This window comes from Streptomyces noursei, from assembly GCF_001646665.1.
Taxonomy (GTDB): domain Bacteria; phylum Actinomycetota; class Actinomycetes; order Streptomycetales; family Streptomycetaceae; genus Streptomyces; species Streptomyces lavendulocolor.
The window spans coordinates 328648-373425 of sequence record NZ_LWBU01000158.1 but is presented as its reverse complement, the minus strand read 5'-3'; the positions used below and the strand labels follow the sequence as shown (position 1 = coordinate 373425).

Annotated in this window: 32 protein-coding genes, 2 tRNA genes and 1 pseudogene; 6 read left to right on the top strand and 29 right to left on the bottom strand. The window is 73.3% G+C overall.

Translation table 11 applies throughout. The features are described 5' to 3' along the window. Positions 1-168: 168 nt before the first annotated feature. The 4 genes from hemW to lepA form a co-directional block, all read right to left on the bottom strand. Positions 169-1401: a radical SAM family heme chaperone HemW gene (gene hemW, locus A4V12_RS13685; RefSeq protein WP_064069567.1), complete on the bottom strand. Its 1233-nt coding sequence runs from the start codon at positions 1399-1401 to the stop codon at positions 169-171. Between the two features lie 15 nt (positions 1402-1416). Beyond that, complete coding sequence (locus A4V12_RS13680) at positions 1417-3459, bottom strand: ATP-binding SpoIIE family protein phosphatase (RefSeq protein WP_064069566.1); 2043 nt, start codon at positions 3457-3459, stop codon at positions 1417-1419. 151 nt (positions 3460-3610) lie between these two features. After that, positions 3611-5500 (bottom strand): AMP-dependent synthetase/ligase, encoded by a 1890-nt coding sequence (locus tag A4V12_RS13675; RefSeq protein ID WP_064069565.1) that lies wholly within the window; start codon positions 5498-5500, stop codon positions 3611-3613. Positions 5501-5767: 267 nt separating this feature from the next. Next, positions 5768-7639 (bottom strand): translation elongation factor 4, encoded by a 1872-nt coding sequence (gene lepA / locus A4V12_RS13670; protein WP_064069564.1) that lies wholly within the window; start codon positions 7637-7639, stop codon positions 5768-5770. Positions 7640-7877: 238 nt separating this feature from the next. Here lepA and rpsT point away from each other — a divergent pair, with 238 nt between their 5' ends. Next, positions 7878-8144, top strand: a complete 267-nt coding sequence (gene rpsT / locus A4V12_RS13665; protein WP_064069563.1) for a 30S ribosomal protein S20 — start codon at positions 7878-7880, stop codon at positions 8142-8144. 523 nt (positions 8145-8667) lie between these two features. Here rpsT and holA read toward each other — a convergent pair. The 7 genes and pseudogenes from holA to leuS all read right to left on the bottom strand — a co-directional run bounded on the left by holA (position 8668) and on the right by leuS (position 18531). Then, complete coding sequence (gene holA / locus A4V12_RS13660; protein WP_064069562.1) at positions 8668-9654, bottom strand: DNA polymerase III subunit delta; 987 nt, start codon at positions 9652-9654, stop codon at positions 8668-8670. Between the two features lie 68 nt (positions 9655-9722). After that, a complete protein-coding gene (locus A4V12_RS39750) occupies positions 9723-9968 on the bottom strand; it encodes a hypothetical protein (RefSeq protein WP_107415405.1) in 246 nt (81 codons plus the stop codon). Positions 9969-10020: 52 nt separating this feature from the next. Next, positions 10021-12495: pseudogene (locus A4V12_RS13655) on the bottom strand (ComEC/Rec2 family competence protein); the annotation flags it as partial. Beyond that, positions 12492-13532: a helix-hairpin-helix domain-containing protein gene (locus A4V12_RS34825; protein WP_234372171.1), complete on the bottom strand. Its 1041-nt coding sequence runs from the start codon at positions 13530-13532 to the stop codon at positions 12492-12494. The gene A4V12_RS34825 and the pseudogene A4V12_RS13655, both read right to left, overlap by 4 nt. 266 nt (positions 13533-13798) lie before the next feature. Next, complete coding sequence (locus A4V12_RS13645; protein ID WP_064069561.1) at positions 13799-14644, bottom strand: DegV family protein; 846 nt, start codon at positions 14642-14644, stop codon at positions 13799-13801. Between the two features lie 66 nt (positions 14645-14710). Further along, entirely contained in the window at positions 14711-15460 is a 750-nt protein-coding gene (locus A4V12_RS13640) for a hypothetical protein (RefSeq protein WP_064069560.1), read from the bottom strand. A gap of 200 nt (positions 15461-15660) precedes the next feature. Next, positions 15661-18531 (bottom strand): leucine--tRNA ligase, encoded by a 2871-nt coding sequence (gene leuS / locus A4V12_RS13635; RefSeq protein WP_064069559.1) that lies wholly within the window; start codon positions 18529-18531, stop codon positions 15661-15663. 452 nt (positions 18532-18983) lie between these two features. Here leuS and A4V12_RS13630 point away from each other — a divergent pair, with 452 nt between their 5' ends. Both A4V12_RS13630 and A4V12_RS13625 read left to right on the top strand, forming a co-directional pair. Further along, on the top strand, positions 18984-20276 hold the full coding sequence (locus A4V12_RS13630; RefSeq protein WP_064069607.1) for a ferric reductase-like transmembrane domain-containing protein: 1293 nt from the start codon (positions 18984-18986) through the stop codon (positions 20274-20276). Continuing rightward, on the top strand, positions 20273-21856 hold the full coding sequence (locus A4V12_RS13625; protein WP_064069558.1) for an NADH-quinone oxidoreductase subunit NuoF family protein: 1584 nt from the start codon (positions 20273-20275) through the stop codon (positions 21854-21856). The genes A4V12_RS13630 and A4V12_RS13625 overlap by 4 nt, the downstream gene beginning before the upstream one ends. 160 nt (positions 21857-22016) lie before the next feature. Here A4V12_RS13625 and A4V12_RS13620 read toward each other — a convergent pair. Further along, a tRNA-Ala gene (locus A4V12_RS13620) sits at positions 22017-22089 on the bottom strand. A gap of 151 nt (positions 22090-22240) precedes the next feature. Here A4V12_RS13620 and A4V12_RS13615 point away from each other — a divergent pair. Continuing rightward, entirely contained in the window at positions 22241-23455 is a 1215-nt protein-coding gene (locus A4V12_RS13615) for a glycosyltransferase 87 family protein (RefSeq protein WP_064069557.1), read from the top strand. Here the strand turns inward: A4V12_RS13615 and A4V12_RS13610 are convergent. Together A4V12_RS13610 and A4V12_RS13605 are read right to left on the bottom strand one after the other, a co-directional pair. Beyond that, the gene (locus A4V12_RS13610) at positions 23434-23607 is read right to left on the bottom strand and encodes a hypothetical protein (RefSeq protein WP_234372170.1); all 174 of its coding nucleotides are present in this window, start codon (positions 23605-23607) and stop codon (positions 23434-23436) included. The genes A4V12_RS13615 and A4V12_RS13610 overlap by 22 nt on opposite strands. 301 nt (positions 23608-23908) lie before the next feature. Continuing rightward, entirely contained in the window at positions 23909-25348 is a 1440-nt protein-coding gene (locus tag A4V12_RS13605) for an MFS transporter (protein WP_199831274.1), read from the bottom strand. 93 nt (positions 25349-25441) lie between these two features. On the opposite strand from A4V12_RS13605, the gene A4V12_RS13600 reads away from it, so the two are divergent. Then, the gene (locus A4V12_RS13600) at positions 25442-26329 is read left to right on the top strand and encodes a helix-turn-helix transcriptional regulator (RefSeq protein ID WP_199831273.1); all 888 of its coding nucleotides are present in this window, start codon (positions 25442-25444) and stop codon (positions 26327-26329) included. 124 nt (positions 26330-26453) lie between these two features. Here the strand turns inward: A4V12_RS13600 and A4V12_RS13595 are convergent. The 6 genes from A4V12_RS13595 to A4V12_RS38005 form a co-directional block, all read right to left on the bottom strand. Next, positions 26454-26526: transfer RNA gene (locus tag A4V12_RS13595), tRNA-Ala, on the bottom strand. Between the two features lie 73 nt (positions 26527-26599). Beyond that, complete coding sequence (locus tag A4V12_RS13590; RefSeq protein ID WP_064069555.1) at positions 26600-27253, bottom strand: histidine phosphatase family protein; 654 nt, start codon at positions 27251-27253, stop codon at positions 26600-26602. Beyond that, positions 27250-27696, bottom strand: a complete 447-nt coding sequence (rsfS, locus tag A4V12_RS13585) for a ribosome silencing factor (protein ID WP_064069604.1) — start codon at positions 27694-27696, stop codon at positions 27250-27252. Before rsfS ends, A4V12_RS13590 begins: the two co-directional genes overlap by 4 nt. Positions 27697-27776: 80 nt before the next feature. Then, positions 27777-29549, bottom strand: a complete 1773-nt coding sequence (locus A4V12_RS13580; protein WP_064069554.1) for an LCP family protein — start codon at positions 29547-29549, stop codon at positions 27777-27779. Between the two features lie 19 nt (positions 29550-29568). Further along, positions 29569-30189 (bottom strand): nicotinate-nucleotide adenylyltransferase, encoded by a 621-nt coding sequence (nadD, locus tag A4V12_RS13575; RefSeq protein ID WP_064069553.1) that lies wholly within the window; start codon positions 30187-30189, stop codon positions 29569-29571. A gap of 74 nt (positions 30190-30263) precedes the next feature. Continuing rightward, positions 30264-30425, bottom strand: coding sequence for a hypothetical protein (locus tag A4V12_RS38005; RefSeq protein WP_199831272.1), 162 nt, complete (start codon positions 30423-30425; stop codon positions 30264-30266). A 358-nt stretch (positions 30426-30783) separates the two neighbouring features. On the opposite strand from A4V12_RS38005, the gene A4V12_RS13570 reads away from it, so the two are divergent. Beyond that, positions 30784-31875 (top strand): M48 family metallopeptidase, encoded by a 1092-nt coding sequence (locus A4V12_RS13570; protein ID WP_064069552.1) that lies wholly within the window; start codon positions 30784-30786, stop codon positions 31873-31875. A 43-nt stretch (positions 31876-31918) separates the two neighbouring features. Here A4V12_RS13570 and A4V12_RS13565 read toward each other — a convergent pair whose 3' ends face one another. The 9 genes from A4V12_RS13565 to A4V12_RS13525 all read right to left on the bottom strand — a co-directional run bounded on the left by A4V12_RS13565 (position 31919) and on the right by A4V12_RS13525 (position 44511). Beyond that, positions 31919-33022 carry a hypothetical protein gene (locus A4V12_RS13565; protein WP_064069551.1) on the bottom strand — a complete coding sequence of 368 codons (1104 nt, stop codon included), beginning with the start codon at positions 33020-33022 and terminating at the stop codon, positions 31919-31921. Between the two features lie 65 nt (positions 33023-33087). Continuing rightward, entirely contained in the window at positions 33088-33675 is a 588-nt protein-coding gene (locus tag A4V12_RS13560) for a hypothetical protein (protein ID WP_064069550.1), read from the bottom strand. A gap of 76 nt (positions 33676-33751) precedes the next feature. Then, positions 33752-35068, bottom strand: coding sequence for a glutamate-5-semialdehyde dehydrogenase (locus tag A4V12_RS13555; RefSeq protein WP_064069549.1), 1317 nt, complete (start codon positions 35066-35068; stop codon positions 33752-33754). 87 nt (positions 35069-35155) lie between these two features. Beyond that, positions 35156-35656, bottom strand: coding sequence for a hypothetical protein (locus A4V12_RS13550; protein ID WP_064069548.1), 501 nt, complete (start codon positions 35654-35656; stop codon positions 35156-35158). Positions 35657-35808: 152 nt separating this feature from the next. Then, on the bottom strand, positions 35809-36936 hold the full coding sequence (gene proB / locus A4V12_RS13545; RefSeq protein ID WP_423563073.1) for a glutamate 5-kinase: 1128 nt from the start codon (positions 36934-36936) through the stop codon (positions 35809-35811). Positions 36937-37047: 111 nt separating this feature from the next. Beyond that, positions 37048-38226, bottom strand: a complete 1179-nt coding sequence (locus A4V12_RS13540) for a glycosyltransferase family 2 protein (RefSeq protein ID WP_079137033.1) — start codon at positions 38224-38226, stop codon at positions 37048-37050. A 273-nt stretch (positions 38227-38499) separates the two neighbouring features. After that, on the bottom strand, positions 38500-40644 hold the full coding sequence (locus tag A4V12_RS13535) for a hypothetical protein (protein ID WP_079137021.1): 2145 nt from the start codon (positions 40642-40644) through the stop codon (positions 38500-38502). A 180-nt stretch (positions 40645-40824) separates the two neighbouring features. Then, positions 40825-42324, bottom strand: a complete 1500-nt coding sequence (locus A4V12_RS13530) for a bifunctional cytidylyltransferase/SDR family oxidoreductase (protein WP_064069545.1) — start codon at positions 42322-42324, stop codon at positions 40825-40827. A 165-nt stretch (positions 42325-42489) separates the two neighbouring features. Further along, positions 42490-44511: a glycosyltransferase family 4 protein gene (locus A4V12_RS13525; RefSeq protein WP_064069544.1), complete on the bottom strand. Its 2022-nt coding sequence runs from the start codon at positions 44509-44511 to the stop codon at positions 42490-42492. Positions 44512-44778: the final 267 nt, after the last annotated feature.

The following is a 44778-nucleotide window of genomic DNA, read 5'->3' as shown; positions in this document are numbered from 1 at the left end:
CCGCCATGGCTCCCTCCTCCGCCTTGCGATCGCACGCACCGGACACCCGCGACCCCCGCCCTCCGGGCGGACGCCGATACTTTGCGGACACTCCCTAGGGGTTGCTGCCCGGGGGCGGGGCTGGAGGGACTCGGCGGCGGGGCCTGGGTGCCCGGGAGGCGGGCCCGGTCAGTCCACCAGGTCCCGCACCACCGCGTCGGCCAGCAGCCGGCCCCGCAGCGTCAGCACGGCCCGCCCGCCGGCGTAGGGACCGGGGTCCAGGAGCCCGTCACCCACCGCCTTCTCGGCGGCGGCCAGCCCCGCGGGCTTCAGCAGCGACAGCTCGCAGCCCTCCCGCAGCCGCAGCTCCAGCAGGACCCGCTCCACCCGCCGGTCCTCCTCCGACAGCACCTCACGCCCCGCACCCGGCGACCGCCCCTCCGCCAGCGCGGCGGCGTACGCGCCGGGGTGCTTCACGTTCCACCAGCGCACGCCCCCGACGTGGCTGTGCGCGCCGGGCCCGGCGCCCCACCAGTCGGCGCCGCGCCAGTACAGCTCGTTGTGCAGGCACCGCCCCGCCTGGGAGGTGGCCCAGTTGGACACCTCGTACCAGGAGAAGCCGGCCCCGGAGAGCACGTCCTCCGCGATGAGGTACCGGTCCGCGTGGACGTCGTCGTCCGTCATCGGCACCTCGCCCCGCCGGATGCGCCGCGCCAGCTGGGTGCCCTCCTCCACGATCAGGGCGTACGCGCTGATGTGGTCCGGCCCCGCGCCGATGGCCGCGTCGAGCGACGCGCGCCAGTCGGCGTCGCTCTCGCCCGGCGTGCCGTAGATCAGGTCGAGGTTGACGTGCTCGAACCCGGCCGCGCGGGCCTCCGCGACGCAGGCCTCGGGCCGTCCGGGCGTGTGGGTGCGGTCGAGCACCTTCAGGACGTGCTGCCGGGCGCTCTGCATCCCGAAGGAGATCCGGTTGAATCCGCCCTCGCGCAGCTCCGCCAGGTACGCCGGGTCCACGGACTCCGGGTTGGCCTCGGTGGTGATCTCGGCGTCGTCGGCGAGGCCGAACTCGTCGCGGACGGCGCCGAGCATCGACACCAGGTCGGCGGCGGCGAGCAGCGTGGGCGTGCCGCCGCCGACGAACACGGTCCGCACCGGGCGCGGGTCGTCGCCCAGCACCTTCCGCGCGAGGCGCACCTCGTCGGTCAGCGTCGCGGCGTAGTTGTCGCGGGAGGCCAGGACGCCACCGGAACCACGCAGCTCGGTGGCGGTGTAGGTGTTGAAGTCGCAGTAGCCGCAGCGGGTCGCGCAGTACGGCACGTGCAGATAGAACCCGAGCGGCCGCTCACCGGCCCCGAGCAGGGCTGGCGCGGGCAGCGCGCCGTCCTCGGGCATGGGCTCACCATCGGGCAGTACGGAAGGCATACCGCCCATTGTCCGTCACGGCCGCACCTGTCTGGCCTGGAGCACCAGCAGCGCGAGGTCGTCGCACACGGGGGTCTCGCCGAAGGCGTGGACCGCCCGCTTGATCCTTTCGGCGACATCCCGTGCCGGCAGCCCGGCGCAGGCGGCGAGGGCCTCGGCCAGGCCGTCCCCGTCGTCGAACATCCGGCCGGTGCGGGAGCGGCGCTCGGTGACGCCGTCCGTGACGCACAGGAGGGTGTCGCCGGGCGCGAGGTGGAAGGTGTGGCTCTCGTAGCCGACGTCGTCGACGACGCCGAGCAGCACCTGGGGTGCCGCGGCGGGCGTGACCGAACCGTCCGGGCGCAGCAGCAGGGGCAGCGGGTGGCCGGCGGAGGCGAGGGTGCAGCGGGCCCCGCCGCCCTCCTCGGGGGCGAGCGGCACCAGCTCGCCGTACAGCAGCGACAGGAACCGCGACTGGGGCTGGGCCGGGGGCTGGAGCCCGCCGGGGAGGTCGCCGGCCGCGGCGACCATGGAGGCGGCGGCCTCGGCGGCCTCGGTGGCGTCGTCCAGGAGCAGCCGGTTCAGCCGGTCGAGGACCTGGCCCACCTTGTGGTCCTCGCGGGCGAGCAGCCGCAGCCAGGGGCGGGCCAGCCCGGTGACGACGGCGGCCTCGGGGCCGCTGCCCTGGACGTCGCCGAGCATGAAGCACCAGCGCCGGGCGCCGGGGCCGGCCTGGAACACGTCGTAGAAGTCGCCGCCCGCGAGGCCGTCGTCGCTGGGCTCGTACACCACGCGGCTCTCGACGCCCGGGATCTGCGCCACCTGGCTGGGCAGCAGCCCGCGCTGGAGGATCCGGCTGATGGTGACCTGCCGGGTGTAGCGGCGGGCGGCGCCCACGGCGAGGGCGACGCGGCGTGCGAAGTCCTCGACCAGGGTGGTCACCGTGTCGGGGAACCGGGCGCGCCCGCGCCGCCCGAGCATCAGCGTGCCGAGCCCGTGCCCGGCCACGACCAGCCGGTACGCCAGCGCCGTCCCGGCGGCTCCCCCGGGGCTGCCGTCCGCCGCGGGAGCCTCGCCGTCCGGGCACGTACCGGCGCCGGCGCCACCGTCCGTACCACCGGCGCCGCCGTCCGGGGCGGAGCCGACGGTCCCGCCGCGCCCCTCCGGCACGGGCCAGGGGATCGGAACCGGTCCGGTGGAGGGCGGCTCCGGCATCCTCGGTGGTTCCTTCTCCAGCGCCGTGCGCAGGGTCTCCAGCGCCGATTCGTCGGCGTGCCACACGCGGGCGAGCCGGGGCCCGCCGCCCTCGGTGCCGTCGCCCTCCAGCCAGAAGGCGCACCAGTCGGCGAGGCGGGGCACCAGGAGCTGGCCGGCGAGCGCGGCGACGAAGTCCTCGTCGAGCTGGCCGGCGAGCAGGTCGGACGCCTCGGCGAGGAACGACAGCGCTCCGCGGCCCGCCCACTCGTGGTCGTCGCGCACGACCCGGTGCCGGGCCGGGGCGAGGATCTCGGCGGCGCGCAGCCCGCGCCGGAGGGCCGGCTCGGTGCCCGGCACCGGGCAGGTGTCCCAGCCGTCGAGCGGGAGCCGGGCCCAGACCGTCTTGAGGCCGGGGCGGTAGGTGATGCCCCAGCACTCGGCGAGGGCGGCGACGAGCTGGAGCCCCCGGCCGTACTCGTCGAGGCCGTCCGCGTCCTCCGGGCCGACGTGCTCGTGGCGGACGGTGCGGGTGGGGTGGTGGTCGGAGACCTCGATGACGAGGGCGGCGGGCCGGCCGTCGGCGGGGTCCTCCAGGCGCAGGAGCAGCTCCACGGTGGTGCCCGCGTGGACGACCGCGTTGGTGACCAGTTCGCCGGCGACGAGGACGGCGTCGTGGGCGACCCGGTCGCTGATCGCCGCGGCGGCGGGCAGCGCCAGACCGGTCCAGTCGGCGAGCGCGGCGCGCACGAAGCGGCGGGCGGCGGACGGGGCGAGCGGGTTGCCCGGCAGGCTGGTGCGCGTGCCGGACTGGCCGGGCGGCGGGTGGTGCGGCTGCGGCGGCACCTCGCCTGTGATCGCGCGCTGTGTCGGGAGAGACGCCACGTGCGGCTCCTCGTCGGCTCCTGGGTCGGCTCGTGGTCGGACACCGACAGGGTGACAGATCGAGCACGCTCATAAGCGCCGAGTCATCGAACTCGCCCGTGCGGACGGGGCCGCCCGTTCCCGGCGCGGCCCCGTCCGGCGTCTTCGGGGGTCAGTCCTCCCTGGTCCCCGCGTACATCTCGTCGATCAGGTGCTTGTACTCCCGCTCCACGACCGGGCGCTTCAGCTTGAGGCTGGGCGTCAGTTCGCCGTGCTCGATGTCGAGGTCGCGCGGCAGGAGCCGGAAGCGCTTGATGGTCTGCCAGCGCTGGAGACCCTCGTTGAGCCGGTCCACGTAGCCCTGGACGAGCTGCTCGGCCTCGGGGGTGGCGACGACCTCCGCGTAGGACTTGCCGGACAGGCCGTGCTCCTCGGCCCAGGCCATGATGGCGGGCTCGTCGAGGGCGATGAGCGCGGTGCAGTAGTTGCGGTCGGCGCCGTGCACGAGGATGTTGGAGACGAACGGGCAGACGGCCTTGAACCGGCCCTCGACCTCGGCGGGCGCGATGTACTTGCCGCCGGACGTCTTGATCAGGTCCTTCTTGCGGTCGGTGATGCGCAGGTAGCCGTCGACCGACAGCTCGCCGATGTCGCCGGTGTGGAACCAGCCGTCCGACTCCAGCACCTCGGCGGTCTTCTCCGGGAGCCCGTGGTAGCCCTCCATGATGCCGGGGCCGCGCAGCAGGATCTCGCCGTCGTCGGCGATCCGCACCTCGGTGCCGGGCAGCGGCTTGCCGACGGTGCCGGTGCGGTAGGCCTCGCCCGGGTTGACGAAGGACGCGGCACTCGACTCGGTGAGGCCGTAGCCCTCCAGGATGTGGATGCCGGCGCCGGAGAAGAAGTAGCCGATGTCGGGCGCGAGGGCGGCCGACCCGGAGACGGCGGCGCGCAGCCGGCCGCCGAAGGCGTCCCGGAGCTTGGAGTAGACGAGGGCGTCGGCGACCTTGTGCTTGGCGTTCAGGCCGAAGGGGACGGTCGCGTTGCCGGTGCGGCGGAAGTTGTCCTGGCTGGTCCTGGCGTACTCGCGGGCGACCTCGGCGGCCCACTTGAAGATCTTGTACTTGGCACCGCCCCCGGCACGCGCCTTGGCGGCGACCCCGTTGTACACCTTCTCGAAGATGCGCGGAACGGCGGCCATGTACGTCGGCTGGACGACCGGCAGGTTCTCGATGATCTTGTCGACGCGGCCGTCCACCGCCGTGACGTGCCCGACCTCGATCTGCCCGGAGGTCAGCACCTTGCCGAAGACGTGCGCGAGGGGCAGCCAGAGGTACTGCACGTCGTCCGCCGTGACCAGGCCGGTCGCGGCGATGGCCTTCGCCATGTAGGACCAGTTGTCGTGCGGCAGCCGTACGCCCTTGGGGCGGCCGGTGGTGCCGGAGGTGTAGATGAGGGTGGCGAGCTGGTCGGAGGTGATGGCGGAGACCCGGTCCTTGACGGCGTCGGGGTTCTTCTCCAGGTACGCGCGGCCGCGCTCCTCCAGCTCGGCGAGGGTGAGGACCCAGCCCTCGGGGTCACCGGCGTCCGCCTCGACGCCGGCCGGGTCGACGACCACGACGTGCGCGAGGTGCGGCAGGTCGGCGCGGCGCTCGCGGGCCTTGGCGAGCTGGGAGGCGTCCTCGGCGATCAGGACGCGGCTGTCGGAGTCGGCGAGGATGTACGCGGACTCCTCGGCGTTCGTCTGGGGGTAGACGGTGGTGGTGGCGGCGCCGGCGCACATCACGCCGAGGTCGGCGAGGATCCACTCGACGCAGGTGGCGGACGCGAGGGCGACCCGCTCCTCGGCGCGTACGCCGAGGTCGATCAGGCCGGCGGCGATGGCGAAGACGCGTTCGGCGGCCTGCCCCCAGCTGAGGGACTTCCAGTCGTCGGGGCCCTGCCCGGTGCTCGCGGCGACCGGGTAGCGGTAGGCCTCCGCGTCGGGGGTCTTCGCCACCCGCTCCAGGAAGAGGTTGGCCACGGAAGGCGGTCGGGTCTCGATCAGGGTCTGTGTGTCGCTCACGACGTCCTCCGGGCGGCTTGCGGCAGGGCTGCACGACGGGATGATTGTTTAACTGGCGAGTAACCCTCGGGCGGGATCAGGTTAGAGCGCGGTGCTCCGCCGCGTAAGGGGCTGCGGCCCCGTGGTTCATACCCGCTTCATAACGACTGGGACGCCTCCCTGCGCCCCGCAAGCACGCAAAAGCGCCCGTCCGTGAACCGAACGGGCGCTGTGCGGGGCCGTGCCTCCAGGGCGCGGAGCCTGTGATTCCGGGTTATGTCCGGATGCTCACTTCTTGGGCTTCCCGCCGCCGGAGTCGTCGCTGGACAGCACCGCGATGAAGGCCTCTTGCGGAACCTCCACGGAACCGACCATCTTCATCCGCTTCTTGCCCTCCTTCTGCTTCTCCAGCAGCTTCCGCTTCCGGGAGATGTCACCGCCGTAGCACTTGGCGAGGACGTCCTTGCGGATGGCGCGGATGGTCTCGCGGGCGATGACCCGCGAACCGATGGCCGCCTGGATCGGCACCTCGAAGGCCTGCCGCGGGATGAGCTCGCGCAGCTTGGCGACGAGCCGCACGCCGTACGCGTACGCCGCGTCCTTGTGCGTGATGGCGGAGAAGGCGTCGACCTTGTCGCCGTGGAGCAGGATGTCGACCTTGACGAGGCTGGAGGTCTGCTCGCCGGTGGGCTCGTAGTCGAGGGAGGCGTAGCCGCGGGTCTTGGACTTCAGCTGGTCGAAGAAGTCGAAGACGATCTCGGCGAGGGGGAGGGTGTAGCGGATCTCCACCCGGTCCTCGGAGAGGTAGTCCATGCCGAGGAGGGTGCCGCGGCGGGTCTGGCACAGCTCCATGATCGAGCCGATGAACTCGCTGGGGGCGAGGATCGTGGCGCGTACGACCGGCTCGTACACCTCGCTGATCTTGCCCTCGGGGAACTCGCTCGGGTTGGTGACCGTGTGCTCGCTGCCGTCCTCCATCAGGACGCGGTAGACCACGTTGGGGGCGGTGGCGATCAGGTCCAGCCCGAACTCGCGCTCCAGCCGCTCCCGGATCACGTCCAGGTGCAGGAGGCCGAGGAAGCCGACGCGGAAGCCGAAGCCGAGCGCGGCGGAGGTCTCCGGCTCGTAGACGAGCGCGGCGTCGTTGAGCTGGAGCTTGTCGAGCGCGTCGCGCAGCTCCGGGTAGTCGGAGCCGTCCAGCGGGTAGAGGCCGGAGAACACCATGGGCTTGGGGTCCTTGTAGCCGCCCAGGGCCTCGGTGGCGCCCTTGTGCAGGGTGGTGATGGTGTCACCGACCTTGGACTGCCGGACGTCCTTCACACCCGTGATCAGGTAGCCGACCTCGCCGACGCCGAGCCCGTCCGCGGGGAGCATCTCGGGCGAGTTCGTACCGATCTCCAGCAGCTCGTGGGTCGCGCCGGTGGACATCATGCGGATGCGCTCGCGCTTGTTGAGCTGCCCGTCGATGACACGGACGTAGGTGACGACACCGCGGTACGAGTCGTAGACCGAGTCGAAGATCATCGCGCGGGCGGGCGCGTCGGCGACGCCGACCGGCGCCGGGACGTCCCTGACCACGCGGTCGAGCAGCGCCTCGACGCCGATGCCGGTCTTGGCGGACACCCGCAGCACGTCGTCGGGGTCGCAGCCGACCAGGTTCGCCAGCTCCTCGGCGAACTTCTCCGGCTGGGCGGCCGGGAGGTCGATCTTGTTCAGGACGGGGACGATGGTGAGGTCGTTCTCCATCGCCAGGTAGAGGTTGGCGAGGGTCTGCGCCTCGATGCCCTGGGCGGCGTCGACGAGGAGGATGGTGCCCTCGCAGGCGGCCAGGGACCGCGACACCTCATAGGTGAAGTCGACGTGACCGGGGGTGTCGATCATGTTGAGGATGTGAGTGCTGCCCTGGCCGGGCCCCTGGGTGGGGGCCCACGGCAGACGCACCGCCTGGGACTTGATCGTGATGCCGCGCTCGCGCTCGATGTCCATGCGGTCGAGGTACTGAGCGCGCATCTGCCGCTGCTCGACCACACCGGTCAGCTGGAGCATCCGGTCGGCAAGGGTCGACTTGCCGTGGTCGATGTGCGCGATGATGCAGAAGTTGCGGATCAGCGCCGGGTCGGTACGGCTCGGCTCGGGCACGTGGGTAGGGGTCGCGGGCACGCAGGGTCCTGATTCTCGAGACGCCGGGCGTCTCTGCTCGGGTCGACGTCGGATCGATACGTAGGTTCCATGGTCCCACGGACGGGGACCGGCGCTCGGTTTGGGCCGCTCGGAAGGCGGCTGGTAGCCTGGGCAGCTGTGTCTCGTGACCCTCTCCGTGGGGGCACCTCCGGCGCCCGAAGGGCTACGGGGGAGAGGCACGCATCAGAAATCCTTACGAACCTGAAAAGGCTCTTTCGTGGCGAACATCAAGTCCCAGATCAAGCGGAACAAGACCAACGAGAAGGCGCGCCTGCGCAACAAGGCCGTCAAGTCGTCGCTCAAGACCGCGATCCGCAAGGCCCGTGAGGCTGCCGCCGCGGGTGACGTCGAGAAGGCCACCGTTGCCGCTCGCGCCGCCTCCCGTGCGCTCGACAAGGCCGTCTCGAAGGGTGTCATCCACAAGAACGCCGCCGCCAACAAGAAGTCGGCGCTGGCCACCAAGGTTGCCTCCCTCCAGGGCTGAGTGCTCTTGATTTGATCGCCGGGACGGACCCAGCGGGCCCTCTCATCCGCTCCTGACCGGCACCCCCGAGCCCGTACGCGGCCTGCGTTCGCCACGCGGGTACGAGCTCACCAAGCATCACCCGAAGGCCCCGAGGCCCGTCCTTCCCCAGGACACGGCCACCGGGGCCTTCGCCATGCCCGGGCCCCGGCCCGGCACCGGCGAGCCCGGCTCCGGCTCCGGCTCCGGCTCCGGCTCCGGGGGCGGCTGGGCACCCCGAACGAGGCAGCCGAACGCGCCGGGGTACGCCTCGGGGGCCGGGCTCCGGGGCAGGGGTTGCCGTATGCGCGCCGCCCCTCGCGGGCACCGCGGGGGACGGGGATGGGGGTGGGGCCGAAGGTGGGCCGGCAGCCGGTCAAGCGGGGCGCCGGGCGCGCCGGGACACGCCCCGGGGACCGGGCGCTCCGGGGCAGGGGCTCCGGGAGTGGGGCCGGGACCCGGGCGGGTCAGCGGCGGGACAGGGTGGGATCAGGACCCGGGCTGGTCAGCGGCGGGAGCGGGCCGCGCGGGCGATGGTGACGACCGCCTTCTCCAGGGCGTACTCGGGGTCGTCGCCGCCGCCCTTCACCCCCGCGTCGGCCTCGGCGATCGCCCGCAGCGCGACGGCCACGCCGTCCGGCGTCCAGCCGCGCATCTGCTGGCGGACGCGGTCGATCTTCCACGGCGGCATGCCGAGCTCGCGGGCCAGGTCCGCGGGACGCCCGCCCCGCGCCGACGACAGCTTGCCGATCGCCCGGACGCCCTGCGCCAGCGCGCTCGTGATCAGCACGGGGGCGACTCCGGTCGACAGCGACCAGCGCAGCGCCTCCAGCGCCTCCGCCGCCCTGCCCTCCACCGCCCGGTCGGCGACGTTGAAGCTGGATGCCTCGGCGCGGCCCGTGTAGTACCGCCCGACGACCGCCTCGTCGATGGTGCCCTCCACGTCGGCGGCGAGCTGCGATACCGCCGAGGCGAGCTCCCGCAGATCACTGCCGACCGCGTCGACGAGCGCCTGGCACGCCTCCGGTGTGGCCGACCGCCCGAGCGCCCGGAACTCGCCGCGCACGAACGTCAGACGCTCCGCCGGCTTGGTGGTTTTCGGGCACGCGACCTCCCGCGCCCCCGCCTTCCGCGCCGCGTCCAGCAGTCCCTTGCCCTTGGCGCCGCCCGCGTGGAGCAGGACGAGGCTGATGTCCTCCACGGGCGAGCCGAGGTACGCCTTGATGTCCTTGATCGTCTCGGCGGAGAGGTCCTGGGCGTTCCGCACGACGAGCACCTTGCGCTCGGCGAAGAGCGACGGGCTCGTCAGCTCGGCGAGGGTGCCGGGCTGGAGCTGCTCGGGCGTGAGGTCACGGACGTCCGTGTCGGCGTCGGCCGCACGGGCGGCCGCCACCACCTGCTGCACCGCCCGGTCGAGGAGCAGGTCCTCCTGCCCCACGGCGAGGGTCACGGGCGCGAGGACGTCATCGGTCTGGTTCTTTCTGGTGGCCATCGCGCACCAGCATCGCACGGCCCACCGACAACGCGGTCACGCCCGGACTCCCCCTCTCCCCGGCCTTCCTACGGCTCCTCCCGCCAGCCGTCCCACCGGGCCGCGAACGCGTCCAGCTCGGCGGCCGCCAGCCGGCCGTCCGGGTCCTCGACCACCACCAGCCACTGGGCGTCCTCGGCGTCGTCCTCGCCGGCCAGGGCGTCCCGCACCAGTTGCGGTTCCTCCGTGATCCCGAAACGCTCCCCGAGCTCCTCGGCGGCCTCCTCGGCCGCGTCCCGGTCGGGCAGCACCAGCACATGTCTCACATCGCTCACGGCAGCCATTGTTCCCGCGCCCCGCGGGGGTGCCCGCCCCGGCCCCCCGCCCCCGCGCGGTGGCCGCGCTCAGCTCCCTCCCCCTTCCCGTCACGGCGATCGCGCCGTGCCTGTCGGTGCTCAGCACCACCGCTCCCCCGGCCCTCAGGGCTCCGACCGTGCGCGGTGACGGATGGCCGTACGAGTTGTCCCGCCCGGCCGACACCAGGGCCAGCCGTGGCCGGACCCTGCTCAGCAGGCGGGGGTCCTGGTGGGCCGAACCGTGGTGGGCGACCTTCAGGACGTCGACCGGCGCCAGGTCCGGGTGGGCCCGCAGCAGCCCCTGCTGGGCCGGCGGCTCCAGGTCGCCGAGGAGCAGCAGGGTCGTCCCTCCGGCGACGCGCACGAGGAGCGCGACACTCGCGTCGTTCGGCCCCTCCGGCTCCGCACCGGCGACCGCGGCCCCCGGCCACAGCACCCGCCAGTCCAGCGGCCCGACCCGCCGGCGCTCCCCCGCCCCCGCCGCCCGGACGACCGGTACTCCCGCCCCGGCGGCGGTCCTGCGCACGAACGCCGCCTGGTCCGGCGGGTCCTGGAGGCCGGTGGTCTGGATCGCCCCGACCTCCCGGCCCCTCAGAACACCGGGAAGGCCCGCGACATGGTCGGCGTGGAAGTGCGTGAGCACCACGAGCGGCACCCGGCCGACGCCGAGGGAGCGCAGGCACCGGTCCACGAGCGCCGGATCGGGGCCGGCGTCCACCACCACGGCCGCGTCACCGCCCGCGGCGAGCACCGTCGCGTCGCCCTGGCCGACGTCGCACATCGCGAACACCCAGCCCGGCGGCGGCCATCCGGTGACCAGCCGGGTGAGCGGCGGCGGCCGGACCACCGCGAGCACCAGCAGCACCGTGCACGCGCCGGCCAGCCACGCCCGGTGCCGCGCCCGGCGGGCCCACACCACCAGCAGCGCGGTGACGGCGGCGAGCAGCAGTCCTCCGCGCCAGCCGCCGGGCCACTGGGCCTCCGCCCCGGGCAGTGCGGCCCCCGTCCGGGCGACGGAGGCGATCCACCCGGCGGGCCACCCCGCGCAGGCGGCCAGCAGGCCGGCCACGGGCATCGCGACCGGTGCCGCGGCCAGCGCGGCGAAACCGAGCACGGTCGCCGGGGCCACGGCGACCTCGGCAACCAGGTTGCAGGGGATCGCCACCAGGCTGACCCGGGCGGCGAAGACCGCCACCACCGGTGCGCACACCGCCTGGGCCGCCGCCGTGGCGGCCAGCGCCTCCGCGATGCGTGGCGGCACCCGGTGACGGCGCAGCGCGGCGCTCCAGCCCGGGGCGACGGTGAGGAGCGCTCCGGTGGCCAGGACCGACAGCAGGAAGCCGTAGCTCCGTGCCAGCCACGGGTCGTACAGCACCAGCAGCAGCACGGCGGCGGCGAGTGCGGGCAGCAGTGACCGGCGGCGCCCGGTGCCGATGGCCAGCAGGGTGATGAGGCCGCAGGCGGCGGCGCGCAGCACGCTCGGGTCGGGGCGGCAGACGAGGACGAAGGCGAGGGTCAGTGCCCCGCCGAGCAGGGCGGTGGCCCGCAGCGGGATGCCCAACCGGGGGGCCAGGCCGCCGCGTTCCGCCTTGAGCGCGCTGCCGAACGGACCGATGAGCAGGAGCAGCACGATGGTGAGGTTGCTGCCGGAGACCGCGAGCAGGTGCGTCAGGTCGGTCGCCCGGAAGGCGTCGTGCAGGTCCGAGGGGATGCGGGAGGTGTCCCCGACGACCAGTCCCGGCAGCAGTGCCCGCGCGTCCGGCGGCAGCCCGTCGCTCGCGGCCCGCAGCCCGGCGCGCAGGTTCCCGGCGGCGCGCTGCAGCGCGGTCGGCGGTCCGGTGATCCTGGGCGGGCCCGCGTCCGCCCGCAGGACGGCGGCGAACGGTTCGCCCGCCCGGTGGGGCGGTGCCACCCGGCCCGTCAGGCGCAGCCGGGTGGAGGGCAGCAGCCGTGTCCAGTCCGGGCCGGCTCCCGGGACGATGACCAGGACGGGCGTGCGGACCTCGGTGGCCGCCCCGCCCGCGGTCGTCACCCGGGTCACCTCGGCGTCCAGCACGACGGAGGCGGGGGCCGCACGCGGGCCGTGCACCCGCACGCGGGTGAGCCGCGGATCGGACGTGACCGTCGCCTCGACGGTCACCCGCGCGTACCGCTCCGCCAGCCCGGGCAGTGGTCCGCGCCGGAGGTCCGCCCCGTGCAGGCCCGCGGACGCCGCACCGGCCGCGGCGCAGAGCAGCACCGCCGCGCACACCGTGGCGTGGGCCTTCCGCCCAGGCGACGCGGCGCCCCGGCGGACCCGCCCCAGCAGGAGCAGCGGCACGGCGACGGCGACGCACAGCGCCACGCCCGCGGCGGTCCACCCGCCGGGCGCGCCCAGCGCGCATGCCGCCGCGGCCCATGCCGCCACGGCCGGCCCCACGAGCCGTACGTCGACCGGGCCCTCCTGCCGCGGATCGGCGGCGCCCAGGGGCGTACCCGACGCGGCGTGGACCGCCGGGCGGTTCACGGCTGCACGAGGGGCCGGAGGTCCGCGAACCGGCGCTCGCCGATGCCGTTGACCTCGCGGAGCTCGTCGACCGAGCGGAAACCCCCGTGGCTGGTGCGGTAGTCGACGATGTGCCGGGCCAGGACGGGGCCGACGCCCGGCAGCGTGTCGAGCTGTTCCACGGTCGCGGAGTTGAGGCTGACCGGTCCGGTGCCGCCGCCGGGGCCCGCCGCCGCGGACGCCCCCGGCGGTGCCTGCCCGGCCGGTGGGGCCGGCGCGCCCACCACGATGTGCTCGCCGTCCATGACGACCCGCGCCCGGTTCAGCCCCGTGAGGTCGGTGCCCGGCCGGGCCCCGCCCGCCGCGCGCAGGGCGTCGGCCACCCGGGATCCGGCGGGCAGCCGCAGCACGCCCGGCTCGCGCACCTTGCCGCTGACGTCGACGACGACGGGCGGCGCCCCGGCCCGCGCCCGCCGGCTCGCGGGGCCCGCCGCCGTCGGTGCCGCCTCCGTGACCAGCTCGGGCGCGCGGACCGGTTCCGGCCGGCCCGCCCAGAAGTGGCGCCCGGCGAGGACGACGGCCAGGACCAGGACGACGGCGAGCGCGACGACCGTACGGGTCTCCATCCCGCAGCGCGCCTGTACCCACAGCGGTGCCCGCTCCCGCAGCGCCTGCCGCCACCGCGTCCACCGGCCGGCCGGCCCCGCGGCGACCGGGCCGGCGCCCCCCGTGGACCCGCCCGCCGGCACGCCCGCCGTCTCCATCACGGGCCGGCCGTCGCCGTTTCCCCCGCGCGCCCGGCCGGCGAGCCCTGCCCCCGACCGGCCCCCGCCCCTCTCCGGCGGCGGCAGGGGCACGACACCGTCCGTCACGGGCCGCACCGGCGCCCCGGCCCTCCCGGCGGTGCGCTTCCGGCCGACGGCCCCTGCCCGCACCGGCGCCCCGGCCGTCCCAGCGGGCCGTACCGGCGCGGCGGCGTCGGCCGGCGGCGGTGGGCGCTCGGCGACGGCGCGGCCGACCGCCTCGAAGAGCGCGTCCGCGCGGCGGCGCGCCGCCACGCTCGTCCGCCCGGCCGCGCGCCTTCCGCGCAGCCGGTGCCGTCCGGGCCCCCCGCCCCGTGTGCGGCCGTCGGAGCCCGGCGCACGACCGGGTCCGCTCACGGCCCGTACCCGAAGCGCGGCGGATGTCACGGAGTGTGTTCGCGTGTCCATGCCTCAGCACGGTAGAGACGTTCGCCCCGCCCCGCCGACGTGCCGCGAAATCCGTGGAAAACCCGGCAGTTGTGGACAACGCGGCCACTCGATCGTGTGAGTCGGCCGACCGGTCACCGCGAGGAGACGACGACTCCCAGCAGCCCCGGTCCGGTGTGCGCGCCGATGACCGCGCCGACCTCGCTGACGTGCAGCTCGGCCAGGCCCGGGACGCGGGCGCGCAGCCGCTCGGCGAGGGCGGCGGCCCGGTCGGGTGCCGCGAGGTGGTGCACCGCGATGTCCACCGGGCTCGCACCCGCCCGGTCGGCGGCGATCTCCTCCAGCCGGGCGATCGCCTTCGACGCCGTACGCACCTTCTCCCGGGGTTCGATCCGCCCGCCCTCCAGCTCCAGCAGGGGCTTCACCGCGAGCGCGGAGCCCAGCAGGGCCTGGGCGGCGCCGATGCGACCGCCCCGGCGCAGGTACTCGAGCGTGTCGACGTAGAAGTACGCGGAGGTGTTGGCGGCCCGCTTCTCCGCGGCGGCGACCACCTCGTCCGGTGTGCCGCCCGCCTCCGCGGTCTCGGCGGCGGCCAGGGCGCAGAAGCCCAGCGCCATGGCGACCATCCCGGTGTCGACCACCCGCACCGGCACCGGGGCGTCCTTGGCGGCGAGCAGCGCGGCGTCGTACGTCCCGGAGAACTCCGCCGACAGGTGCAGCGAGACGATCGCGCCGGCACCCCTGGCGGCGGCCGCCCGGTACGCCTGGGCGAACACCTCGGGGCTGGGCCGCGACGTGGTCACCGAGCGCCGCTTCTGGAGCGCCAGGGCGAGCGAGCGGGCCGAGATCTCGGTGCCCTCCTCAAGGGCCCGGTCACCGATGACGACGGTCAGCGGCACCGCGGTGATACCGTGCCGCTCCATCGTCTGCGGCGGCAGGTAGGCCGTTGAATCGGTGACGATCGCGACATGGCGGGACATGACCGGGAGGGTACCCCGGCCAGGGCGCCGTACGGCAGCCCGCCCCCGCCCCTTGATCGAATCCGATCAGTTCGTGGTCTCGGGGCGGGTCGACTTCTGCCAGGAGTAGAAGGGCTGTTGCCGGGGGTCCTTCGCCGTGATCGCCCGGGGCTCGTCCGGTCCGGACGCGCCGCGGCCGGCATCCGGCTCCTGTGCGGACCGCGTGGCCGACGCGGCCGGGTCGGGTGCCGTGCCCGCGGGCTGCGCCTGCCAGGAGAGGCCCTCCTGCTCACTGACCGTCCAGTGCCGCAGCGCGCCGGCCTCCACGTCGATCTGCGCGTTCAGCGACGCGAGGTCGTCGTCCGCGAACTTCCGCGCCCGGTCGCGGGCGGCCCACCGCAGCGACTCCGCCGAGTGGATGATCCGCTGGGTGCGCTCCCGCAGCTCTTCGAGCTGGGCAGCGACCCCCGCCCGGTCCGGGTCCCGCTCCAGCCGCTTGAGGTCGGCGTCCAGCTCGTGCCCGTGGGCACTGAGCCTGCGGAACAGCTGCAAGGACTCCTGGAGCGAGGCGTCCTCGGCCGCCCCCGCCTCCAGAGCGTCCTGGGTGGCGCGCATCGAGGTCCGCAGCGAGAGCCGCAGCTGGGCCAGCTCGGCCGTCACACCGCCCGTTCCGTAGGTCTTCGCGCGCAGCGTGGTGTCCTCGACCGTCCGCCGCGCCTGGGTGATGGTGCGGTCCACCCCACGCTTGGCGGCCTTGACCGCCTTGACGGTCACGAAGACCCCCAGAGCGACGAAGGCGACGAAGAGCAGCGCCAGGATCGCGATCGCTTCTGCCATGAAGTCCCCTCGAGTCGCCAGGTACGGCTCCGGACACGGCCGGCCGTTGTTCCTCCACGGTAAACGGAACGGGCAGGCCGAGGGTTCCATCCGGACCCTCAACCTGCCCGTAGGGGAAAACACCTAGGCGCCGGGCCGTACGGCTCACCGCCCGGGACGGTGCGGCTGGCACCGTCCCGGGCCCGCCGTGCGGCGCGGGGTCACGCCGGGACGATGTTCACCAGCTTCGGCGCGCGCACGATGACCTTGCGGATGCCCGCGCCGCCCAGCGCCGCGACGACGCCCTCGTCCGCCAGGGCCAGCGTCTCCAGGTCCGCGTCCGTGATGGACGGGGAGACCTCCAGGCGCGCCTTGACCTTGCCCTTGATCTGCACGACGCAGGTCACCGTCTCGTCGACGACGTACGCCGGGTCGGCGACCGGGAAGTCCTGGTGGACGACGGACTCGGTGTGGCCCAGCCTGCGCCACAGCTCCTCGGCGATGTGCGGGGCCAGCGGCGCCACCAGCAGCACCAGCCGCTCGGCGACCGACCGCGACAGCGGGGCGCCGGTCTTGGTCAGGTGGTTGTTCAGCTCGGTGACCTTGGCGATCGCCGTGTTGAACCGCATGGCGGACATGTCCTGGGACACGCCGTCGACGGCCTTGTGCAGGGCGCGCAGCGTCTCCTCGTCGGGCTCGGTGTCGACGACGGTGACCTCACCGGTCGACTCGTCGACGATGTTGCGCCACAGCCGCTGCAGCAGCCGGTACTGGCCCACCACCGCGCGCGTGTCCCAGGGCCGGGAGACGTCCAGCGGCCCCATGGCCATCTCGTACAGGCGCAGGGTGTCCGCGCCGTACTCGGCGCAGATCTCGTCCGGGGTCACGGCGTTCTTCAGGGACTTGCCCATCTTGCCCAGGACGCGGCTGACCTTCTCGCCCTGGTACCAGAAGGCACCGTCGCGCTCCTCGACCTCGGCGGCCGGTACGGCGATGCCGCGCGCGTCCCGGTAGACGAAGGCCTGGATCATGCCCTGGTTGTACAGCTTGTGGAACGGCTCGGCCGAGGAGACGTGACCCAGGTCGTACAGGACCTTGGACCAGAAGCGCGCGTACAGCAGGTGCAGCACGGCGTGCTCGGCGCCGCCGACGTACAGGTCGACACCGCCGTGCGGCCGGTCCTCCCGGGGGCCCATCCAGTACTGCTCGATGGCCGGGTCGACCAGCTTGGCGTCGTTGTGCGGGTCCAGGTAGCGCAGCTCGTACCAGCAGGAACCGGCCCAGTTGGGCATGGTGTTGGTCTCGCGGCGGTACTTCTTGGGGCCGTCGCCCAGGTCCAGGGTGACGTTGACCCAGTCCTCGTTGCGCGACAGCGGGGTCTCGGGCTGGGTGTCGGCGTCGTCCGGGTCGAAGGTGCGCGGCGAGTAGTCCTCGACCTCGGGCAGCTCCAGCGGCAGCATCGACTCGGGCAGCGCGTGGGCGACGCCGTCCTCGTCGTAGACGATCGGGAAGGGCTCGCCCCAGTAGCGCTGCCGGCTGAACAGCCAGTCGCGCAGCCGGAAGTTGACGGTGCCCTCGCCGATGCCGCGGGCCACCAGCCAGTCGGTGATCCTGGCCTTGGCCTCGACGACGCCCAGTCCGTCCAGCGAGACCTCGTCGTTCGCCGAGTTGACGATCTTCGCGTCGTACGAGTCGAAGGCGTCGGCCCAGGCCGAGGGGTCGGTGCCCCGGCCGTCCGACGGCTCGACGACGCAGCGCATGGGCAGCTCGAAGGCGCGGGCGAAGGCGAAGTCACGGCTGTCGTGGGCCGGGACGGCCATGATGGCGCCGGTGCCGTAGCCCATCAGGACGTAGTCGGCGATGAAGACGGGAACGCGGTCTCCGCTGACCGGGTTGACGGCGTAGGCACCGGTGAAGACGCCGGTCTTGTCCTTGGCCTCGGCCTGGCGCTCGACGTCGGACTTGGACGCGGCCTGCTTGCGGTACGCGTCGACGGCCTCGGCCGGGGTGGCGTGGCCGCCGGTCCATACGTCGTGCGTGCCCTCGGGCCAGGCGGCCGGGACGATCTTCTCGACCAGCTCGTGCTCGGGTGCCAGGACCATGTAGGTGGCGCCGAACAGGGTGTCCTGGCGGGTGGTGAAGACGGTGATGGCGTCCTCGCCGACGGCGAAGTCGACGCGGGCGCCCTCGGAGCGGCCGATCCAGTTGCGCTGCTGGAGCTTGATGGCCTCGGGCCAGTCCAGCGCGTCCAGGTCGTCCAGCAGCCGGTCCGCGTAGGCGGTGATGCGCATGTTCCACTGGCGCAGCTTCGCCTTGAAGACGGGGTAGTTGCCGCGCTCGGAGCGGCCGTCGGCGGTGACCTCCTCGTTGGCCAGCACGGTGCCCAGGCCGGGGCACCAGTTGACCGGCGCGTCCGAGGCGTAGGCCAGGCGGTACTCGCCCAGGACGTCGGCGCGCTCGTTGGCGGTCAGTTCGCTCCACGTGCGCGTGGTGCCGGGTACGGGCCGCTCACCGCTCTCGAACTGGGCGACCAGCTCGGCGATGGGGCGGGCCCTGCGCGCCTCCTGGTCGTACCAGGAGTTGAAGATCTGCAGGAAGATCCACTGGGTCCACTTGTAGTAGTCCGGGTCGATCGTGGCGAACGACCGGCGCTTGTCGTGGCCCAGGCCCAGCCGGCGCAGCTGAGCCTTCATGTTCTCGATGTTCGCCTCGGTCGAGACGCGCGGGTGCGTGCCCGTCTGCACGGCGTACTGTTCGGCCGGCAGCCCGAAGGCGTCGAAGCCCAGGGTGTGCAGGACGTTGTGGCCCGTCATGCGCTGGTGGCGGGCGAAGACGTCGGTGGCGATGTAGCCGAGGGGGTGGCCGACGTGCAGTCCGGCACCCGACGGATAGGGGAACATGTCCATGATGAACTTCTTCGGCCGGGCGACCACGTCCGGGTCACCCGCCAGGTCGCCGCTCGGGTTGGGCGCCTCATAGGTGCCCTCGGTGTCCCAGAAGTCCTGCCAGCGTGCCTCGATGTCGGCGGCCATGGCCGCCGTGTAACGATGCGGGGCCGCTGTCTCGACAGCGGCCGAATTCATCTCGCTCATGATCCTTGAAGCTCCATCGATCGTCTCTGCCCGCTGCCGACGTGTGGCGCGGCGAAATGAAAAAACCCCTCGCACAGGAGGGGACGCCGCGCCGATTCCGGCCGGATTCTCGATCCGCCGGGACTGATCAGCGCGGCTCGCTAAGCAGAAGGCGTACGGCACGCATGGCGTCAGGGTACCGCAGGGCCCGTCCGGCCCGCATCGACGTCCACGGGCCGGTCACATGCGCCGGACGGCACCGGAGGGCTCCGGGTTACTCCGCGTATCGCCCCTATCCAGGGCAACCCCAGAGTCAGTTGCCGTCGGATCCGAACCTTAAACGCCCAAAGCTCGTACCGGTTGGTATGCCTCGACTTAGCATGCGGCCACGGGACCTCTTTTCCGCACCACTGGAGTCGCCCCCCATGAACCCTCATCGCAAGATCCGCTCATCGCCCGCCTTCCAGGCCGGGATGAGCAAGCCGGTACAGGGCGGGCTCACCGCGGCTGCGCTGGTACTCATACCGGTGCTCGCCATCGGCGGGAGCGAAAGTTTCCGGGCCGCCCTGGACTTCGCCACGGGTGTCCTCTCCCTCGTGTCGCTGACCGCCTCCGTGGCCTGGGGCCTGATCGCGCAGGACCGGCTCCTGCTGTCCACCCGCAACCGGCTCCTCGCCCAGGCCATCCACCGCACCACCGCGGTGGCCTCCCTCGGCTTCCTGCTCCTCCACGCCACCGTGAAGGTGTCCCTGGGGCACGTGGAGCTCATCGGGGCTCTCATCCCGTTCGGGCTCGGGGTCACCGGCACGTCCGGTCTGATCGGGTTCGGGTCGCTCGCCGGGCTGCTGATGGTGATCGCCGCGTCCACCGGCGCCGCCCGCAGCGCGCTGGCCGGCCGGGGCAGCATCGCGGCCCGCTGGCGGCCCCTGCACATGCTGGCCTATCCGGCCTGGTGCTTCGCGCTCGTCCACGGGCTCTACGCGGGTCGCCCCGCCGCCACCTGGGTGACCACCATGTACTGCCTGGCCCTCACCGGAGTCGCCTGCGCCGTGTCGCTGCGGCTGCTGCCCAACCCCGTGCAGCAGCGTCTCGCCGACCGTGTCCTGAGCCTGCTCGGGCCGGGCGCGGAGAAGCCGGCCCGCAGCCGGGGGCGGCGGCGCGACCCGTCGGTGTCGCCGCTGCCCGGCTCGCCCGACATCACCCCGTCCGGCCCGTTCGAGGCGTCCCGCCCGTACGACGCCTCCCGCTCGTTCGAGCAGGAGCTGCGGCGGGAACCGGCCGCCCGCCCCGAGCCGCCGGTCCAGTCCCCGGACCTTCCGCTCGGCCGCCCGCGTGAGCAGCCCCGCACCCTGACCCCGCCCACGGCGCCGATGTACGAGCCGGGGTTCCCCCCGGCCTCCCCCGGCACCATGGGGGCGGGCATCTCGGCCGCCTACCGGGCCGTGTCCCTCGGCAACGCCGGCGCCGGCGGCCCCACGCAGGAGATCCCCTACGCCGAGCGCGTGCCCATGACGGAGGAGCTGCCGGTCGTGTCCGACGAACCGGCCACCAGGCCCGGCTACTGGCCGACCCCGTCCCCGCCGCCGCCCGCACCGTCCCCCACCCCGCCCTCGTTCGGCCAGGACAGCGTCCCGCCTCCTTCCTACGGCCAGGACACCGTCCCGCCCTCCTACGGCACCAGCAGCCCCACCGAGCCCGCACCGGGCCCCTTCCAGCAGCCGCCGGCCGGCGAGCCCTGGACCGCACCAGCAGGAGACCGCCCGTGAACGCCCCGCTCCCCGACGTACCCGAGGTCCGCGTCGTCGGCCTCCCCCAGCTCACCCAGGGCTTCGACCTCGTCGAGCGGCTCGACCTCCAGATGCACCTCAAGGTGCACGGCCCCCTCGAACCCATGGGCGGCGAGCGACTGGCCCAGCTCGCCGAGGAGATATCCCTCACCGGCCGCGGCGGTGCCGGCTTCCCGTTCGGCAAGAAGCTGCGCGCGGTCGCCAAGGCGACGATCCGGCGCGGGGTGCGCCCGGTCGTCGTGGTCAACGGCAGCGAGGGCGAACCCGCGTGCCGCAAGGACACCGTGCTGCTCAACCGGGCGCCGCACCTCATCCTCGACGGCGCGCTGCTGGCCGCCGAGGCCCTCGGCGCCCGCACCCTGGTCGTCGCGGTGACCCGGAACTCCACGGAGATCTCCATCCGCGCCGCCCTCGCCGAGCGGGGCCTGTCCGACCGGCGCGGGCAGCGGCTGCGCGCGCGGGTCGTGCGCACCCCCGAGCGCATGGTCTCCGGCGAGGCCTCCTCCGTGATCCGCGCCGTCAACGGCGGCCCCGCCATCCCGCCGGGCCGCCGTGAGCGCGCCGCCGAGTCGGGTGTGGGCAACGCTCCGACGCTGCTGTCGAACGCCGAGACGTTCGCGCAGCTCGCCGTCGCCGCCCGGATCGGTGCCGGCCGCTACTCCCAGCACGGCCTGGACAGTGAGCCCGGCACGGTGATGCTCACCATCTCCGGGCAGGTGGCCCGGCCCATGGTGGTGGAGGTGCCGACGGGCGTCCCGATGCGGTACGTCCTCCAGCTCGCCGGCGCGCCGCAGGTCCCCCAGGGCGTGCTGACGGGCGGCTACCACGGCAACTGGATCGACTCCATGGCCGTCGACAACTGCGTCATCTCCAAGCAGTCCATGGCGGCCGTGGGGGGCGCCCTGGGAGCCGGGGCCATCCTCCCGATCGGTCCGGACACCTGCCCGCTGGGCGAGGCGCAGCGCGTGGCGAACTGGCTGGCGGCGGAGACGGCCGGCCAGTGCGGCCCGTGCCGCCTGGGTCTGCCGGCGGCGGCGGGCGGCCTGTCGGACGTCCTCAACGGCGGCGGGCCGGCCGCCCTGGAGGCGCTGCGCGAGGTCACCCAGGCGGTCAAGGGCCGGGGCGTGTGCAAGCACCCGGACGGATCCGCCCGGTTCTTCAGCTCGACGCTGTCGGCCTTCACCGACGACCTGGCCGCGCACGTCCTGCACGGCGGCTGCGGGCGCCCGACGCTCGGTGTGCTGCCGCTGCCCGAACCGGGCTACCAGGAGGTCGTGGAGTCCATCCCGAGCGGCGAGAAGCTGGCGGTGGACTGGACGCTGTGCAAGGGCCACGGCCTGTGCGCGGACATCGTCCCCGAGCTGATCCGCATGGGTCGCGACGGCTACCCGGTGCTCTCGGAGGCGTCCGTGCCGACCCATCTGCGGGACCGCGCCCAGCTGGCGGTGCGGCGCTGTCCGGAGCTCGCGCTCCGGCTGGAGCAGGGCCCCCAGGACCGCCCGTCCCGTCCGGCGTTGCCGAGCGCCGACCGCAAGGCGCTTGGCAGCGGTCGGGGTTGACGCACAGCCCCCGGTGGCCACGGCCGCCGGGGGCACCCCGTGGCGGGCGGTGTCCCGCCCGTGTTCGCGTGTACGGGGACGCGGGGGCGGGCCGGGGCACGGGAGTACGGGCACGGAAAAGGCGGGCCATCCGATCGGATGACCCGCCTTCCACGTTCTGTGGAGCTAAGGAGAATTGAACTCCTGACCTCCTGCATGCCATGCAGGCGCTCTACCAACTGAGCTATAGCCCCTTGCGGTGTGCCGCCCTCCTGGAGTCTCCTCCTGGCCGGTTCCCCCTTGCGGGTTTCCCTCGCGGCGACAGAGAGAACATTACACGGTCCCCCCGGTGGTTCACCAAATCGTTTACGGTCGGTAGGGCTCTGGCCGGTACCGTCGCCCCTTGTGACCGTGACCTCGACCCACCGGGCGCGCCTCAGGGAGCTGCCCCTCGCCGCCGCCGCGACGGCCTGCCTGCTGTCCTTCGCGGCCTTCTGGATGGCGCAGCGCGCCGCCAACGTCACCATGCTCGACCTCTCCGTCTACCGGGCGGAGGGCGAGACCGTGCTGGCCGGTGGCGACCTCTACGCGATGCGTGCCACCTCGGCGAACCTGCCGACGACGTACCCGCCGTTCGCCGCCCTGCTGTTCACGCCGCTGACGCTGCTCGGCGTGCCCGAGATGCGCACCCTGGCGACCGCGGGGAACCTGCTCCTGCTGCTCGCCCTGGTGCACCTGTCGCTGCGCCTGGTGGGCCGGGACAGGCCGGGGGCGGCGCTGTGGGCGGCCGCGGTGCTCGTGTGGTGCGAGCCGGTGTGGACGACGCTGCGGTACGGGCAGATCAACCTGCTCATCGCGGTGGCGGTGCTGTGGGACCTGACGCGGCGGGAGAACAGCCGGTGGGCCGGTGTGGGCATCGGTCTGGCCACGGCGGTGAAGCTGACGCCGGGCCTGTTCGTGGTGCTGCTGCTCGTGGTGGGGGTGGCACGCGCGCGTACGTACGGATGGAACCCCTGGCTCCGGCAGGCGGCGACGGCCACCGGGGTGTTCCTCGGCGTGACCGTGGCGTCGGCCGTGGTCCTGCCGTACGACTCGCGCCGCTTCTGGACCGAGATGATCTTCGAGACCAGCCGGGTCGGGCGCAAGGAGGAGACGGCCAACCAGTCGCTGAACGGCGTACTGGCCCGCCTGATGCACACCACCGACCCGGGGATGTGGTGGCTGCTGGCCGCCGTCGTCGTGGGTGTGGCGGGAATCACGGTCGCGGTCGCGGCGGCGCTGCGCGACGACCGGCCGGTGGCCGTGGTGGCGTGCGCGACGACGGCGCTTCTGGTGAGCCCGATCTCGTGGTCCCACCACTGGGTGTGGTGCGTGCCGATGCTGGTCCTGCTGGCGACCCGGGCACGGCCGGCCTGGACCGTGGGCACGGCCCTGGTGTTCGCGTCGTTCGCCCTGTGGTGGGTCCCGCACGCCCCGGCGCCGGTCCGTCTCGAACTCCACCAGAACGGCTGGCAGATGCTGCTGTCGGGGCTCTACACGCTGGCCGGGCTGGGCCTGCTGGCGGCGTTCGCGGTCCGGCAGCGGCGGGCGGGGACGGGTCAGGCGGTGGCGAAGGAGTAGAACCGCTTGAGGGTGCAGTGCTCGTCGAGCAGGCGTCCGTAGATCGGCTCCCCTTCGAGTTCCCGGTAGGTCTCGATGGGGTCGCCTTTTATGATCAGCGCCCGCGCGCACTCCTCGCACCAGTACTGGTACGTGGGATTGACCGGGTCCATGTCCCGGACGATCGGCGTACCGCTGCCGCACCAGTCGCATTTCCGCCTGTGCGCACCCATCAATCAGCTCCAGCTGTGGCCGCAGGACGTGCACACATAGGACACCCCGCCATTGTCACCGAGCATTTGGGCGACGTGGGCCGACCCGCATGAGGGGCAGCTGAGTCCCGGGCGCGACCGCGCCGCGACGAGCGGGTCGGAAGCCTCCTCGAAACCGCTGGCCGCCATCGCGAACTCTCCCTCCCGTCCGGATCGTCGTCCCCCTCCGGCCGTCCGATTCTGCCATGGCGCGGCACGGGGGTCAGCGGGGTCGGCGCACCAGCCCGGCCGCCGCGCCCAGGAGCGACACGGCGGCCATCGCCAGGGCGCATACCCACAGCGCGTCCGCCGAAGCCTGCGGACCGGGCACGTTCAGGCGGCCGAGGAAGAGTGTGCCGAACGTCGCGACGCCGATCAGCTGTCCCAGCTGGTTGACGGTGGCGAGCAGGCCGCTGGCGTCGGCGGCGTCCTCCTGGCGTACGGAGGCCAGGGCGCCGGTCAGGACGGGGCTGAAGGCGAGAGCGAGCCCCGCGCCCACGGCGGCGAACGCCAGGTACATCGCCGGGCCGCCCGTCCGCCCGTCCCGCAGCGCCCAGCCGGACGCCAGAGCGGAGGCGGAGGCGAGCAGGAACCCGCCGGTCACCAGGTGGCGCTGCCAGGTGCGCGGCCAGCGCCGCCAGGTCAGTCCGACGGCGCCGAACACCACGGCGGTCGGGGCGAAGGTCAGGCCGGCGCGCAGGGCGCCGTGGCCGAGGCCGCTCTGGAAGTGCAGGGTCATGGCGAACAGGAAGCCCGCGTTGACGCCCATCACCACGGCGATGCGGACCACCGCGAGGCCCATCCCGGGCAGGCGCAGCACCCGGGGCGCGATGAGCGGGGCGCCTCCGCGCCGCGCGAGGCGGGACTCGTAGCCGCAGAACACCGCGAACAGGACGGCCGAGGCGCCGAGCGACGTCCACGCCCAGGCGGGCCAGTCCCGCTCCTGTCCGAGCACCAGCGGCACGGTGAAGAGCGACACGGCGGCGGCCAGCAGCACCAGCCCCGGCAGGTCGAGACCCCGGACGCGCGCCGGGTCGCCCCGCCGGTCGCGCGGCAGGACGCGGACGCCCAGCACCAGCAGGGCCAGGCCGATGGGTACGTTGACCAGGAAGACGGGCCGCCAGCTCGCGCCGAAGAGGTCCGCGGCGACCAGCACGCCGCCCACCACCTGGCCGGCCGCGGCTCCGGTGGCGAGGACCGCGGAGTAGGCGCCGAGCGCCCGCACCCTGCCCTCACCGGTGAAGTTCCGCTGCACGAGGCTGAGGACCTGCGGGATCATCAGCGCCGCCCCCGCTCCCTGCACCAGCCGGAAGGCGATGAGCTGCCCGGCGTCCGCCGCGAGCCCGCAGGCGAGGGAGGACGCCGTGAACAGCGCGAGCCCGCCGAGATACATGCGGCGGTGGCCCAGCAGGTCCCCGAGGCGGGCACCGGTGATCAGCAGGATCGCGTACGAGACGGTGTAGCCGGCGACGACCAGCTGCAAGGCGGCTCCGGAGGCGGCCAGTTCGTCGCGGATGGTGGGTGCCGCCACATTCACGATGAAGGTGTCGAGCAGCGCCATGAACTGCGCGGCGAGCACCACAGCCAGCAGCAGGCCCGGCCGGGGCCGATTGTCGGTGCCACCGTGTTCACTGAGCGTGGGAGGTGTCGCGGTCGTCGTCATGCCTGGAGCCTGCCGACGATCCGGTACCAGTAACGAGAGCCCGCTGATGCTGGTACTGACAGCACCTGGCAGAGGTGGGGCGGGCCGTCGACGATGGGGGGCGTGACGACGATGGCGACACAGGAGCGAACGGACCGGGCGGGGCACCAGCGGAGGCGGCCGGAGCTGGCCGCCTTCCTGCGCAACCGCCGGGCCAGGGTGACCCCGGCGGACGTCGGCCTGCCGCCGGGTCTGCGCCGGCGGACGCCCGGTCTGCGCCGCGAGGAGGTCGCCCAGCTCTCCGGAGTGGGGGTCACCTGGTACACGTGGCTGGAACAGGGCCGCCCGATCAACGCCTCGCCACAGGTCCTGGACGCGGTGGCGCGCACCCTGCGGCTCGACCGGCCGGAGCGGGAGCACCTGTACCACCTTGCCGGGGTGCCGTACGTGCCGGACCGGTCGGCGGACGTCGAGCGGGTCAGCCCGGAGATCCAGGGCATCCTCGACGCCCTCGACCCGCGCCCGGCGGTGGTCTACAACACGCGGTACGACGTGCTCGCCACCAACCGGGCGTACCGGCTGCTGTTCGCCCGCCCGGCGCTCGACGAGTACGGCATGCGCAATGTGCTGTGGACGCTGTTCACCGTGGCGGACCCGGTCTGCCCCCTGGTGGACAGGCGCACCGAGCTGCCGCTGATGGTGGCGCAGTTGCGCGGGGCCTACGGGCGGCACGTGGGCGAGCCCGCGTGGGAGTCGTTCATCGCCCGGCTCTCGGCGGCCAGCGCGTACTTCGCCGCGCTGTGGGAGAGCGGGGACGTGGTGCCACCGGGGCCCCGGGTGAAGACCTTCCGGCACGAGGCGGTGGGCGAGATACGGATGACGTCGGTGTCCCTGTCGATCAACGGAATGCCGGACTGCCGGATCGTGGCGTACACGGCGAACGACGAGGAGAGCCGGCTGGCGGTCGAGACTCTGTGCGCCGGAGCGGCGGACGCGCCCTGAGCACGGCGGCGCCACGGCCCGCGGGCCCGGAGGGGCCGGTGCGGGACCACGGCTTGCCCGGGCGGCGGCACGGGGCCGGAAAGCACGAATCCCGCCCCCTTGCGGGGACGGGATCCGGTGATTGTGGAGCTAAGGAGAATTGAACTCCTGACCTCCTGCATGCCATGCAGGCGCTCTACCAACTGAGCTATAGCCCCTCGTGTTCTTCGCGCTCCGCGCTGCGAACAAGAAGAACTTTAGCCTGTGACCTGCCGGAAAGTGAAATCCGGGTCAGTCGTCGTCGCCGAGGACCGGTTCGGGGAGCGTTCCGGCGTTGTGCTCCAGCAGCCGCCAGCCGCGCGCGCCCTCGCCCAGCACCGACCAGCAGCAGTTCGAGAGGCCGCCCAGGCCCTCCCAGTGGTGCGACTCCAGGCCGAGGAGCCGGCCGATGGTGGTGCGGATCGTGCCGCCGTGACTGACCACGACGAGGGTGCCGTCGTCGGGGAGCTTCTCGGCGTGCGCCAGGACCACGGGGGCGGCCCGGTCGGCCACCTCCGTCTCCAGCTCGCCGCCGCCGCGCCGCACCGGCTCGCCGCGCTTCCACGCGGCGTACTGCTCGCCGTAGCGCGCCAGGATCTCGTCATGGGTGAGGCCCTGCCACTTGCCCGCGTACGTCTCGCGCAGCGCCGAGTCGTGGCTCACCCGGTGACCGGTGATCGCGGACAGCTCGGCGGCCGTGGCCGACGCGCGCCGGAGGTCGGAGGCGATGATCGCGTCGGGCTTGAGCGCCGCGAGGAGCCGGGCCGCCCGGCGGGCCTGGGCGAGACCCGTGTCGGTCAGTTCGATGTCCGTGGAGCCCTGGAAGCGGCGCTCCAGGTTCCACGACGTCTGCCCGTGCCTCCACAGGACGATGCGGCGGCCCCTGCCGCCCTTGGTGCCGTTCAGCTCAGCTCACCGTCCGGGCCGTCGGCGGCGTCGGCGCCGCTGAGCCGGGCGTGCTCCTCGGCCTTGCCGCGGGTCTTCACGGCGTCCTCGGGCAGGGGCAGCTCGGGGCAGTCCTTCCACAGCCGCTCCAGGGCGTAGAAGACCCGCTCCTCGCTGTGCTGGACGTGGACCACGATGTCGACGTAGTCCAGCAGGATCCAGCGGGCGTCGCGGTCGCCCTCGCGGCGGACGGGCTTGGCGCCCAGGTCCTTGTTGAGCCGCTCCTCGATCTCGTCCACGATCGACTTGACCTGGCGGTCGTTGGGCGCGGAGGCGAGCAGGAAGGCGTCGGTGATCGACAGCACGTCGCTGACGTCGTAGGCGATGATGTCGTGCGCGAGCCGGTCGGCAGCCGCCTGGGCGGCGGCGGTCACGAGCTCGATGGAGCGGTCAGTGGCGGTCACATGCAGGCTTTCGTCGGCGGTCCAGAACACCCCCAGGGTCTCACGTACCGCCGACAGCCCGGCAAACCATTACTCCGCCGCTATCCCGCCTCGTAATCCCGGCCCAGGACGACGGTGACGTCCGCGTTGGCCGCCGCCTTGCCCTGCTGGACCGCTCCGGCGGGCAGGCCCAGGGTCTTGGCGACCTCCACGGCCTTCGCCTTCTGCGCCGCGTCACCATAGATGACCTGCGAGGACGACTCCTCGTCGACCTTGCCGCCGTCGATGACGGCGTAGCCGCCGTTGATGAGCCGGACCCGCGCCGCCTCGGTGGCGTCCTCGTCGCCGGAGGCGTTCCGGACGCCGACCCGTACGGCCGCGCCCTGCTCCGGTGCGCCGACCGAGCCGCCGAGGATGTCCTTCACCACACTGCCGGTGGCCTCCTCGCTGAGCGTGCCGTCCTCCTGGACGGGCAGCAGCGCCGTTCTGTGGTCGCCCACCTTGGCGTGCTCGGCGAGCCTGGCGAGGGAGGCGCCGAGGTCCTTCTCCGGCAGCGACGGGTCCAGGATCTGCGCCAGCGTCTGGACCGTGACCGTCGCCGACTGCGGGTCGTCCGACATCTTGCGCAGGACGCCGAGGACGACCTGCCCGAACCGCTCCAGCTGCCGGGCCTCCGCCTCGCCGGGGCCGCGGTGGGTGGCGTACGCGACGGCCATGCGTCCGTTCAGGGTCTGGCCCTCGCCCTTGGGCACGAGGGGCGCGTCGCCCTTCTTGGCCCCGGGGACCTCGGTGTCCGTGCTGACCTCGATGCCGCCGACGAGCTCGACCAGGTTCTCCAGGTACGGGGTGTCCAGGCGCCACGTTCCGGTGATCCTGGTGCCCAGCAGGGCGCCGATGGCCTCGCGGGTGCCGGCGGACCCGTCGTCGTCGACGGACTTGGCGAGCGTGGTGGTGGTGCCGTCGTCGTTGGCGACGGAGAGGGAGTTGGGCAGCAGGACGGTGGTGCCCTGCTTGGTCGTGGCGTTGTCGACCAGCAGCGCGGTGGAGGTCTCCTTGTTCCCGGTGTTGTGCAGGTGCAGGACGATCACGTCCCGCTTCTGCGGGCCGCCGGCGGTGGTCCCCTGCTTCGTCTCCTGGTCGGAGGTGCCGGGGAGCAGCCCGGCCGACCACAGGTAGCCGACACCGCCGACGAGGGCGACGGCCAGCACGACGACGAGTGCGACGACCCGGTTGCGGCCCCGCCGCCGGGCCTCCTCACGGCGTTCTGAGCGGCTCTCGGTGAACTTGAGCCAGTCGATGACGTCCTCGGAGTCCTCGTCCGGCTCCTCGACGAAGGAGAACTGCTCGTCGCCCCGGTCCTGCCGGGCCTCCCCGTCCGGGTCCGCCTGCGGGCGGCGCTGGCCGGGCACGGCGGCGGGCGCGGCCGGGGGCGTGGGGGCGGGAGGTGCGTGCCGGGCCTGCTGCGGCACGGCGGGCTGCTGCGGCGCCGGGGGCTGCTCGTGGACGGGCTGCTCGCGCACGGGCTGCGGTGCCGGCTGCTGCTGGGCGGTGCCGTAGCCGGAGGCGTACCCCTCACCGGTGGCGTACCCCTCGTACCCGTACCCCTGCTGGGCGTACGACGGGTCGTACGGCTGCTGGGGGTGCTGGGGCTGGGGGTGCTGCGGGGAGTACGGCTGCTGGGGCTGGGCGTACTGACCGTACTGGTCGTAGCCGTAGGACTGCTGGGGCTGCGCGTACGGGTCGTACTGCTGTGACTGGGCGGGCTCCTGATGCTGCGGAGCCTGCTGGTACACCGGCTGCCCGTAGGCGTCGTAGCCGACGATCTGCGGCTGCGGCGGGTGGTACGGGTCGTACGGGTTCTGCTGGTCGTTCACCGGTGCCCCTCTCCGTGGCTCATTCGCCCCGGTACAACTGGCGCTTGTCGATGTAGCGCACCACACCGTCCGGCACCAGATACCAGACGGGATCGCCCGCGGCGACCCGTGCCCGGCAGTCCGAGGACGAGATGGCCAGCGCCGGCACCTCGACCAGGGAGACCCCGCCCTCGGGCAGGCCGTCGTCCGACAGGTCGTGCCCCGGCCGGGTCACCCCGATGAAGTGGGCGAGCGAGAAGAGTTCCTCGGCGTTGCGCCAGCCCGGCATGATCTGGGACAGCGCGTCCGCTCCGGTGATGAAGAACAGGTCCGTGTCCTCGTTGAGGTCACGGAGGTCCCGCAGCGTGTCGATGGTGTACGTCGGCCCGCCGCGGTCGATGTCGATGCGGCTGACCGAGAACTGCGGGTTCGACGCCGTGGCGATGACCGTCATCAGGTAGCGGTCCTCCGCCGGGGAGACGTTCTTGTGGCTCTTCTGCCACGGCTCCCCGGTCGGTACGAACACCACCTCGTCCAGGTGGAACAGGGCGGCCACCTCGCTGGCGGCCACCAGGTGTCCGTGGTGGATCGGGTCGAACGTCCCGCCCATCACGCCGAGTCGGCGCTTGCCGGAACTGGTAGGCACTTGCTGGTCTCCCATGCGTGCAGAGCCTACTGGCCCGGCGCCTCGGGCGGTCCCGGCGGTCGCGGGGTCAGCGGTCGGGACCCGGCGGCTCAGCGGTCGCGGTTGAAACGCGTGGTGATCCAGAGCAGGAGGAGCAGCACGACGAGGGCGCCGCCGCCGGTGAGGTACGGGCTGAGGCTGGCGTGGTTGCCGCCGTGCTCGGCGCCCTCGGCGAGCGTGACGAGACTGGCGGCGGTGGTGGGGAGGCTCATCTTCGGCAGGACCTATCCATCGGAGTCGGGGCGGAGACTTCGCGCACATCGTATGCGGGCCGTCCGGGCGCGCTCACGCCGACTCAGCCGTTGCCGCCGGTGTCCCGGCGCCGGGGCGGCGGTGTCCGGGCGGAGCGGGACGGCACCGGAGGCCGGCGGACGGCCCGCACGAGCCGCGGCGCGGCGCTCCGTGCACGGCCGCCCGGGTGAGCCCGGCCCTCCGCGGCCTCGCCCGGCCCGGCCGGCCTCTCCCGCGGTCACCCGTTGTCCACAGGCCCGGCCGGGCCATGGCTCCAACGCCTACGCTGGGGGCCGTCAGGGGGACGAGACAGGTCTCGTACGAAGATGGGGGCATTCCATGACCGACGGCAGCCACGAGAACGTGCCGAGCAGGCAGCGCAGGCGGTTCCCGGGACTTTCCTCCCGGGCCTACGAGCACCCGGCGGACCGGTCGGCGCTCGTCGCGCTGCGCAGGCTCAGCGGTTTCGACACGGTCTTCAAGGCGCTGAGCGGGCTGCTGCCGGAGCGCAGCCTGCGGCTGCTCTTCCTGTCCGACTCGGTGCGGGTGAGCGACGCGCAGTTCGCCCACCTCAACAGCATGCTGCGGGACGCCTGTTACATCCTGGACCTGGAGAAGGTCCCGTCGATGTACGTCACGCAGGACCCGAAGCCCAACGCCATGTGCATCGGCCTGGACGAGCCGATCATCGTCGTGACGACCGGGCTGGTGGAGCTGCTGGACGAGGAGGAGATGCGGGCGGTCATCGGGCACGAGGTGGGCCACGCGCTGTCGGGCCACGCCGTGTACCGCACGGTGCTGCTGTTCCTCACCGGCCTGGCGACGAAGATCGCCTGGATCCCGCTCGGCAACGTCGCGATCATGGCGATCGTGACGGCGCTGCGCGAGTGGTTCCGCAAGTCCGAGCTGTCGGCGGACCGGGCGGGCCTCCTGGTGGGCCAGGACCTGCGGGCCTCGATGCGCGGGCTGATGAAGATCGCGGGTGGTAACCACCTGCACGAGATGAACGTCGACGCCTTCCTGGAGCAGGCGGAGGAGTACGAGGCCGGGGGCGACCTGCGCGACTCGGTGCTCAAGATCCTGAACGTGCTGCCGCGGTCGCACCCGTTCACCACGGTCCGGGCCGCCGAGCTGAAGAAGTGGGCGGAGAGCCGGGACCACCAGCGGATCATGGACGGCCACTACCCGCGCCGCTCGGAGGACAAGGACGCGTCGGTCACGGACTCGTTCCGCGAGTCGGCGTCGCACTACGCCGACTCGGTGCGCAGCAGCAAGGACCCGCTGATGAAGCTGGTCGGTGACATAGCCGGCGGCGCGGGCGACCTGGGCGGCAAGCTCCGCGACCGGTTCGCGGGCAGCTCCGGCGGCACGGGCGGCGGCGCCGGCCGGGCGGGCGAGGCGGGCGGCGAGGGGCGGACCGCCTCCGACTGACCGGCCGCCCCCGACTGACCCCGGCCGCCCGGCGCGGCTCCCCTCACCGGGTGCGGGGAGCCGGGCCGGTGGGCTGGGCGGTCGGGGACAGGGCGCCGCAGAGCGCGGGGGCGGTGCGGTCGCCGGTGGCGTACGGGTCGGTGAGCGCGGGTCCCGCGGGTGTGGCGCGGTGTCCGGCGAGCACCGGGTGCAGGAAGGCCGACGGGTCGGCCGCGCAGTCCTGCGGGCCGGCCTGCACACGGCTGGTCAGCAGCTCCGCCCGGTGCATCCGCAGGTCCTCGCGGTCGAAGCGGAGGACCAGCTCGCGGCGCACGGTGAACAGCGAGGCGTCGGCCGCGGGAGGCGCCCCGGCCGGGCGGACCGCGTAGACGAGCGTGTGATCCGACGCCACCTCCAGGGTGTCGGCCCCCACCTCCGCGACCCGCAGCGTGCCCCGCACCCGCGGGGTGGGGCCGGCGAGCGCCACCTCGGCCGTGTCGAAGCGCATCAGCCAGCCGGTCGCGGCGTGCCGGCCGTCGGCCGCGGGTGCGTCGACGCTGCGGTCGAACTGCTCCAGCTGGTCGGGGTCGAGCAGCAGCCGTACCTGCCGCACGGCGCCGCCGGTGAGGACGTCCGGGTCGAGCGAGGACTGCACCAGGTAGTCCTTCGCGGTGCTCAGCGCGGTCACCACCTGGCCCTCGGAGAAATGCGCGGTGCGCCGTGCCGCCGGAAGGGTGACGCCGGCGGCGCCCGAGCGGAACTGGGCGGCGGGACTGCGGGCGAACAGGGCGGCCGGGTCGCCGCCGGGGACCGTGTCGCGCGGGGCGAGCGGCACCACCGTGGTCCGCAGCGGCTCGGCGCGCCGGTCGGTCGGCGGCGGGTAGGCGCCCCGGGCGCTCAGGTACACGACGGCGGCGAAGGTGACCGCGAGGACCAGCACGAGGAGCAGCGCGCCGTGCCGGCTGCGGGAGGCGGTGGGGGGCTCCTCCCACGAGGGGCGGCTGCGCACGGCCTGGGCGTGCTCCCCGAGGCGTTCGCGCGCCGAGTACTCCTGGAGGTGGGCAGCACGGACGAACGACTCGTCGAAGACGACGGACCGGTACTCGTCCTCGCCGCCGCCGGGGGCGCCGTCGGGCGTCCCTTCGGGCGGGTCGCCACGCCCTGCCATACCTTCAGGGTAGGTCTGCGGAGCCTCCGGTAAACGCGCTGGTGCGGGACAACACGCGGGCGGCCTCAGGGCGTTCGCGGCGCCGCCGGGACGGGCGGGGCACTGTACCCCGCGGAGGCCGGGGGCGCCGTCCGGGCCGGGTCCGGAGGCGGGGCGTCGACGCCGCTGGTCGCGGGCGCGGGGACCTGTCCGCCGCGCCCGCCGGAGGAGCCCCGGTAGACGGCCGTGAAGGCGAGGGCGACCATTCCGACGCCCATCACCACGGCGAGGATCCAGGCCACCGGCCGGTGCCAGCGGGAGCTGGGCCGGTAGGGGCGCAGGGCGCCGCCGTGCGCCCCGTAGGGGCCGTCGTCGTCGGCGGGGCCGTACCGGTCGGCGTCGTACCCGTGGGCGTGGAGCCCCGGCCCGTACCCGGTGTCGCAGGGGTCGTCGTCGGGTCCGGGACCGGCCGTCGCGGACCGTGCGGCCTCGGCGTCCGCACGCGCCTGGGCGGCGGCCAACAGGCGTTCTACGGCGGAGGGTTCATGGATCTCGGCGGCCCGGACGAAGTCCTCGTCGAACACCACGGAGGCGAAGTCGTCGTCGGCGCCCCCGCGGTCGTCGTCGGGCTCCCAGCCGTCCGGGAACGGCCTGCCCCCCACGTCGTCCGGCACGTTCCCAGGGTAGACCGAGGAGGTGGATTCCGGCAGGGAGAGCGGCGAATCCCGCTCACCCCGCCCGGTGCGACGGCTACCGCGTGTGACCGTCGCCCGTCACGATGTACTTCGTCGAGGTCAGCTCCGGCAGGCCCATCGGCCCGCGGGCGTGGAGCTTCTGCGTCGAGATGCCGATCTCGGCGCCGAAGCCGAACTGGCCGCCGTCCGTGAAGCGGGTGGAGGCGTTGACCGCGACGGTGGTGGAGTCCACCAGCTGGGTGAAGCGGCGGGCGGCCGCCTGCGACGTGGTGACGATCGCCTCGGTGTGGCCGGAGGTCCAGAGCCGGATGTGCGCCACGGCGGCGTCCAGCGAGTCGACGACGGCCGCGGCGATGTCGTACGAGAGGTACTCGGTCTCCCAGTCCTCCGCCGTGGCCGCCACGACGGTGGCCTTGGAGGCGCCGGCGTAGGACTGCACCCGCTCGTCGCCGTGGACGGTGACGCCGGCCTCGGCGAGGGCGTCCAGGGCCCGCGGCAGGAAGGCGTCGGCGATGTCCCGGTGGACCAGGAGCGTCTCGGCGGCATTGCACACGCTGGGCCGCTGCGCCTTGGAGTTGATCAGGATGTCGACGGCCATGTCGAGGTCGGCCCGGGCGTCGACGTACACGTGGCAGTTGCCGGTGCCGGTCTCGATGACCGGGACGGTGGACTCCTCGACGACGGTGCGGATCAGGGAGGCGCCGCCGCGCGGGATGAGGACGTCGACCAGGCCGCGGGCGCGCATCAGCTCGCGCACCGAGTCGCGGGACTCCCCGGGCACCAGCTGCACCGCGTCGGCCGGCAGGCCCGCGCCGCCGACGGCGTCCCGCAGGACGCGCACCAGGGCGGTGTTGGAGGAGTACGCGGAGGAGGAGCCGCGCAGCAGCACCGCGTTGCCGGCCTTCAGGCACAGCGCGGCGGCGTCGACCGTCACGTTGGGCCGGGCCTCGTAGATGATCCCGACCACGCCGAGGGGGACGCGGACCTGCCGGAGGTCGATGCCGTTGGGCAGGGTGGAGCCGCGGACGACCTCGCCGACCGGGTCGGGCAGCGCGGCCACGTCCCGGACGTCGGCGGCGATGGCGCGCACCCGCTCGGGGGTGAGCGTCAGCCGGTCGATGATCGACTCGCTGGTGCCGGCCTCCCGTGCCCGGGCGACGTCCTCGGCGTTGGCCTCGACGATCTCGCTCGTGCGGACCTCCAGCGCGTCCGCGATCGCCAGCAGCGCGTCGTCCTTGGCCGCGCGCGGGAGTGGCGCGATTTCGGCGGCGGCGGCGCGCGCCCGGTAGGCGGCACGGGTGACCGGGGTCATGTCGTCGTACGGCGTGACGGACGGCGAGGTGGCGGAGGAGGGGGAGTGCGACGAGGTCATACTCGCAGCGTAGTGCGCTCCGGTCGGGCATCCATCACATATCCCGCTCTGCGAGACGCCCGGGCGGACACACGGCCGCGTGCCCCGTCAGTAGGGGTGGACCCCCACGGGCGCGGCGGGCGGCGGGCCGTACCCTTCCGCGATCCGCAGGTGGTACGTCTCCCGGTCGATGACCTCCAGGCCCACGATCTCCCACGGCGGCAGCTTGGCGCTCTGCCGGTGCTCGCCCCACAGCCGCAGGGCCACGGCGGCCGCGTCGTGCAGGTCGCGGGCCTCCTCCCAGTAGCGGATCTCGGCGTGATCGTTGGCATACCGGCTGGTCAGCAGGAACGGGTGGTCGTGGGCGAGCTGCTCAAGGGCCCGTTTGACGTCCTTGAGGGGGGCCGCCGGGCCCGAGACGCTGAGCGTGATGTGCCACAGCTTGGACACCGGGCGGTCCGGGGTGTGCCGGTCCGGCCCGCCGCCCGGCTGCCGGGCCGCGGCGCCGTCGTCGAGGACGGCTTCGTCGAAGTCGGCCCCCGCCTCGACACTCGTCAAGGCGCGTTCGGCCGTCCCTCGGGGCAGAGCCCCCGGGCGCGCTCGTCTCACCGGCGGCCTCCTGTGTGTACGTCCGTGTACGTGGTGGTGCTGTCACCCCGCCTACCCCTGAGACAAAGTTGACCAGTCCCGCGCGGAGCGTGGGGCGGTTTTGAGGAAGGTCTCCGGCGGATGGCGGGAGTTTCAGCCGTTCTGGGGCTGGTCTAGGCCTCCAGGACGACGAGATCGTCCCTGTGTACGACCTCCCGCTCGTAGGCCGGGCCCAGCTCCTTCGCCAGTTCACGGGTCGAGCGCCCGAGGAGCTGGGGGATCTCCTTGGCGTCGAAGGTGACGAGCCCCCGGGCGACCGCACGGCCGGCGGTGTCGCGCAGCTCGACGGGGTCCCCCGCCGCGAAGTCGCCCTCGACGGCCGCGATGCCCGCCGGGAGCAGGGACTTCCTGCCCTCGACGACGGCCCGCACGGCGCCGTCGTCCAGGATCAGGGCGCCCTGCGGGGTGGAGGCGTGGGCCAGCCACAGCAGCCGGTCGGCGGAGCGGCGGCCGGTGCGGCGGAAGTACGTGCCGGTGTTGCGGCCGGCGAGGGCGTCGGCGGCGCGGCTGGCGGAGGTGAGCACGACCGGTACGCCCGCGGCGGCGGCGATACGGGCGGCCTCCACCTTGGTGACCATGCCGCCGGTGCCGACGCCCGCCTTGCCGGCCGAGCCGATCTCGACCCCTTCCAGGTCCTCCGGGCCGCGTACCTCCGCGATGCGCGAGGTGCCGGGCGTGGACGGGTCGCCGTCGTAGAGCCCGTCCACGTCGGAGAGGAGCACGAGCAGGTCGGCCCGGACCAGGTGGGCCACGAGCGCGGCGAGCCGGTCGTTGTCGCCGAAGCGGATCTCGTCCGTGGCGACCGTGTCGTTCTCGTTGACGACCGGCAGGGCGCCCATGGCGAGCAGCTGGTCGAGCGTCCGGTAGGCGTTGCGGTAGTGCGCCCGGCGGCTGGTGTCGTCGGTGGTGAGGAGCACCTGCCCGACGCGTACGCCGTAACGGGCGAAGGAGGCGGTGTAGCGGGCGACGAGGAGGCCCTGGCCGACGCTGGCGGCGGCCTGCTGGCGGGCCAGGTCCTTGGGGCGGCGGGCGAGGCCGAGGGGCGCGAGCCCGGCGGCGATGGCGCCGGAGGAGACCAGGACGATCTCCTTCTCGCCGCCGCTGCGGACCTTGGCCAGTACGTCGACGAGCGCGTCGACGCGGTCGGCGTCGAGGCCGCCGGAGGCGGTGGTCAGGGACGACGAACCGACTTTGACGACGATCCTGCGGGCTTCCGTCACGTACTGTCTTGCCACTGTCACGTGGGAAATCTATGCCAGGAGCGGCGTCCGGCGCGCGTGCATTCCAGCGGCTGGACATGGCCGTGGACACCCGGGTGCGGCCCTCGGGCCGGGCGGGCCGGTCCGCGCGGCTCAGGCCGTCCCGGGCGTCCGCCCGGCCCGCCGCAGCAGCCGTCCCACCAGCCGGCGCGCCCGGCGCCGGGCGACGGCCAGGGTGCCGGGCGCGCCGCGCACTTCGTACGCGCCGTCCGGGATGCCCACGGCCGGGTCGCGGAAGTGCGGGTACGCCAGGTACTCGCGGCCCCACCGCCGCACCCGCTCGGGCGGTGTGCCCTCCTGGAGGCGGGTGACGACGTCGACGAGGGCGTCGGGCCGGTCCATGGCCACGCACGTCAGGCGCAGCCGGTCCTCGGTCTTCAGACGGCAGGCCAGGCCCGGCGTCCAGTGGGCGGCCATCAGCGGTGCGGCCAGCTCCATCTTGGCGAGCAGGACGTCCCGCGGCTGGCGGAGCACGACGGGCCCGAACTGCGGGAGCAGCGTGACGGTGAACGGCCGCATCATCAGCAGGTCGCGGCGCTCCCCCGGCGGCACGTGCGCGGCGATCAGCTCCGTCAGGGCCCGGGCGGAGTCGAAGCGCGGGACGTAACCGCCGGTCTTCGTCAGGTGTTTGCCGTCCTCGCGGCCCACCAGGTAGTAGCAGGTGTAGTCGGCGACCACCGACACCCCGCTGCCGCGCAGGTAGGCCTCCAGCGTGAACAGCGCGTCCTCGCCGGTCGTCAGCGACTCGTCGAACCGCATGCCGTACCGGACGAGCAGGTCGCGGCGGAAGAGCTTCTGGGCGCTGAGCGTGTACTTGACGTTGGAGCGGTAGATGTCGGCGCGTTCGACGGTCTGCTTCCACATGGACTTGGCGGCGTTGCGGTTGACGCCGACGGTTCTGCCGAGCACCACGTCGGTGCCGGCCCGGTCCGCCATGGCGACGAGACGTTCGAGGGCCTCCTCGCCGAAGTGGTCGTCGGCGTCGAGGAAGAAGACGTAGCGGCCGCGGGCGAGGGAGAGGCCGGTGTTGCGCGGGCCGCTGGGGCCGCCGGAGTTGGCCTGCCGGACGACGCGCGTGGCGACCTTGGAACGGGCGGCGAACTCCTCCAGGTACTCCCCCGTGCCGTCGGTCGAGCCGTCGTCGACGGCGACGATCTCGATCCGGTCGGCGCCGAGCGTCTGCGCCTCCACCGAGTCCAGGCACTTCACCAGGTAGGGCATGGCCTCGTAGGCCCCGATGATCACGCTGACATCGGGTGTGTTCTCTGTCATCGGCACCACTGCTCGATCCACCGGAGGGACGAAGGTCGCCGCCATGGTGCCCGCCGGGCGTTTCCCGGGTGTGACGGCACGCACAGCGGCCCGCAAGTGCTCCTCGGACGAGGGACTTACGGGCCGCGATGTGTACGTCCTGCTTTACGCGGGCGGGCGGGGCCGGGTGGTTCGGCGCGCATCCGCCGGCCGGCGGGCGCGGGGGCCGGTGCGCCGTGCCGCCCCGCGGGTGCCGGGGCTGCCGGGGCTCAGTGCGCCGCCGGGTGCCGGGGCTCAGTGCGCCGCCGTCGCCTCCTGGGCGCCCTTCTCGGCGACGGTGTCCAGGGCGGCGTCCAGCGGCTCGGCGCCCGCGCCGTCGGCCTCCTGGTCGAGCTCGCCGATCCGCTGGCCGGCCAGCCGCTGCGCCACACCGTTGTTGCGGGCCTCCGCCTTGGCGGCCAGCGCGCGCACGGCGGCGTTGAACTGCTCGATCGACGTGGGCTCGTCGGGACCCAGCAGGTACCGCTTGAGCAGCTTGCGCTCGCCGGCGAGCCGGTCGGCCGCCGGGTCGGCCACGGCGGCCAGCAGCTCGTCCAGCTCCGTGGCGCCGTTGGAGAGGATCACCGCGGCGCGGACGGCGGTGTTCTGGCGCCTGAACTCGTCGGCGCCCACCCCGGCGGAGTCCGTCACCGCGTACGGCTTGCCGCTGGCGATGAAGTCGGACACCACGCTGGAGATGTCGGAGACCATGCCGTCGGCCTCGTTGAAGCAGTCGTACAGCTTCGGTTCGGCGCCGGTGACGACCCGGTGCTCCCACCAGCCGAAGGAGCGCCAGTACGCGTCGTTCCACTCGGCCCGCAGGCGCTTGATCTCGGCGAGGCGGTGCGGGTCGGCGAGCGAGACGCGCGACTCCTCGGCCTCGTCGCCGCCCTTGCGGCCGGGGGCGGAGAGCTGGGCGATCCGGGCCTCGATCCGGGCCAGTTCGGCGCGGGCCGCGGCCTGCGACGAGCGGGCGGCGGCGATCTCCTCGGCCCAGCGGGGGTCGGCGGCGCGCTCGGCGTTGGCCGCGGCGACCATCTTCTGCAGGCGCTCGTCGACGGCCTTGGCCTTCTTGTTGACGAGCCCGGTGAAGGGGTGCGGCTTGTAGATGACGCGGACCGGCCGGGGGGCGGCGAGCAGCCGCTTCACGATGTTCTCGCCGGCCAGCAGCAGCGAGGTGTTGCCGGGGTTGTTGTCCCAGCCCTCCCAGGTGGGGGCGTACAGGATGGTGGGGACCGGGTTGGCGGGCGTGCCCGTCCAGGACCTGATCGGCGCGAGCTGCGGGCGGCCCACCTCGACGATGTCCTCGTCGCGGACGCCGACGTCGGCCAGCGCGTACCGGTCGCGGCCGGCCTGGCCGGCGGTCCACACCTCGTCGTACACCTTGGAGAAGGGGTTGACGCTGGCGAGCTTGTCGCTGTCGCCGTGGCCGATGAAGACGTGCTTCATGGTGGGGACGCGCAGCATGTGGATGTTCTTGCCGACGTTGGCGGGGTACAGCGTCACGCGGATCGTCGACAGGTCCATCGCCATCAGGTGCTGGCCGCCGGGGACGCACAGGATCGGCACCGAGGTCGGCTGGAGCTTCTTCACCAGCGCGCGCTCACGCATGATGATGATCGGCCGGCCGTCGACCTGCTCCATGGTCTCCAGCCACATGTTGACCTGGTAGGCGGAGTCGTCGGAGCCGGAGAAGTACAGGGCCACCGTCGGCTGGTACTCGCGCAGCCAGGTCCCGACGGCCTTGAGGGCGGCGCCCGCGGCCGGTGCGCGCTTCTTGCGGCGCAGGTACGGGACGAGGGCGGCGGTGTAGAGCAGGCCCAGTGCGAGGGTCACGGCGACGCCCGCGTACCCGATGGCGTTCCGGCCGGAGGCGACCGCCACGATCACGCCCGCCATCGCGGGGATGTCGAGGTGCAGCATCTTCTCGGCGGAGCGGTTGAGCAGCGCCTGCGGCGGGGCGTCGGGGATGCGCACGGCGTGCAGGTCGATGTTGCGGGTGACCACCGGCATCGTGCGGCGCAGCCGGATCAGGGTGGCGAGGGCGCCCTGCGGGGCCTGGAGGCCGTAGAAGAGCAGGAAGCAGGCGACCGCCGCGTAGAACACGGGCTGGTCGGCGAGGCCTTCGCGGGCCAGCAGCAGGATGAGCAGCAGCTGCCGCAGCAGGAAGCGGATCGCGAGACCGGCCCGGACCTTGCTCAGCCGGTTGATCAGGTAACTGTTCTTCTGGTGCAGATACCAGTCGGCGACGTAGGTCACGGCACCGGCGGCCGCGAAGAACCAGAGGTTCGGGAGGAGGGCGGCCAGCATGACGCACGGATAACCCAGCCCCATGAGGGCTGCCGCGGCGAGCTCTGACGCACTGCCCACACGTGCCAGGCGAATGGCGGTCGAAATCACGAAGAACCTGCTCCAGGAGGGGGTGCCGGTTTTATTCTCTGGACATGACTCCCGTGAAGGTGGGGGACTTCACGGAGTGGCTTTTCGGATCCTTACCGGTTCCGTCGGCCTGTTTACGAACTCGGGCCTCTGCATTCGCACAATGCGACACAGAGGCCCGAAGAACACATCTGGTGAGTATTACACATCTTCCTGTCGGTCCAGCACCGAGGCGAGGGCCTGCTCGAAGCCGGACGCCTCGCTCGCCCCACGGGTGGGGTCCTGCTGCCGTACGTCGATGACATGGCCGGTGAGTTCGGAAAGCAGCACGTCCAGGGAGGTCCGGGCCACGGCCTCGGAGGACAGCAGCGATCCGGCGGGCTCCTGGCCGAACGCCTTCGTGCGCATCGGCGTGGCGGTGCGCTCGGGGTTGACGCAATTCACCCGGATTCCGTCGCCGGCCCATTCGTCGGCGAGAGCCTGGGTGAGATTCACCATGGCGGCCTTGGTGGACGAGTAAAGGCTGTACTCGGCGCGGCCCCGGGTGTAGCTGGAAGAGGTGTACAGGAGCAACTGCCCCTTGGTCTCCACCAGGTATTTGTACGCGGCGCGCGCGATCTGCACGGGGGCCAGGTAATTGACGTTCAACGCTTCCTGAATGGTCGCGTTGTCGGTCTCGGCGAGCTTGCCGATGCGCAGGACGCCCGCGGTGTTGATGACGTAGTCGATGCGGCCGCTCTCGGCGTACGCCGTGGCGAGCGCCTCCTCGACGTGCTCCGGGTTCTCGACGTGCGTGCCGGTGGTGGAGCGGCCCAGCGCGTACACGGTGGCGCCGTACCGCTCGGCGAGGGAGGCGATGTCGGCGCCGATGCCGTACGAGCCGCCGAAGACGACGAGCGTCTTCCCCGACAGCAGCTCGCGGTAGGCGGCCTCGTCGGCCTGGCGCGGGGCGGCGGTGGAGGCCAGCTGGAACAGCTTGTCGGCGATGAACACGTCGACGGGCTGGGTGACCTTCATGTTGTACTCGTCGCCCGCGACGACGTAGATCGGCACGTCGGGCAGGTAGCGCAGGACGACGCTGCAGTCGTCCGTGGCCTGGAAGTTGGGGTCCCCGGCCGCGATCTCGTAGGCCCGCTTGATCGTGGACAGCTTGAACGCCTGCGGCGTCTGTCCGCGGCGCAGCCGGGAGCGGTCGGGTACGTCGGTGATGAACTCGCCGTCCTCGCCGTGGGTGCGGGTGACGATGATGGTGTCCGCGGACGGGATGGCGACGTCGACGGCCTGGTAGCGGTCGAGGGCGTCGACGCAGTCCTTGATGACGCGCTGTGACAGAAGCGGACGCACCGCGTCATGGAAGAGGACGTTGAGGTCCTCGCCCTCGCCGAGGCCCTCGCCGAGGGCCTGGATGGCACGCTCGGTGGTCTCGTTGCGCGTGGCCCCGCCCTCGATGACCCGGGTGACCTTGGTGAGGCCCGCCTTGGCGATGATCTTCTCGACGTCGGGCACGAAACCCGGCGCCATCAGCACGATCACGTCGTCGACGCAGTCGGCCTGCTCGAAGATCGTCAGCGTGTGCTCGATGACCGCCTTGCCCGCGATCTTCAGCAGCTGCTTCGGGATCGCGAGACCCACGCGCTGGCCGGTACCGCCGGCGAGCACGACAGCTGTGGTGCGGGTCTTGGCTTCATGCGGCGCTGACACAGAACGACCTACCTTGCGACGACTGGGGGACGGGCTGATGGTCGCACTCTCCGTGACCGTCTCGCAAGGTGGACATCGGGCGCCCCGCACCCGTCCGACACCTGGTGTTCACGCTGTGGCCAGGGAGAGCGGACGGGTGTCGCGGCGGGGCCCCGGTGACCGACATCACGCGGCCGGTGCGTCGACGACGCTGAGTACGAGATCGTTGGCGGCGCTGTGGAACAGCGTGACGACGGTCCGGTCACGGGGCCTGCCCGCCAGTCTCCCGACGAGGCCGCGCACCCGCGCCAGGGGCCGGTGGTCGCGCGGCTCGACCGGGGGGTACGGGAAGAGGGAGCCCTTCTCCACGATGTCGTCGAGGAAGCGCCCGAGCCGGGCAGGCTCGGCGTCCGGCGCGTACCGGAGCCACAGGTCCCACACATCGTGAGGGTCCTGCCGCCGCGCGGCGGGAGCGGTGCAGGGGAAGGTGAACCGGAAACCGTCGGCCCCGTGGCGCGCGCCGGGGAAGGCCAGCTCCAGCGGGGCCTTCCCGCGCCGCCGCAGCAGGAGGGCCGGTTCGCCGTCGGGCTCGGCCGCGCCGTGGAGCCGCGCGGCGACGGTGAGCGTCCCGTCCTGGATCCGGACCTCGCCGGCCTCGGCGTGGACGGGGCGGGACCAGGAGCGCAGGTGCAGCGTGCCGCCCCTCGGGTACGGGACGATCTGCCGCACCGGTTCGCCGGCGCGCTGCCGCTCGGCCGCGCGCATGGCGCCGCGCTGGTCGACGGCGCGGGTGGCCAGCGGGACGGCGCCGGCGGCACCGGGCAGTTCGGCGGTGACGGGGTGGACGCCCTCGGGCAGCGGCGTGGCGGCCGGGACGGTGGCGGTGCCGTGCTCGTCGAAGGGGAAGCCGTGCCCCCCGACCACCAGGCGGGCGCCCTCGCGGGGCGTGAGCAGCGTCACGGTCACGGTGCCGTCGCGGGTCACGGCGCTGTCGGCGACGGTGGGCGCCCCGGGGAGCGGGTCGGGTGCCGGGCGGCGGGCGGCGCGGTGGGTGGCGGCCGCCGCGCCCAGCTCGGCGAACAGCTCCTCGTACTGCTTGGCGACCGGGCCCGGGTCGAAGCGGCGGCCGTTGACCTGCGCGGCGGCCCCCATCCGGCGGCGCAGCACGGGGTCGTCGACGAGCCGGAGCAGCGCGGTGGCGATGGCGTCGACGTCGCCGACGGGGACGAGGAGGCCGTCCTCGCCGTCCTTGACGATCTCGCGGGGGCCGTAGTCGCAGTCGGTCGACACCACGGGCAGTCCGCAGCGCATCGCCTCGACGAGGGTCATGCCGAAGGACTCGTGACGCGAAGTGGACACGGCTATCGCGCCCTTGACCCACTCGGGCTCGATCGGGGAGCGCGGGCCCATGAGGTGGACGCTGTTGTAGAGACCGAGCTTGTCGATCCTCGCGCGGAGCCGGTCCTTCTGGTTGCCCCAGCCGCAGATCCGCAGCGTCCACCCGGGGCGTTCGGCCACGACCTTGGCGAACGCCTCGATCAGCACCTCGTACTGCTTCTCGGACGCCAGCCGCCCGGCGGCCACGATCGTGGTGCCCGAGGTGTCGGAGGGCGGGACGACGGGTGCGGGCACGCTGTTGGGGATGGCCAGCACCCGGGTGCCGGGCAGCGGCAGGTGGGCGCGCCAGGAGGCGGCGTCGCCCTCGGAGACGGTGACGAACGCGTCGAGCCGCGGCAGGAACCCGGCCATCTCGGCCCGCAGTCCGGGCTTGTGGTGGTTGTGCGTCATGTGCTCCTGGCCGATGAGCACGGCGCCCTCGGGCGCGAACGCGGCGACGTACGCGACGAGTCCGGGGCGGGTGCCGATGACCACGTCGGCGTCGGAGCCGGCGCCGGCGTAGTGGGCGCGGACGCGTTCGTCGGTGAGGAGGCTGTACTCCTTGTACCGCGCCTCGTTCCGCGGGAAGTGCTCGGCGGGCCGGAGGTGGTGCTCGTGCTTCTTCTCGTTGGTGGCGGAGGAGGGGCGGGTGTCGACGAGCGGTACGACGGTGATGCGCGGGTCGATCGCGAAGAGCGGTTCGTCCCGGTGCCGGAACACGGAGACGATCTCCACTTCATGCCGTCCGGCCAGCTCCTCCGCGAGGTTCAGCGTGGTGCGGATGGTGCCGCCGATGCCGTAGATGGTGTGGATGAGGAAGGAGACCTTCATCAACGCTCCGTTCAAGTCAGCCGGGGCACCCACGGCCCCGCCCCCGGAGACAAGACGGTGATCCTTGGCCACAGGTTGTCCGGCCGGAGCGACGTAAACCGGAATTCATGCCCCTTTTTCGCCCCGTGGCCCGCTTCCCCCCGGACGCGGCCACCCGACGCGGCCACCGGACCGCCGTGCCGCTCCTTCCGCGCGGTGCCGCCTGCCGGGCGGCACCGCGCGGCGCGCCCGCCCCCCTACCGGAGCCGGACAGCACGAAGCCCCCGC

What these genes read in the sequence shown, in the direction of transcription:
- A4V12_RS13555 (WP_064069549.1), bottom strand. Translation starts at nt 35,068, where the DNA reads ATGACCTCGTCGCACTCCCCCTCCTCCGCCACCTCGCCGTCCGTCACG.
- A4V12_RS13525 (WP_064069544.1), bottom strand. Translation starts at nt 44,511, where the DNA reads ATGAAGGTCTCCTTCCTCATCCACACCATCTACGGCATCGGCGGCACC.
- A4V12_RS13565 (WP_064069551.1), bottom strand. Translation starts at nt 33,022, where the DNA reads ATGGCAGGGCGTGGCGACCCGCCCGAAGGGACGCCCGACGGCGCCCCC.
- leuS (WP_064069559.1), bottom strand. Translation starts at nt 18,531, where the DNA reads ATGAGCGAGATGAATTCGGCCGCTGTCGAGACAGCGGCCCCGCATCGT.
- A4V12_RS13645 (WP_064069561.1), bottom strand. Translation starts at nt 14,644, where the DNA reads ATGTCCCGCCATGTCGCGATCGTCACCGATTCAACGGCCTACCTGCCG.
- A4V12_RS13600 (WP_199831273.1), top strand. Translation starts at nt 25,442, where the DNA reads ATGGGGGGCGTGACGACGATGGCGACACAGGAGCGAACGGACCGGGCG.
- nadD (WP_064069553.1), bottom strand. Translation starts at nt 30,189, where the DNA reads ATGGGAGACCAGCAAGTGCCTACCAGTTCCGGCAAGCGCCGACTCGGC.
- A4V12_RS38005 (WP_199831272.1), bottom strand. Translation starts at nt 30,425, where the DNA reads ATGAGCCTCCCCACCACCGCCGCCAGTCTCGTCACGCTCGCCGAGGGC.
- A4V12_RS13605 (WP_199831274.1), bottom strand. Translation starts at nt 25,348, where the DNA reads ATGACGACGACCGCGACACCTCCCACGCTCAGTGAACACGGTGGCACC.
- A4V12_RS13570 (WP_064069552.1), top strand. Translation starts at nt 30,784, where the DNA reads ATGACCGACGGCAGCCACGAGAACGTGCCGAGCAGGCAGCGCAGGCGG.
- A4V12_RS13610 (WP_234372170.1), bottom strand. Translation starts at nt 23,607, where the DNA reads ATGGACCCGGTCAATCCCACGTACCAGTACTGGTGCGAGGAGTGCGCG.
- holA (WP_064069562.1), bottom strand. Translation starts at nt 9,654, where the DNA reads ATGGCCACCAGAAAGAACCAGACCGATGACGTCCTCGCGCCCGTGACC.
- A4V12_RS13540 (WP_079137033.1), bottom strand. Translation starts at nt 38,226, where the DNA reads ATGACAGAGAACACACCCGATGTCAGCGTGATCATCGGGGCCTACGAG.
- hemW (WP_064069567.1), bottom strand. Translation starts at nt 1,401, where the DNA reads ATGCCTTCCGTACTGCCCGATGGTGAGCCCATGCCCGAGGACGGCGCG.
- A4V12_RS13630 (WP_064069607.1), top strand. Translation starts at nt 18,984, where the DNA reads ATGAGCAAGCCGGTACAGGGCGGGCTCACCGCGGCTGCGCTGGTACTC.
- A4V12_RS13640 (WP_064069560.1), bottom strand. Translation starts at nt 15,460, where the DNA reads ATGGCAGAAGCGATCGCGATCCTGGCGCTGCTCTTCGTCGCCTTCGTC.